At 63.0% G+C, this 55,921-nt stretch carries 53 protein-coding genes and 1 tRNA gene (1 of these 54 running past the window's edge); 22 read left to right on the top strand and 32 right to left on the bottom strand.

Annotated elements, in window-relative coordinates:
* Together ACWGTO_RS01960 and ACWGTO_RS01955 are read right to left on the bottom strand one after the other, a co-directional pair.
* Positions 1–284 carry the 5' portion of a CobW family GTP-binding protein gene (locus ACWGTO_RS01960; RefSeq protein WP_454573185.1) on the bottom strand. The gene continues 838 nt to the left of window position 1, outside the view, so 284 of the gene's 1,122 nt are visible here — the first part of the coding sequence; the start codon lies at positions 282–284; its stop codon lies off the left edge, out of view.
* Positions 285–288: 4 nt separating this feature from the next.
* The gene (locus ACWGTO_RS01955; protein ID WP_454573184.1) at positions 289–1,470 is read right to left on the bottom strand and encodes a D-alanyl-D-alanine carboxypeptidase family protein; all 1,182 of its coding nucleotides are present in this window, start codon (positions 1,468–1,470) and stop codon (positions 289–291) included.
* A gap of 217 nt (positions 1,471–1,687) precedes the next feature.
* Between ACWGTO_RS01955 and ACWGTO_RS01950 the strand changes: the two genes are divergently transcribed.
* Positions 1,688–2,851: a M20 aminoacylase family protein gene (locus ACWGTO_RS01950; protein WP_454573183.1), complete on the top strand. Its 1,164-nt coding sequence runs from the start codon at positions 1,688–1,690 to the stop codon at positions 2,849–2,851.
* A gap of 105 nt (positions 2,852–2,956) precedes the next feature.
* A tRNA-Arg gene (locus ACWGTO_RS01945) sits at positions 2,957–3,033 on the top strand.
* A gap of 284 nt (positions 3,034–3,317) precedes the next feature.
* On the opposite strand, the gene ACWGTO_RS01940 is transcribed toward ACWGTO_RS01945, so the two are convergent.
* Genes ACWGTO_RS01940 through ACWGTO_RS01930 form a run of 3 tightly spaced genes read right to left on the bottom strand, consistent with a single transcriptional unit; the run spans position 3,318 to position 5,416 of the window.
* Positions 3,318–3,728 (bottom strand): TadE/TadG family type IV pilus assembly protein, encoded by a 411-nt coding sequence (locus ACWGTO_RS01940; protein ID WP_454573182.1) that lies wholly within the window; start codon positions 3,726–3,728, stop codon positions 3,318–3,320.
* A complete protein-coding gene (locus ACWGTO_RS01935) occupies positions 3,718–4,107 on the bottom strand; it encodes a TadE/TadG family type IV pilus assembly protein (RefSeq protein ID WP_454573181.1) in 390 nt (129 codons plus the stop codon). The genes ACWGTO_RS01940 and ACWGTO_RS01935 overlap by 11 nt, the downstream gene beginning before the upstream one ends.
* A gap of 55 nt (positions 4,108–4,162) precedes the next feature.
* The gene (locus ACWGTO_RS01930) at positions 4,163–5,416 is read right to left on the bottom strand and encodes a pilus assembly protein TadG-related protein (RefSeq protein ID WP_454573180.1); all 1,254 of its coding nucleotides are present in this window, start codon (positions 5,414–5,416) and stop codon (positions 4,163–4,165) included.
* Positions 5,417–5,549: 133 nt separating this feature from the next.
* Between ACWGTO_RS01930 and ACWGTO_RS01925 the strand changes: the two genes are divergently transcribed.
* Positions 5,550–6,392, top strand: coding sequence for a class I SAM-dependent methyltransferase (locus ACWGTO_RS01925; RefSeq protein ID WP_454573179.1), 843 nt, complete (start codon positions 5,550–5,552; stop codon positions 6,390–6,392).
* Between the two features lie 34 nt (positions 6,393–6,426).
* On the opposite strand, the gene ACWGTO_RS01920 is transcribed toward ACWGTO_RS01925, so the two are convergent.
* The 7 genes from ACWGTO_RS01920 to ACWGTO_RS01890 form a co-directional block, all read right to left on the bottom strand.
* Positions 6,427–7,413: a methyltransferase gene (locus ACWGTO_RS01920; RefSeq protein ID WP_454573178.1), complete on the bottom strand. Its 987-nt coding sequence runs from the start codon at positions 7,411–7,413 to the stop codon at positions 6,427–6,429.
* A 170-nt stretch (positions 7,414–7,583) separates the two neighbouring features.
* Positions 7,584–8,978, bottom strand: a complete 1,395-nt coding sequence (gene chrA / locus ACWGTO_RS01915) for a chromate efflux transporter (RefSeq protein WP_454573177.1) — start codon at positions 8,976–8,978, stop codon at positions 7,584–7,586.
* Positions 8,975–9,793 (bottom strand): chromate resistance protein ChrB domain-containing protein, encoded by an 819-nt coding sequence (locus tag ACWGTO_RS01910; RefSeq protein ID WP_454573176.1) that lies wholly within the window; start codon positions 9,791–9,793, stop codon positions 8,975–8,977. Before ACWGTO_RS01910 ends, chrA begins: the two co-directional genes overlap by 4 nt.
* A gap of 143 nt (positions 9,794–9,936) precedes the next feature.
* Complete coding sequence (locus ACWGTO_RS01905; RefSeq protein ID WP_454573175.1) at positions 9,937–10,650, bottom strand: HoxN/HupN/NixA family nickel/cobalt transporter; 714 nt, start codon at positions 10,648–10,650, stop codon at positions 9,937–9,939.
* 39 nt (positions 10,651–10,689) lie between these two features.
* Positions 10,690–11,730, bottom strand: a complete 1,041-nt coding sequence (locus tag ACWGTO_RS01900) for a cation diffusion facilitator family transporter (protein WP_454573174.1) — start codon at positions 11,728–11,730, stop codon at positions 10,690–10,692.
* Positions 11,727–11,993, bottom strand: coding sequence for a metal-sensing transcriptional repressor (locus ACWGTO_RS01895; RefSeq protein ID WP_454573173.1), 267 nt, complete (start codon positions 11,991–11,993; stop codon positions 11,727–11,729). The genes ACWGTO_RS01900 and ACWGTO_RS01895 overlap by 4 nt, the downstream gene beginning before the upstream one ends.
* A 42-nt stretch (positions 11,994–12,035) precedes the next feature.
* Positions 12,036–12,824, bottom strand: coding sequence for a 3-hydroxybutyrate dehydrogenase (locus ACWGTO_RS01890; RefSeq protein ID WP_454573172.1), 789 nt, complete (start codon positions 12,822–12,824; stop codon positions 12,036–12,038).
* 222 nt (positions 12,825–13,046) lie between these two features.
* On the opposite strand from ACWGTO_RS01890, the gene ACWGTO_RS01885 reads away from it, so the two are divergent.
* Together ACWGTO_RS01885 and ACWGTO_RS01880 are read left to right on the top strand one after the other, a co-directional pair.
* On the top strand, positions 13,047–13,835 hold the full coding sequence (locus tag ACWGTO_RS01885) for an acetoacetate decarboxylase (protein WP_454573171.1): 789 nt from the start codon (positions 13,047–13,049) through the stop codon (positions 13,833–13,835).
* The gene (locus ACWGTO_RS01880; protein WP_454573170.1) at positions 13,828–14,988 is read left to right on the top strand and encodes a patatin-like phospholipase family protein; all 1,161 of its coding nucleotides are present in this window, start codon (positions 13,828–13,830) and stop codon (positions 14,986–14,988) included. The genes ACWGTO_RS01885 and ACWGTO_RS01880 overlap by 8 nt, the downstream gene beginning before the upstream one ends.
* Positions 14,989–15,315: 327 nt before the next feature.
* On the opposite strand, the gene ACWGTO_RS01875 is transcribed toward ACWGTO_RS01880, so the two are convergent.
* Together ACWGTO_RS01875 and ACWGTO_RS01870 are read right to left on the bottom strand one after the other, a co-directional pair.
* Positions 15,316–16,917, bottom strand: coding sequence for an inorganic phosphate transporter (locus tag ACWGTO_RS01875; protein WP_454573169.1), 1,602 nt, complete (start codon positions 16,915–16,917; stop codon positions 15,316–15,318).
* Between the two features lie 156 nt (positions 16,918–17,073).
* Positions 17,074–17,610, bottom strand: a complete 537-nt coding sequence (locus ACWGTO_RS01870; RefSeq protein WP_454573168.1) for a TetR family transcriptional regulator — start codon at positions 17,608–17,610, stop codon at positions 17,074–17,076.
* A gap of 147 nt (positions 17,611–17,757) precedes the next feature.
* On the opposite strand from ACWGTO_RS01870, the gene ACWGTO_RS01865 reads away from it, so the two are divergent.
* Entirely contained in the window at positions 17,758–19,074 is a 1,317-nt protein-coding gene (locus tag ACWGTO_RS01865) for an efflux RND transporter periplasmic adaptor subunit (RefSeq protein WP_454573167.1), read from the top strand.
* Complete coding sequence (locus ACWGTO_RS01860) at positions 19,071–22,154, top strand: efflux RND transporter permease subunit (RefSeq protein ID WP_454573166.1); 3,084 nt, start codon at positions 19,071–19,073, stop codon at positions 22,152–22,154. The genes ACWGTO_RS01865 and ACWGTO_RS01860 overlap by 4 nt, the downstream gene beginning before the upstream one ends.
* A 161-nt stretch (positions 22,155–22,315) precedes the next feature.
* On the opposite strand, the gene ACWGTO_RS01855 is transcribed toward ACWGTO_RS01860, so the two are convergent.
* The gene (locus ACWGTO_RS01855) at positions 22,316–22,777 is read right to left on the bottom strand and encodes a L,D-transpeptidase (RefSeq protein ID WP_454573165.1); all 462 of its coding nucleotides are present in this window, start codon (positions 22,775–22,777) and stop codon (positions 22,316–22,318) included.
* 347 nt (positions 22,778–23,124) lie between these two features.
* Here ACWGTO_RS01855 and ACWGTO_RS01850 point away from each other — a divergent pair, with 347 nt between their 5' ends.
* A complete protein-coding gene (locus ACWGTO_RS01850) occupies positions 23,125–23,457 on the top strand; it encodes a hypothetical protein (RefSeq protein WP_352766273.1) in 333 nt (110 codons plus the stop codon).
* 33 nt (positions 23,458–23,490) lie between these two features.
* The gene (locus ACWGTO_RS01845; RefSeq protein ID WP_454573164.1) at positions 23,491–23,661 is read left to right on the top strand and encodes a hypothetical protein; all 171 of its coding nucleotides are present in this window, start codon (positions 23,491–23,493) and stop codon (positions 23,659–23,661) included.
* Between the two features lie 71 nt (positions 23,662–23,732).
* Here the strand turns inward: ACWGTO_RS01845 and ACWGTO_RS01840 are convergent, their stop codons facing one another.
* Positions 23,733–24,437, bottom strand: coding sequence for a winged helix-turn-helix domain-containing protein (locus ACWGTO_RS01840; RefSeq protein WP_454573163.1), 705 nt, complete (start codon positions 24,435–24,437; stop codon positions 23,733–23,735).
* A gap of 45 nt (positions 24,438–24,482) precedes the next feature.
* Between ACWGTO_RS01840 and ACWGTO_RS01835 the strand changes: the two genes are divergently transcribed.
* Positions 24,483–25,259 carry a response regulator gene (locus ACWGTO_RS01835; RefSeq protein WP_454573162.1) on the top strand — a complete coding sequence of 259 codons (777 nt, stop codon included), beginning with the start codon at positions 24,483–24,485 and terminating at the stop codon, positions 25,257–25,259.
* Between the two features lie 35 nt (positions 25,260–25,294).
* A complete protein-coding gene (locus ACWGTO_RS01830) occupies positions 25,295–27,379 on the top strand; it encodes a PAS domain S-box protein (protein ID WP_454573161.1) in 2,085 nt (694 codons plus the stop codon).
* Positions 27,380–27,617: 238 nt separating this feature from the next.
* Here the strand turns inward: ACWGTO_RS01830 and ACWGTO_RS01825 are convergent, their stop codons facing one another.
* Positions 27,618–27,998 carry a hypothetical protein gene (locus tag ACWGTO_RS01825; RefSeq protein ID WP_454573160.1) on the bottom strand — a complete coding sequence of 127 codons (381 nt, stop codon included), beginning with the start codon at positions 27,996–27,998 and terminating at the stop codon, positions 27,618–27,620.
* A gap of 516 nt (positions 27,999–28,514) precedes the next feature.
* Here ACWGTO_RS01825 and ACWGTO_RS01820 point away from each other — a divergent pair.
* Complete coding sequence (locus ACWGTO_RS01820) at positions 28,515–29,717, top strand: aromatic ring-hydroxylating oxygenase subunit alpha (protein WP_454573159.1); 1,203 nt, start codon at positions 28,515–28,517, stop codon at positions 29,715–29,717.
* Positions 29,718–29,909: 192 nt separating this feature from the next.
* Here ACWGTO_RS01820 and ACWGTO_RS01815 read toward each other — a convergent pair whose 3' ends face one another.
* Positions 29,910–31,322, bottom strand: coding sequence for an aminotransferase (locus ACWGTO_RS01815; protein WP_454573158.1), 1,413 nt, complete (start codon positions 31,320–31,322; stop codon positions 29,910–29,912).
* A 292-nt stretch (positions 31,323–31,614) separates the two neighbouring features.
* Between ACWGTO_RS01815 and ACWGTO_RS01810 the strand changes: the two genes are divergently transcribed.
* Genes ACWGTO_RS01810 through ACWGTO_RS01800 form a run of 3 tightly spaced genes read left to right on the top strand, consistent with a single transcriptional unit; the run spans position 31,615 to position 34,479 of the window.
* Positions 31,615–32,532, top strand: coding sequence for an ABC transporter permease (locus ACWGTO_RS01810; protein WP_454573157.1), 918 nt, complete (start codon positions 31,615–31,617; stop codon positions 32,530–32,532).
* Positions 32,529–33,353, top strand: a complete 825-nt coding sequence (locus tag ACWGTO_RS01805) for an ABC transporter permease (RefSeq protein WP_454573156.1) — start codon at positions 32,529–32,531, stop codon at positions 33,351–33,353. The genes ACWGTO_RS01810 and ACWGTO_RS01805 overlap by 4 nt, the downstream gene beginning before the upstream one ends.
* 52 nt (positions 33,354–33,405) lie before the next feature.
* Entirely contained in the window at positions 33,406–34,479 is a 1,074-nt protein-coding gene (locus ACWGTO_RS01800) for an ABC transporter ATP-binding protein (RefSeq protein ID WP_454573155.1), read from the top strand.
* Between the two features lie 39 nt (positions 34,480–34,518).
* Here ACWGTO_RS01800 and ACWGTO_RS01795 read toward each other — a convergent pair whose 3' ends face one another.
* From ACWGTO_RS01795 to ACWGTO_RS01775, 5 genes are all read right to left on the bottom strand, one after another.
* The gene (locus ACWGTO_RS01795; protein ID WP_454573154.1) at positions 34,519–35,814 is read right to left on the bottom strand and encodes a flavin monoamine oxidase family protein; all 1,296 of its coding nucleotides are present in this window, start codon (positions 35,812–35,814) and stop codon (positions 34,519–34,521) included.
* Positions 35,811–36,887, bottom strand: coding sequence for an extracellular solute-binding protein (locus ACWGTO_RS01790; RefSeq protein WP_454573153.1), 1,077 nt, complete (start codon positions 36,885–36,887; stop codon positions 35,811–35,813). Before ACWGTO_RS01790 ends, ACWGTO_RS01795 begins: the two co-directional genes overlap by 4 nt.
* Positions 36,888–37,002: 115 nt before the next feature.
* A complete protein-coding gene (locus ACWGTO_RS01785; RefSeq protein WP_454573152.1) occupies positions 37,003–38,085 on the bottom strand; it encodes an ABC transporter substrate-binding protein in 1,083 nt (360 codons plus the stop codon).
* 62 nt (positions 38,086–38,147) lie between these two features.
* The gene (gene betI, locus ACWGTO_RS01780; protein ID WP_454573151.1) at positions 38,148–38,822 is read right to left on the bottom strand and encodes a transcriptional regulator BetI; all 675 of its coding nucleotides are present in this window, start codon (positions 38,820–38,822) and stop codon (positions 38,148–38,150) included.
* Between the two features lie 27 nt (positions 38,823–38,849).
* Complete coding sequence (locus ACWGTO_RS01775) at positions 38,850–39,650, bottom strand: methyltransferase domain-containing protein (RefSeq protein WP_454573150.1); 801 nt, start codon at positions 39,648–39,650, stop codon at positions 38,850–38,852.
* Between the two features lie 201 nt (positions 39,651–39,851).
* Here ACWGTO_RS01775 and ACWGTO_RS01770 point away from each other — a divergent pair, with 201 nt between their 5' ends.
* The 4 genes from ACWGTO_RS01770 to ACWGTO_RS01755 all read left to right on the top strand — a co-directional run bounded on the left by ACWGTO_RS01770 (position 39,852) and on the right by ACWGTO_RS01755 (position 44,721).
* Complete coding sequence (locus ACWGTO_RS01770; RefSeq protein ID WP_454573149.1) at positions 39,852–41,471, top strand: phytoene desaturase family protein; 1,620 nt, start codon at positions 39,852–39,854, stop codon at positions 41,469–41,471.
* Positions 41,458–43,023 (top strand): phytoene desaturase family protein, encoded by a 1,566-nt coding sequence (locus ACWGTO_RS01765; RefSeq protein ID WP_454573148.1) that lies wholly within the window; start codon positions 41,458–41,460, stop codon positions 43,021–43,023. The genes ACWGTO_RS01770 and ACWGTO_RS01765 overlap by 14 nt, the downstream gene beginning before the upstream one ends.
* Positions 43,024–43,234: 211 nt before the next feature.
* The gene (locus ACWGTO_RS01760; protein WP_454573147.1) at positions 43,235–44,470 is read left to right on the top strand and encodes an aminomethyltransferase family protein; all 1,236 of its coding nucleotides are present in this window, start codon (positions 43,235–43,237) and stop codon (positions 44,468–44,470) included.
* A gap of 2 nt (positions 44,471–44,472) precedes the next feature.
* The gene (locus ACWGTO_RS01755; RefSeq protein WP_454573146.1) at positions 44,473–44,721 is read left to right on the top strand and encodes a hypothetical protein; all 249 of its coding nucleotides are present in this window, start codon (positions 44,473–44,475) and stop codon (positions 44,719–44,721) included.
* Positions 44,722–44,724: 3 nt separating this feature from the next.
* On the opposite strand, the gene ACWGTO_RS01750 is transcribed toward ACWGTO_RS01755, so the two are convergent.
* From ACWGTO_RS01750 to ACWGTO_RS01735, 4 genes are all read right to left on the bottom strand, one after another.
* Positions 44,725–45,783, bottom strand: a complete 1,059-nt coding sequence (locus tag ACWGTO_RS01750; protein WP_454573145.1) for a dipeptidase — start codon at positions 45,781–45,783, stop codon at positions 44,725–44,727.
* Between the two features lie 116 nt (positions 45,784–45,899).
* Positions 45,900–46,199 carry a GNAT family N-acetyltransferase gene (locus ACWGTO_RS01745; protein WP_454573144.1) on the bottom strand — a complete coding sequence of 100 codons (300 nt, stop codon included), beginning with the start codon at positions 46,197–46,199 and terminating at the stop codon, positions 45,900–45,902.
* Positions 46,192–46,824: an alpha/beta hydrolase gene (locus tag ACWGTO_RS01740; RefSeq protein WP_454573143.1), complete on the bottom strand. Its 633-nt coding sequence runs from the start codon at positions 46,822–46,824 to the stop codon at positions 46,192–46,194. The genes ACWGTO_RS01745 and ACWGTO_RS01740 overlap by 8 nt, the downstream gene beginning before the upstream one ends.
* Before the next feature lie 5 nt (positions 46,825–46,829).
* Complete coding sequence (locus ACWGTO_RS01735) at positions 46,830–47,762, bottom strand: ring-cleaving dioxygenase (RefSeq protein ID WP_454573142.1); 933 nt, start codon at positions 47,760–47,762, stop codon at positions 46,830–46,832.
* Between the two features lie 219 nt (positions 47,763–47,981).
* Here ACWGTO_RS01735 and ACWGTO_RS01730 point away from each other — a divergent pair, with 219 nt between their 5' ends.
* Complete coding sequence (locus ACWGTO_RS01730) at positions 47,982–49,541, top strand: alkaline phosphatase family protein (RefSeq protein WP_454573141.1); 1,560 nt, start codon at positions 47,982–47,984, stop codon at positions 49,539–49,541.
* Positions 49,542–49,588: 47 nt separating this feature from the next.
* Here ACWGTO_RS01730 and ACWGTO_RS01725 read toward each other — a convergent pair whose 3' ends face one another.
* Positions 49,589–50,917, bottom strand: coding sequence for a PRC-barrel domain-containing protein (locus tag ACWGTO_RS01725; RefSeq protein WP_454573140.1), 1,329 nt, complete (start codon positions 50,915–50,917; stop codon positions 49,589–49,591).
* A 222-nt stretch (positions 50,918–51,139) separates the two neighbouring features.
* Here ACWGTO_RS01725 and ACWGTO_RS01720 point away from each other — a divergent pair, with 222 nt between their 5' ends.
* Positions 51,140–52,060: a diacylglycerol/lipid kinase family protein gene (locus tag ACWGTO_RS01720; RefSeq protein WP_454573139.1), complete on the top strand. Its 921-nt coding sequence runs from the start codon at positions 51,140–51,142 to the stop codon at positions 52,058–52,060.
* A gap of 26 nt (positions 52,061–52,086) precedes the next feature.
* Here ACWGTO_RS01720 and ACWGTO_RS01715 read toward each other — a convergent pair whose 3' ends face one another.
* Entirely contained in the window at positions 52,087–52,281 is a 195-nt protein-coding gene (locus ACWGTO_RS01715) for a hypothetical protein (protein WP_454573138.1), read from the bottom strand.
* Positions 52,282–52,438: 157 nt separating this feature from the next.
* Here ACWGTO_RS01715 and ACWGTO_RS01710 point away from each other — a divergent pair, with 157 nt between their 5' ends.
* On the top strand, positions 52,439–53,965 hold the full coding sequence (locus tag ACWGTO_RS01710) for a sensor histidine kinase (protein WP_454573137.1): 1,527 nt from the start codon (positions 52,439–52,441) through the stop codon (positions 53,963–53,965).
* Between the two features lie 78 nt (positions 53,966–54,043).
* Here the strand turns inward: ACWGTO_RS01710 and ACWGTO_RS01705 are convergent, their stop codons facing one another.
* The 3 genes from ACWGTO_RS01705 to ACWGTO_RS01695 form a co-directional block, all read right to left on the bottom strand.
* Positions 54,044–54,508 (bottom strand): hypothetical protein, encoded by a 465-nt coding sequence (locus ACWGTO_RS01705; RefSeq protein ID WP_454573136.1) that lies wholly within the window; start codon positions 54,506–54,508, stop codon positions 54,044–54,046.
* Between the two features lie 12 nt (positions 54,509–54,520).
* Complete coding sequence (locus ACWGTO_RS01700; protein WP_454573135.1) at positions 54,521–54,847, bottom strand: DUF883 family protein; 327 nt, start codon at positions 54,845–54,847, stop codon at positions 54,521–54,523.
* A 142-nt stretch (positions 54,848–54,989) separates the two neighbouring features.
* Positions 54,990–55,751: a Crp/Fnr family transcriptional regulator gene (locus ACWGTO_RS01695; protein ID WP_454573134.1), complete on the bottom strand. Its 762-nt coding sequence runs from the start codon at positions 55,749–55,751 to the stop codon at positions 54,990–54,992.
* Between the last annotated feature and the right edge of the window lie 170 nt (positions 55,752–55,921).

Raw genomic sequence — 55,921 nt, 5'->3', positions numbered from 1 at the left:
GCCAGCTTTGCGATGCGGCCGGTCTGCAGCCGGTCGACCAGGTCGGCCAGCGTGTCGACCAGTTCGCCACGCACCGTGCAGCACAGGCAGCCGTCGGACAGCTGGATGATGCCGTCCGAGGCCTGCTCGACCAGCAGATGATCGATTGCCACCTCGCCGAACTCGTTGATGATGACGGCCGTATCGACAAGAGCCGGGTCTTTGAGCAACCGGTTGAGCAAAGTCGTCTTGCCGGCGCCGAGGAAGCCGGTAAGCACGGTGACGGGTATCGGAAAGCCCGCCATCTCCCTAGTTCGCGGCTTTGACCGGCTGGTCGCCTTGCAGAGCGGTTGCCGAGCCTACAACGACCGGTTCCGAACCCTTTGGCGCCGGGATGTCGGGCCGCCAGTTCGGCAACGGTACATCGGCATAGTCCTGGCCGCCCTGGTCTAGCATCGCCTTAGGCGCCGGCCCGGTAGCGCCGCCAAGGCCGACGGCAACCAGCGTCGGCACATGGTCAAGCTTCTCCCGATAGGGCGATTTTGGTGCGGCCGCGGCATCCTTCGCGGCGACCGGCGGCGCTGCCTCGGACTGCTCTTCAGGTGCCTTCTTCTTGCAGATCTCGTCATGCATGTCGTTGGGCGACATGGTATCGCCATAGGAAGGCATGGCCGCGACGGTGAGCCAGTTCGGATCCGACATGGCAAAGCCCTGGTCGAGCAGCCTGGCAGCGGTCTCGGCGCGGCTGATCGCAGATTTTTCGCCAAGCACGACGGCGACCAGCGTGCGGCCGTTGCGCGTCGCCGAGCCGATCATGTTGAAGCCCGAGGGGCAGACGAACCCGGTTTTCATGCCGTCGGCGCCGGGATAGCGCCCGATCAGGAGATTGTAGTTGGAGATCGCCTTCTTGCCGACGGCAAGGCCTTCGATCGAGAACCAGGGCGCGTATTGCGGGAATTCCTTGCGGATCGCCATCACCAGCAAGGCGAGGTCACGCGCCGTCGTATACTGCTCCGGCGAAAACAGCCCGTTCGGGTTGACGAAATGCGTACCGGTCATGCCGAGCCGGGCGGCTTCGGCGTTCATGCGGATGGCGAAGCCGGCCTGCGAGCCGCCTATATTTTCGCCGACGGCCATGGCGATGTCGTTGGCCGATTTGACCAGCATCATCTTCAGCGCATTGTCGAGCCGCATCACCGAGCCCGGCTTGAAGCCCATCTTGCTCGGCGGTTCGCCGGCGGAATGTTTGGTCACCTTGATCGGCGAATCGAGCTGGACCTCGCCGGCCGCAATCGCCCGGAAGGCGACATAGGCGGTCATCAGCTTGCTCAGCGAAGCCGGATACCAGCGGCTGAAGGCATCCTGATGCTGCAGGACCTTGCCGCTGTTCAGGTCGAACAGGACAATTGGATTGGCCAGAGCATGCCCGGCCAGCATCGGCAGCGCCAAGGCGCCCGTTAGCAGTAATTTGAGGATATGGCTGTGCCGCATCATGGAATCCGAAATCGCCTCTTGCCGTAGTCGCCCCTGGCTCCGTAAGATTTCGTTACGAGATGGCCAGCATGATGAGATCCGGCCCTCAATTTCCGGATCACATTGTTTGCGGTGCTATTTACCCTATGTGACGCCAAGATGGCAAAGTGCCTGGCAATCACAATTGCAAAGCAGCAGGCCAGACCGTCTGCTCCAACAGCGAGATGGAACCATAATGCCGATTCTCAACCGCGCCGCCGAGATGCAGGATGAAGTTGCCGGCTGGCGACGTCATCTGCACCAGACGCCAGAACTGAATTTCGACGTCTTCAAGACGGCCGCCTTCGTCACCGAGAAGCTGAAGGAGTTCGGCTGCGACGACGTGGTGACGGGCCTGGGCAAGACCGGCGTCGTCGGCATCATCCATGGCCGCAAGGGCGAAGGCGCGACCATAGGCTTGCGCGCCGACATGGACGCGCTGCCAATCAACGAAATCACTGGCAAGCCTTACGCCTCGACCGTTCCCGGCAAGATGCACGCCTGCGGCCATGACGGGCACACGGCCATGCTGCTGGGCGCCGCCAAATACCTGACCGAAACGCGCAATTTCGCCGGCTCGGTGGCGGTGATCTTCCAGCCGGCCGAAGAAGGCGGCGGCGGCGGCAACGAGATGGTCAAGGATGGGATGATGGAGCGGTTCGACATTTCGAGGGTGTTCGGCATGCACAACATGCCGGGCCTGCCGGTCGGCCAGTTTGCCATCCGGCCGGGTCCGATCATGGCGGCGACCGCCGAGTTCACCATCACAGTCAAGGGTCGCGGCGGCCATGCGGCGATGCCGCACGGTACGATCGACCCGATCGTCATCGCCAGCCAGCTCGTCGGCGCCCTGCAGACGGTTGCCTCGCGCAGCACCGATCCGGTCGAGGCCGTGGTGGTGTCGGTGACCAAATTCCACGCCGGCGACGCCTACAACGTCATTCCCGAGACCGCCGAGATCGCCGGCACGGTGCGCACGCTGAAGAAGGAGATCGCCAAGAAATCGGAGGAGCGCATCCGCGCCATCTGCGACGGTATTGCCACCGCTTTCGGCGCTACCATCACTGTCGACTATGACGCCAATTACCCCGTAACCTTCAACAATCCGGAAGAAACGGTGTTTGCCAGCGATGTCGCGGCAAGTGTCGCCGGCGACACCCAGGTGCACCGCGCCATCCAGCCGGTGATGGGCGGCGAGGATTTCTCCTACATGCTGGAAGCTCGCCCCGGCGCCTTCATCTTCATTGGCAATGGCGAGACAGCCGGCCTCCACCACCCGGCCTACGACTTCAACGACGAGGTCATCCCGCACGGCATGAGCTACTGGGTGAAACTGGCCGAAACGGCGCTCGCGGCATGACAGAGGCCGCCGAAGGCCGGCCGAATTGCCTTCGGCCGGCCTCTTGATTGCCTTCGGCGACCCTCTTGGCGAAACGATCCGAAGCGGCTATGTGTCTGGCCGCGTGGTCCCGTAGCTCAGTAGGATAGAGCGGCAGATTCCTAATCTGTAGGTCACAGGTTCGATTCCTGTCGGGATCACCAATGAAATCAAATGCTTGGTGACTGAAATAGCCTGTCGGCATGTTCCTGCGTGTTGCACTGTTTTCGGCAATTTTCACCGACAAGCGGCTAAGCAGCAGCAAGATTTTTAGTCCGATAGAATAAAGCCCACCACTGAGGTCTCAGCAGCGGGCTTATAAGCGACTACATCCATAAAGGGAATCGACCGCCTCGCAGAACAACTCCAGATGGGCGGCTATGGTTCCCGGTGGATCCGCTGCGGTCTGAGTTGGGAGCCGCCAACTCAACGAAAGCCGGCCATACCCTTAGCTGGCAACCAGCGGCACGGTGACGGTCGTGGCGTAATTTATCGGATACTGGTCGAAATAGGGGAAGGCGATGACGAAGGCATAGCTGGCGGTCAGATGCGCCATCTTGAAGCCGCCGCTGGCAGGGTCGGTCACGATCGTCACAACGACGTTCTTCAGACCCAGGTTCACCAATTTCTGCGTGGCGATGGCCTGGATGTCGCTCTGCGACAGCGTGTTGTTCAGCTGCAGCGCCCGAGAAGAGGTTTCCAGCGTATAGCGGACGGTCGACACGGCATTCATGGCCCAGCCGAAGGCGAAGATACCGAACAGGAGCATCACCAGGACAGGCGCGACCAAGGCGAATTCCAGCCCTGCTGCGCCGGAGCAGTCGCGGCGCCATCTGGACCCGATCCTTTCAGCGGACACGGATCACCTCCTGATGACTCATCGCGCGCGGGTCCGGGAAGACACCGAAGTTGAACGGGGGCACCCAGGTGCCAGTCGCCGTTATCTGGACGAAGACGGTCGGCAGCTTCGTTCCGGCGCAGATGGTGGTCGCATTCACGACCGTGGTGCCGCACAAATAGGAGCGGACCAGCACGACCGCGGCGTCTTCGGGCTTGTCGTTCCAGCTCGAAAGCGCGACCGCCTGCGTTCCCGTGTCATTGGACGCGCCGGCCATCACGAGATTGGACGCGGTTTTGACGCCGGCGCGCATCTGCAGGTAACTCGTCACGTAGGACCAGCCGTCGGCGATGCCGAAGCACACCAGGCACAGGACGGGCAGCAACATGGCGAATTCCACGGCAGCTATCCCGGATTTGTCCCGGACAATGCGCAAGGTTCGCCCACCCATCCCGCTACTCGACGAGCTGAACGGACTGCGTCGCCGGAATGTCCTTCACCCCGAGGCTGGTGCAGTCCTGCTTGATAGTCGTACTGCCTGACCATTGGATGGTGTCGGCGACGACCTGAGTGCAGCCGCCGTTCCCCGAGAAGTTGCCAAGGTAGTTGACCTGCTGCTTGGGAAAATAGATCGCGCCGGTCAAAAGCGAGTCCGCGGTGCCATTGAAGGTGCTCTGCGCCGCAGTCCCGGTCCTGTCGCCGTAGAACAGCACTCCGGAATAGGTTCCGGATGTCGGCGCGCTCAGCGTCACCTTGGCGTTGCCGTTCATGCTGACGGTGTTGCTGCCTGCCATGAAGATAGTCACGCCGGTGCAAGGTGCGGCGCAGGTGACGACCGCGCCGGCGTTGATCTTCAAATTGCCCTGCACAACATAGGTGCCGGAAGAAAGCGCAACATTGCCCTTCAGGTCCATGCCGCTGCAGTAGGTGCCGGCCTGGACTGTTTGCGTGGTTTTGTTGCCGTTGACATTCTTGCACGGGTTGGTGGCGGCGGGCGTCGGCAGGCTGGCGTAAGGATCGGATGCCGGCAAGGCCTGAGTGATGTTGGACTTGCAGACCGTGGTCACCGGATTGCTCAGCACCATGCCGCCGACCGTGATCAGGCAGTCGGCCTTGAGCGTAGCCGATCCCTGCGTCTTGATGGCGTCCGAGGCAATCGAGTCCGACATGACCGAGCAGCCGGTGAGGTTGACGCTGGTATTGCCGGAAAAGAGCGCAGCCTGGGCGGCGGTCTTGTTGAGCGCCAGCACGCAAGCCTTGGAGGCGTCATTGATCAGTGCCACCGCCCTTGCCTGTTCGGCAACGGGCGCCTGGTTGAAAATCGCCGTGAAGTAGCGATCGAGGTTCTGCTTGACGATGACCTCCACCGCCTTTTTCGCGGTGTTCGGGCCGGACAATGGCGGCGTGTTGACCTGGATCGTGCCCGGCGCGGCAAAATTGTTCGAGGTCGCGGACTGCGTGGCGGCGGCGATGATGGTCGGCTTGTCGGAACCCGCGACTTTCTCGAGCGCACCGGCATAGGCCGCGGCATCGGCGACGGCCTGAAGCTTGAGGCTGTTATAGTACCAGAAGGACGTCTCGATACCGAGGCCGGCGCCGCCGACCACGACCGGCAAAGTGAAGGCGAAGATGACGGCAACGTTACCGTTCGTGGCGCGCCTCAGGCGGCCCCAAAAAAACCAGATCCGGATGAACGCATTGAATGCCATATGTTATTAGAAACCACGAATAGATAAACGAATGTCTAAAAACTCCATTCCGATTCGACGTAGTCCGACGGGCTAGGCGCAATTGCTGCGACCGCGCCTCATGCTGTCGGAGGTATCGACCCAGAATCGATGAATGCGAAATATCGTTTTCATGGAGAGGCCATATGCCGCTATCGCGAGCTTTGTCGTCGACCAAATGACATTTAACTGCCCCGTCTGCGAAGAAGCTATCGAGAAGACAGGGGATGGTTTCAAGGCGCAAACTGTTCAGATGTGCGGCGAGGCCGGAACGACAATCACAGCTGCACTCAAGGGGTGTCCGACAGGAATGGATTTCGATTGGCAGAGCATCAACGCTTCAGGTTCGTTCGCCGAGCGTGACTACGTGACGAACAAGCTCCCAACGTGGATGCCCATTCTTGAACCGCTACGGAACACGCCGCTTTCGATTTTGGAAATTGGCTCCATGGAAGGCCGTTCCGCCCTCTTCTTTGCCAGCTATTTGCGAAAGGCCGTCATCACCTGTGTGGATCCCTTCCACAAACGGGAGAAAAGGTTCGACAACAATCTGCGGCGCCACGCCGATCGGATTACGAAGATTCGAGACTTCTCGCTGCCCGCGCTGATCAGGCTGCGCCAGGCAGCGGCGGAATTTGACCTGGTCTATATCGATGGCGGTCACGAGCGTGAAAGCGTCATGATGGATAGCGTCCTGGCATGGGGCATGCTCAAGCTTGGCGGCATGCTCATTTGGGACGACTACACCGACTACAAGGACGACAAGGCAAATTGGGAGCGTCCCACTTCCGCCGTCGATGGCTTCCTGGTCGCCTACGCGCAAGAGTTTGAAGAGATTTCGCGCACCAAACAGCTCATAGTAAAGAAGACTGCCGATACCCCGCGCTGCCCCGTAAGGGGAAAGATCGGCTCACGCCGCCTCAAGAACTTTGTGCAATCCATCCAGGGCTGGCTCTGAGAGCCTTGCGTCCGAAACCAACCTTTAGCCACGATCAGTCGGTGAGGCGCGCACGAAACAGCGAACAGCCGTCCGCCAAGCGCGACCTGGAGATATCCCGCAATCCAGCCTCGGTCATCCACGCCCGATACTGACCTTCAGTGTAGGATTCGCCTGCGCGGTAGAGGTTCAGGAAGGAGAGATTGAGAAAGACACCGTCAGGCGGGCCGAGGCGGTCGTCATCGACGACACCCCACCCCGCAATTGCGATCTCGCCTCCGGGCGTGAGGCAACGCGCCGCGTTCAGGATCGAATTGCGCGCCTGGTCTGGCGGAAGGACCTGGACGACAGCCTTCAGGATCGCCAGGTCGTGCCGGCCGATCGATGGCGCGACAGTTATGTCGCCTTCTTCGACAACCACATCGCCGGCACCGTATTCCGACAAGATGGCTGGCGCGACCGCTGCGACCGTCGGGAGTTCCATCAGCGTCGCCCCAATGTGCGGCCACCGCTCACGAAGTCCGACCAGAATGGTCCCGGCGCCGCCGCCGATGTCGATCACCGAACCGACCGTCGAGAGGTCCAGCTCGAGGGCCAGATTTCGGCCGAAAGTCACCCCGCCCGGTGCGAGCATGCGGCTGAAGGCCGCCGCGGATTCAGGGCTAGCTTCGGAAAAGTCGTGCAGCGCAGCCGGCCGGTTCTGCCGCAGCGAGTCTGCGGTCAAAAGATCGGCGCCCCAGAGCTCGCGCAGCAGCGCATGATCGCCGCCGCGATAGGTCGGCTTGGACGCGTCGAGGAACTCCGACGCTTCGGCTCCGTTGCGAAATTGACCATCCTCGACGTCGAGGAGAGCGATGCTGGCAAGCGCGTAGAGGAGCCGCGACAGACGATCGGGCTCGACCTTGAGCGCCGCCCCAAGGCTCTCGGCAGTCATCGCGCTGCCGCCGAGCCGGGTGAAGATGCCAAGGTCCAGCCCGGCACGAAGCGCCAGGGCGGGGGGCACCCCTGCGATCAGCCTGTCGATCCGCTCAGAATCCACCATGTCACATCCCGTTCCGCGATCCGGGACCGACTTTGAAACAGCTCGGCCAACCTCGTCAAATCAGTCCACCAGCGCACGCCCGCAGCGGCCCGGCAATACGTTGGAAATCCGGCCCTGACAATGATCGTGGTCGAGCATGATCGCCGGTCGAGGTTCGCTTGCATCGAACGCTACGCAGGCAAGGCCAGCAGCGCCAAGCCGGCCAGCGCCGAGCCGGCTAATGTCGGCAGCATGCCGATCTTCAGTCTCAGCATGGCGACCATGGCGGCTGCCGCCAGCAGCGCGGCGCGCCAGTCCAGCGACGACAGCACCGGCACCTCCATCCCGAGGCCGACACGGTGCACCGCGCTGAAAACGACATGCAGCGCGAACCACAGCGCAAGGTTCATCACCACGCCGACGACTGCCGCCGTGATCGCGCTCAGCGCGGCCGACAGCGCCTTGTTCTGCCGCAACTGCTCGATGTAGGGCGCGCCGAGGAATATCCAGAAGAAGCAGGGCGCGAAGGTGGCCCAGAGCGTCAGCAGCGACGCCAGCGCTCCGGCCAATAGCGGGCTGGCAAAGCCCGCATGGCGATAGGCAGCCGTGAAACCCACGAATTGCAGCACCAGGATTAGCGGCCCGGGCGTTGTCTCGGCTAGCCCGAGCCCGTCGACCATTTCTCCCGGCGAAAGCCAGCCGAACGAGGTGACCGCCGCCTGCGCGACATAGGCGAGGACCGCATAGGCGCCGCCGAAGGTGACGACGGCCATCAGGCTGAAGAAGCCGCCCAGCTGCGCCCACACGCTGGTCGGGCCGGCAAGCAGCGCGATCACTGCCACCGGGCCGAGCCAGATCGGCAGCCAGATGGCGATAGTGCGAACCGCATGCCATCTGGTCGGCAAGGTGTGGCCGAGTTCACCGCGTTCGAACATCAGGTCGACCACGCCGCGGCGGTCGGCGTCGGCGCTGCCCTTGCCATGCGCCGAGCCGGAAAACAGCCCCGGCGCAAAGCGGCTGCCGATCCAGCCGATGAGCCCTGCCGCAAGCACGATCAGTGGAAACGGCAGCTTGACGACATAGATGGCGAGGAAAGCCGCCACCGCGATCGCCACCATCGCTTGATTCTTGAGCGCCCGTTTGCCGATGCGGATCACCGCCTCGACAACAACGGCCAGCACCGCCGCCTTGACGCCGAAGAACAGCGCCTCGACGACCGGCGCGTCGTTGTAGAGCACGTAGAAGGTGCTGAGGCCCAACATGACCAGGGCGCCAGGCAGCACGAACAGAATCCCGGCGACGAGGCCGCCGGCGGTCCGGTGCAGCAGCCAGCCTATATAGATCGCCAGCTGCTGTGCCTCGGGACCAGGCAACAGCATGCAGTAATTGAGCGCATGCAGAAAGCGCTGCTCGCCGATCCAGCGCCGTTCCTCGACCAACTCCTTGTGCATCAGCGCGATCTGTCCGGCTGGCCCGCCGAAGGAGAGCAGGCCGATCTTCGCCCAGAGTTTTGTCGCCTCCCTGAAGGTCGGGGCGGCGGGCGCCTCGACGCCATGAGCCTTGTCGCCGGCGGCAAGAGCATTCATGTCGTTTTGCCCCCGCTCGGCCAGTTGTGGGTTTCGTCCGTGGCGTCGCGGCACCATCTGAAAAACGCATCATAGAGCAGCATACCGGCCTCGAGTTGTTCGAGATCGTCGCGGAACATGCGTGACAGGCCGAGCGATGCCGCGAGGAACCCGGCCGCCTGCGGTATGAGATCGAGGCGCGCCGTGTCGGCCGCACGCACGATCAAGGCAAGACGATCGAGCGCTTCGGACCGCAGCCCGAACTCCTCGATCATCGTGTCGAAGGTGCATCGATCGCCGCGATGGCTCCAGAACACATCGTCAATGTCGAAGGCAACCGCCGCGAAACGATCGGCGGCCGCCAGCACCTCGGCCGGCTCGACGAACAGGAACACCGCCGTGGGATCGACGAAGCGGCGGATCAGCCAGGGACAGGCGATGCGGTCGACCTTGGGGCGCGAACGCGTGATCCAGACCGTGCGGCCCTCGCCGTCGCGGGCCGGTATGGCGCTTGCCTTGACCAACGGGCCGCCGGCCGCGACCCAGGCCTCGAAGCCGCCTTCCAGCGATTCCGCTGCGATGCCCTCATGGCGCAGCCAGGCGACAACGCCTTGCGAGAGTTTCTGCCCCCTTTGACAGATGACCACGACCCGGGCCCCGGTGAATTCGCCCGCCCAGGTCGAAACAGTCTTGAAATCGCGCCGGCGCGAGGCCGGCAGTAGGCGCGGGTCGGCATCGTAATCGTCGTCGACGCGAACATCGATGAGTTCGGGCGCATCGGGCAGGCCGACGAGGCGGGAAAGCTGCTGTACGGTGATTGCGGTTGTTGACGGCATGGCGTCCACCTCCAGAGTGAGAGTTTGGACGCGATCGTTGGGCTGACGCCTCACGGGGTCATCGCGGTGAACCCCTTGTCACTATGCTGGATTGATCCATCGTGCTTGTCAATCCATTGGCCCGGCTGTTCGTTTCAACGTCCTCAGCGCGCAGAAATTTGCCAAACAGCGACGCCAACAAGAATGAGGCCGGCGATACCTTCGATGCTTCTGGATATTATGTCGAACAAGCGTGGCCGGCTGTCGAAAAAATGCACCAGCCGTTCTCGAAACAGGATCGACAGCACCGCCACGCAGGACAAGGTCAGCGCCACACCGGCCATCATGGTGGCCGCAAACAGAATGCCGGCAAGTGGAACGCCTCTGGATATCGCGAAGGTCATCACGAAAAGGGTCAGCGGGCATGGAATCAAGCCGGCCGTGATCCCAACGGCTTCGCCCTCATGCTTGTGATGGTGGCCGTGGCTCAATGCGCGCCACAGCATCCAGACGCCAATCAGGCCAAGCAAACCACGGCTGACGTCTTCCAGCAAAGGCGCTCGGCCAACGCTTCCCAAGGCAATCGATACCAGCGGTAACGAGAACGCCGCAATCAGCACCGCGATCGTCACATGCGTGAAGGAGAGCGTCAGCGACACTAGAAGGCCGCGCGAAACCTTCGCGTCCGAACCGGCCAGATACGTGGCCAGGACGGCTTTGCTATGTCCCGGCGTCAGGGCATGTGCCGCGCCAAAAAGCACGCCCATCGGCAGAAAGGCAAGGAATGCGAGCCAGCCACCGCCGGCTGAGAGCAGCTTTATCTGATCGGCGAGCGCCAGGTAGATGGTGCGCTGGAATTCAACGAGCGTCTGGAGCATCAGCCTAGACTAGCAGAAGCGGGTGGTTTTCTGCCTGCGTCAGTGTTGGTGGTCGTGGTGTTCGCCATGATTGTGGTCGTGAGGGTGTGGATGCTCGTGCGCGCCATGTTCGCTCGAAAACCGGATGTTGGCAGTCGCGAGCGCGGGCATGTGTTCGAACAGTTCATTCTCCAGTGCTGCCGCGATCTTGTTCGCTTCTGCGAGCGGCAACGTTTCGTCCGCAGCGATGGCGATGTCGGCGTGCAATTTGTGGCCAATCCAGCGGGCCTTGGCATCGACGATGTGAGCACCCGGCACATGCTGGCCGGCATGATGGATTTCGGCCATTACACCCGGCTCGACACCGTCGAGCATACGAGTGAGCACCGAGCGCGCCGATTGCCAGACGATACCGAAAATGGCGGCCGTGATGAGGAGCCCGATGATCGGGTCGGCCAGCGGAAATCCGAGCCAGACGCCGATAGCGCCAATGACCACGGCAAGGCTGGTGAGCCCGTCGGTGCGGGCATGGTAGCCGTCAGCGACGAGCGCCGCACTGTTGATTTCCCTGCCGACGCGGATGCGAAACACCGCGACGGCCTCATTGCCGAGGAAGCCGACGACGCCCGCCGCCGCCAGCCAACCGAGATGCGTCACTGCCTGCGGATGGATAAGGCGCTCGATAGCCTGGTACCCGGCGACGATGGCGCTGAACAGAATGACCAGGACGATGACGATACCGGCGAGGTCTTCAACCCGACCGAGCCCGTAGGTGAAGGTTGACGACGGCTTGCGCCTCGCCAGCATAAAGGCGACCCACAAGGGGATGGCAGTGGTTGCGTCTCCAATATTGTGAATGGTGTCGGCAAGAAGGGCCACGCTGCCCGAGAGAACCACGACGGCCATCTGCATTGCCGCCGTGACCGTCAGGATGACAAAGGACCATTTTATGGCCCGGATGCCCCGATCGGTCGTCGCGATGGTCGCATCGATGACGCCGTGTGTATGGCCATGCGGGCCGTGGTGGTCGTGATCGTGGCCGGCATGGCCGTGCGAACCGAAGCCGAACCAGTCGAGGGTACGCCTGCCGAGATCGCTCATAGATACTTGGCCAACTGCTTGAGTTCCGCCAGCGAGTCGTGCGCTCCGCCCTCGGCGGTGTCGGCCAGGCAATGTTCGATATGATCGTGGATCAGTTCCCGCTTGGCGCTGCCTATGGCGCTTTCCACGGCATGGAGTTGCTGTGCGAGGTCAACGCAGGAACGATGAGCCTCGAACATGGAAAGCACTGCGGCAAGGTGGCCTTGCGCGCGCTTGAGACGCTTTACGATGGCGGGGTGAGAGGCATGGATCGTGCTGGACATGCCCAATCCGGTATCCTCCCCTGGGGGATACTGTCAAGTTGCCTACTGCGCCGTCCAGCCGCCGTCCATCGGCAAGGTCGTGCCGGTGATCTGCCTGGCCGAATCCGAGCACAGGAACAGCGTCAGCGCGGCAAGCTCCTCGACGGTGACAAATTCCTTTGTCGGCTGCGCTGCCAGGAGCACGTCGTGCTTGACCTGCGCCTCGGTCATGCCGCGCGCCTTCATCGTGTCGGGAATCTGCTTTTCGACCAGCGGCGTCCAGACATAGCCGGGCGCGATGGCGTTGACCGTGATGCCATCCTGGGCAACTTCCAGCGCAACGGTCTTGGTGAGACCCGCTATGCCGTGTTTGGCCGAGACATAAGCCGATTTGAACGGCGAGGCGACCAGCGCATGCGCCGACGCGGTGTTGATGATGCGCCCCCATTTGCGCGCTTTCATGCCCGGCACCACCGCCTTGATCGCATAGAAGGCGGCCAACAGATTGATGCGGATGATGGCTTCCCATTTGTCGTCGGGAAACTCCTCGATCGGCGCGACATGCTGTATCCCGGCATTGTTGACCAGAATGTCGAGGCTGCCGAAGGCAGCTTCAGCCTCGTGGACCATGGCGGTCACCGCCGCGCCGTCCATCATGTTGGCAGCGGAATAGCGGCACTTGACGCCGAAATCCTTCTCGATGCCGGCGCGCTCCTGCTCGATCGCGGCGGCGTCGCCGAGGCCGTTGATGGTGACGTTGGCGCCTTCGGCGGCAAAGGCGCGGGCGATGGCCAGGCCGATGCCGCTGGTCGAGCCGGTGACGAGCGCATTCTTCGAAGACAGGGAACCCATGGGAGATCTCGCGACTGTTGGGAGGGACTACAAAGGCACATAGTTTGTGCGCCGCAACATGACAATGCCATAGCCATATGTCGGCCCTGTTACGGCACTGCGACGGGCTTTGCCCAGTCAGCGGAGCGCCGTCGCGGGGCCGACACGGCAGTGTCATGGTGCCGTGCAACATAATCGGTTGCGCGTTCGCGCGGGTCTTTCTGAACCAACCGGGGCAACACCATGGAAATCGCCGACGTTGTGAAGCGCGCCTATGCCATGCCGCTGACCAACCCTTCTTTCCCGCCCGGCCCGTACCGTTTCTTCGATCGCGAATACGTCATCATCACCTACCGCACGACGCGCGAGGCGCTCGAAGCCGTGGTGCCGGCGCCGCTGGAGATCGACGATCCGCTGGTCAAATACGAATTCATCCGCATGCCTGACTCCACCGGCTTCGGCGACTACACCGAGACCGGCCAGGTCATCCCTGTCCGCTACAAGGGTCAACATGGCGGCTACGTCCATTCCATGTATCTCGACGACGATGCGCCGATCGCCGGCGGCCGCGAGCTGTGGGGTTTTCCGAAGAAGCTCGCCAGCCCCAAGATCGTGCATGAGGGCGAAGTCGTCGTCGGCACCCTGCACTATGGCAGCGTTCTCTGCGCCACCGGCACGATGGGCTACAAGCACAGGGAAGCCGATCACGACCAGGTGCTTGCCGCGCTTGCTGCGCCCAACTTCCTGATCAAGATCATCCCGCATGTCGACGGAACCCCGCGCATCTGCGAACTTGTGCGCTATTACCTCACCGACATTACGCTGAAGGAAGCCTGGACGGCGCCGGCCGCGCTCGATCTTCGCCCGCACGTCATGGCCGATGTGGCGAAATTGCCGGTGCTCGACATCGTCTCGGCCGTGCACTTCAGAGCCGATCTGACGCTTGGCCTCGGCGAAGTCGTTCATGATTACCTCGCCGACCAGAGCCAACGTGCTGCCGGCGCGACCAGACTGGAGAAAGTCAGTGCTTGAGCGTAACCGCAGCAAGGCGGCTGCCGCCACGATCGCGGAAATCACCGCGCAATACGATCGCATCGCCCTGGTGTTCCAGGGCGGCGGCGCGCTCGGCGCCTATCAGGCCGGCGTCTATCAGGCGCTTGCCGATGCCGGTTGCGAGCCGACCTGGCTGTCCGGCGTCTCGATCGGCGCCATCAATGCCGCGATCATTGCCGGTAACGAGCCGAGCCGCCGGCTGCAGCGGCTGGAACAGTTCTGGCAGACGGTCTCGGGCCGCAAGATCTGGGCTTATACGCCCGAAGGTGACATCTACCGCGATATCCGCAACCAGACATCATCATTCATGACGATGGCGATGGGCCAGCCCGGCTTCTTCAAGCCGCGCTCGCCCAACCCCTGGCTTCAGTTGTCGGGCGCGGAAGGCGCTACCAGCTTCTATGACACCGCCGAGCTCAAGGACACGCTAGAGAGCCTGATCGACTTCGATGTGCTGAATGATGGCAAGAAGCGGCTGAGCGTCGGCGCCGTCAATGTCAGGACCGGCAATTTCGTCTATTTCGACACCGAGAAGGTGCGCATCGAGCCGGAGCACATCATGGCCAGCGGCGCGCTGCCGCCGGCCTTCCCGTCGATCCGCATCGAGGGCGAATATTATTGGGACGGCGGCATCGTCTCCAACACGCCGCTGCAATATCTGCTCGACCAGGAAGAGGACCGCTCCTCGCTGGTGTTCCAGGTCGACCTGTTCAGTGCCCGCGGCGTGCTGCCGCGCGGCATGGCCGACGTGGTGTCGCGCCACAAGGACATCATGTATTCCAGCCGTACACGCCAGAACACCGACAATTTCCAGCGCATCCATGCGCTGAAGATGAAGTTGCTCGATGCGCTGAAGCGCGTGCCGCCGGAGCAGCTGAAGGACGGCGAGATGGAACTGATCCAGGACTATTCGGACGCCGGCGTGGTCAACATCGTCCACCTCATTTACCAGCACAAAGGCTATGAGGGGCACGCCAAGGATTACGAGTTCTCCGGCACGTCGATGCGCGAGCACTGGGAGATGGGCCTGGAGGATACGGAACGCACGCTGCGCCACAAGAAGTGGCTGATGCTGCCGACCAATGCCGACGGCGTCACCATCCACGACCTGCACCGCGAGGATCCGACCTGAGGCGCGGTAGAAGGACAATTCGACGGCGTCTTTCCATTGTAGGAAACCACTGCGGTCGAGTTCCTTCACACACCCCTCTGTCCTGCCGGACATCTCCCCGCAAGGGGGGATCAGATATCGCCACCGCTTTCGCCAATCACCAACGTTACAAAAAGAGAGCGGCCGGCGGAGCTGCTAATCTCCCTCCTTGCGGGGGAGATGGCCGGCAGGCCAGAGGGGGGTGCTGTCCCTCCAGCGCTTCAAAATATCTTCTTAGATCATCACTAAACAAAAAGGCAGCGCTGGTCACCCGGCGCTGCCTTTTTGTTTGGAAGCCCTGCGCTCCGCTCAGAACACCTGGCGGAAGATGATGAACAGCACGAAGGCGAGCGTGATCGAGCACGGCAGCGTGAGCACCCAGGCCAGCAACAGGTTGCGCACCGTCGCCCACTGCAATCCCGAGCCATTCGCGGCCATGGTTCCGGCAACGCCCGAGGACAGCACATGGGTGGTCGACACCGGCAGGCCGAAACGGTCGGCCATGCCGATGGTGATCATGGCAACGAGTTCGGCGGCGGCACCCTGGCCGTAGGTCAGGTGGCTCTTGCCGATCTTCTCGCCGACGGTGACGACGATGCGTTTCCAGCCGACCATGGTGCCGAGGCCTAGCGCCAGCGCGACCGCGATCTTGACCCAGAGCGGGATGAACTTCGTCGCGTTGTCGACGGCCTTGTGATAATCGGTGACCGCCTTCAGGTCGGCGACTTCCATCGGCAGAAGCTTCTTCTTGTCGATCAGCTTCAGCGCCTCACCGATCAGATAGATGTCGTTGCGGGCGTTGCTGACCAGGTCAGTCGGCACATTGTTGACCGAAGCGTAGGGCTGCAGCGAAGCCGTGGTGTCGTGGATGTATGTCTGCAGCGCCACCGTCGTCTGGTCGCTCCACGTCTTGGTGCGCACCGCATCCTGCACCGCCGCCTTGGCGTCGGGGACAGTGACGCCCGGCTTGATGTAATTGCCCAAGGCCGTCTCGACGCCGACCGAGGCCGCCTTGTAGGCCTCGAGATAGTTGATGTCGGGTGTGCGGTTAAGCGCATAGGCCGTCGGCACGACGCCGATCAGGATCAGCATGATCAGGCCCATGCCTTTCTGGCCGTCATTGGAGCCGTGCGCAAAGCTGACGCCGGTGCAGGTGAAGATCAGCAGGCCGCGGATCCACCATGGCGGCGGCGTATTGCCCTTCGGCGCTTCATAGAGCGCCGGATTACGGACCAGCAGCTTCATCACATAGAGCAGGATGGCGGCGGCGAAGAAGCCGATGATCGGCGAGACCAGCAAGGTGATGCCGACATTGGTCGCCTGACCCCAATCGACGCCGCTGGTGGCGCTGCCGGCCGGCGCCATGAACTGATTGGCGAGGCCGACGCCGATGATCGAGCCGACCATCGTGTGCGAGCTGGACGCCGGCAGACCGAGGAACCAGGTGCCGAGGTTCCACAGGATCGCCGCGACGAGCAGCGCGAACACCATGGCGAAACCCGAGGAAGAACCAACCTGAAGGATGAGCTCGACCGGCAGCAGCGACAGGATGCCGAACGCAACCGCGCCGCTCGAGGTCAAAACGCCAAGGAAGTTAAAGACACCCGACCACATGACGGCAAATTCGGCCGGCATGGAACGCGTGTAGATGACGGTTGCCACCGCATTGGCGGTGTCGTGGAAGCCGTTGACGAACTCGAAGCCAAGCGCAATCAGCAAGGCAATGCCAAGCAGGATCCACGGCACGGTCTTGGCCACCGCCAGATCCTGGCTGAGCGCGTAGCCGACATAGATGACACCGACCAGCACCAGCACGCCGAAGGCCGGCAGGAACCACTTCGCACCGCCCGTTTGATTGAGCGGATGGTCCGGTCTTGGAATCCCCGCTTCGCTAGAAACAACGTCCACCATTGTCCCACTCCGTTTTGCACTGCAGCAAAGAACTGGCAATGACGCTATGGATGGTCGATGAAGCTGGTGTGACGGCTATGGTCTTTTTGATCGCGCAAGCAGGCTAGCGGTGCCAGCTCTTTTTCGATGCCGCACCAGCGGCCACGATGCCCTGACTTATCCCGCAATCTCGAGCAGCGCCGATACGAGCAAGCGGCGTTCGTCGGCGGAAAGTACGTCGGAATCGAAGAGGTTCATGCTGCGCAGCCCCTCGATGGCCAGAAAGCAGACCAGCAGCGCCTTGAGGTCCGGCGTCTCGCTCTTCAGCCGCTGCAGAAGCTGCGACTTGAAGGCTTTTATCGGCGTCAGGAAATCCGGATCCTCGGCGATCGCCGAAAACATCCACTGGGCCGACGGCTTCGGCTCCTCGCAATCGTCAGCCGAGAGCCGGATATAGGTGGCAAGCAGGCTCTCGCCGCTGGTGCCGGCGACGCGGCCCGATTCCAACGCCAGCTCGAAGGCCCGCAGGTAATTCTCCACCAGGCCCTGCATCAATTTGGCCTTGGTCGGAAAATTGTAGAGCAGCCCGCCTTTCGACACGCCGGCGCGGCTGGCGACAGCCTCCAGCGACAGGCTGCCCGGGCCGGCTTCTCGTGCTACATCTGCGGCGGCGGCAAGAATCTTGTCGCGCGAATTTGCCCTGCGAACTGCCATCACTCCACCCCCTACATTAGCCTAGGCGGAATTGACAAGACCGTCCAGACGGTACAGTAAGTTCGCCGTCATTTGTAATCGGGACTGCCGTCGATAAGCGTCCCGCTATTCGGCTATTTTGCCGGACACCCGGCCGAGGGACAGTTCGTGAAGCGCATCATCTCCATCATCGTAATTCTGCTGCTGCTCGCTCTGGTGTGTGTCGGAATTGTCGGCTTCAACCTGTTCCGCGACAGCGCTATCAAACAGTATTTCGCCACCATGAAGCCGCCGGCGGCGACGGTGTCGACGGTTGTGGTCAAGCCTTCCGACTGGACGCCGGGCGTCGAGGCGATCGGCACGGTGCGCGCCGTGCGCGGCGTCGACCTTACCGTCGAGACCAGCGGCATCGTCAAGGATATCCTTTTCCATGCCAACCAGAAGGTGCCTGTCGATTCTGTCCTGCTGCAGCTCGACGACGCCGTCGAACGTGCCGATCTCGTGGCGGCCAACGCGCAATCCGTGTCCGACAAGACGGCGCTTGAGCGCGCGCTGGAATTGCAGCGGCGCGGCGTCGGCACGGATGCCACGCTCGACACCGCGCAGGCCGCTGCATCGGCCTCCGCCGCGCAGGTCAACAAGCTGCAGGCCGTGCTCGACCAGAAGCAGTTGACGGCGCCGTTCGCCGGCACCGTCGGCATCCCCAAGATCGACCTCGGCCAATATCTCTCGCCCGGCAACGCGGTGGTGACCTTGCAGGATCTGGACACCATGCGGGTCGATTTCTCGGTGCCCGAACAGCAGCTGCCGTTGCTCAAGATCGGCCAGACGGTGCGGCTCGGCCTCGGCGGCAGCGGCGGCGGCGCCGATATGCCGTTTGCTGGTACCATTCGCGGCATCGACCCCAAGATCGATGCTTCAAGCCGGCTGGTGTCGGTCCGGGGTGAGGTCGCCAACCCTGACGGCAAGCTGACGCCCGGCCAGTTCGTCCAGGTTCGCGTCGAGCTGCCGCAGGAGAAAAATATACTGTCCTTGCCGCAGACGGCATTGACGTCGAGCCTCTATGGCGACTTCGTCTTCGTGGTCGTTCCGGCAAAGCCCGAAGATGGCGGCGCTGCTGCGCCGGCCAAGGTCGAGGACCAGAAACCGGCCGCCGAGAAGCCGGCCGACGATACCGCAAAGCCGCAGGCCGATGCAGCCAAGCCCGCCGCCGACGCGGCGAAGCCCACGGACAAGGCAGCCGACAAGAACGCTGCCGACGCCGGCAAACCCGCCTCTGAAGAGGAGAAGCCGGCGCTTGTCCTGTCGCAGGTGTTCGTGAAGCCCGGCCGCCGCAACGATGGCATGGTCGAGATCGTGGAAGGCATCAAGGCTGGTGACGAGGTCGTCACGGCCGGCCAGAACCGTCTCTTCAACGGCATGTCCGTTGCTGTCGACAACACCATAGACCCCAGCAAGTCGGCGAACCAGCAGGCTCAGCAATGAACTTTTCCGACATCTTCATTCGCCGGCCGGTTCTCTCCACCGTCCTCGCCTGCATGATCCTGCTCCTGGGCTTCCAGGGCATCTTCAACCTGTCGATCCGGCAATATCCCAAGGTCGATGAGACGGCGATCACCATCACGACCGCCTACCCCGGCGCCAGCGCCGACCTCATCCAGGGCTTCATCTCCGCCCCGATCGCACGTGCCGTCGCATCGACCGAGAACATCGACTACGTCACCTCGTCCAGCCGGCCGTCTTCGAGCACCGTGGTCGTCCAGATGAAGCTCGGCTCGAACCCCGATGTCGCGCTGACCGAGGTGCTGTCGAAGGTGCAGGGCGTGCGCGGCACCTTGCCCGACGCCTCGAAGGACCCGGTCATCGTCAAGGGCACCGGTCAAGAGTTCGCGATGATGTACATCTCGATGCAGAATCCGAACATGACGAAGGAGCAGCTCACCGAATATATCGAGCGGGTCGTACGGCCGCGGATGTCGACGGTGGAAGGCGTCGCCGACGTGCAGATCTTCGGCGCCGAGGAATATTCGATGCGCGTCTGGATCGACCCGGTCAAGCTTGCCGCGCGCGGCGTCACCGCGGCCGAAGTGCTGACCGCGATCAACAACTCCAACTTCCTGTCGGCGCCTGGCAACACGGAGAACGAATATGTCGTGTCCTCGATCACCGTTCGCTCGACGATACAGACACCGGAAGCCTTCGCCGAGCTTCCGCTGCGTTCGACCGACGGTCAGGTCGTGCGGCTGCGCGACGTCGCGCGCGTCGAACTCGCAGCCGAGAGCACCGACACAAGGGTGAGCTTCAACGGCAAGCCCGGCACCTTCCTAGCCATTTTCCCGACGCCTGCGGCCAACCCGCTGACGACGGCGGAGGCAATCCACAAGATCGTGCCTTTGATTCAAGACACGCTGCCGAAAGGCATGACCATCGAGATCGTCTACGATTCGACCGAGCAGATCAGCGCCTCGATCGACGAGGTGTTCAAGACCATCGCCGAAGCCGTCGCCATCGTCGTCGTGGTCATCCTGTTGTTCCTCGGCTCGTTCCGCTCCGTGATGATGCCGATCGTGACCATCCCGCTGTCGCTGATCGGCGTCTGCTTCCTTTTGTTTGCTGTGGGATATTCGATCAACCTTTTGTCGTTGCTGGCCATGGTGCTGGCCATCGGCCTTGTCGTCGACGACGCCATCGTGGTGGTGGAGAATATCCATCGCCACATGGAGGAAGACCACATGTCGCCGATGCAGGCGGCCTTCAACGGCATGCGCGAGATTTTCTCCGCCATCGTGGCCATGACCATCACCCTCGCCGCAGTGTTCGCGCCGCTGGCCTTCACCGGCGGCCTGACCGGCGCGCTCTTCCGCGAGTTCGCGGTGACGCTTGCCGGCTCGGTGGTGCTGTCCGGCCTCATCGCCGTCACCATCACGCCGATGATGGCGGCGCGTCTCCTCAAAGCAGGAACGCACAGCCGCTTCCAGCGCATCGTCGACGGCACCTTCAGCCGTGTCGAGCATGTCTATGAGCGTGCGGTCACCGCCTCATTGAGAAATCGGCCGGTTACACTGCTGATGGTCGTGGCGCTGGTTGCGCTCACCGGCTTCATGTTCACCAAGACTTCGAGCGAACTGGCGCCGGAAGAGGATCAGGGCTTCCTGCTGTCGATCGTAACCGCGCCGCGCTATGCGACCTCGGACTACACCGAGACCTACGTCAACCAGATCCTCGGCCTGGTGAAGGACATTCCCGAAACCAGGGCGCAATTCTCCGCCGTTGCCTTTGGCGGCGCGACCAACGGCGCTTTTGTCGGCTTCGCCTTCAAGGATTGGGCCGAGCGCCAGCGCAATTCGAAGGAGCTTCAGGCAGACATCCAGGGACGCCTTGCCAAGGTCGCCGGCGTCGAGGCCTTCGTCTTCGCGCCGCCCACCCTGCCCGGCTCGGGCGGCGGCCTGCCGATCTCCATGGTGGTGCGCTCGACCGGCGGTTCGGCCGAGGTCTACGAGGCGGCCGAGCAGATCAAGAACAAGGCGCAGGCCTCCGGTCGCTTCATCGTCGTGCAGAATTCGATGTCCTACGACGCGCCGCAGGTGACCGTGACCATCGACCGCGACCGTGCCGCCGCCCTCAACCTGCCGATCGCCGACATCGGCCAGACGCTGACGCTGCTGGTCGGCGGCGCCGAAGTGGCGCAGTTCGACCGCGACTCCAACAGCTACGACATCATCCCGCAGGTGCCGCAGGAATTCCGCGACAACCCCGAGAAGCTCGGCGAATATTTCGTGCGCAGCGTGACCGGTGAGATGGTGCCGCTTTCGGCGGTGGTGAAGATCTCGACCAACGCCTCGCCGGCCGCGATCGAGCAGTTCAACCAGCTGAACTCGGCGACGATATCAGCGCTGCCGCTTCCCGGCGTGACCACGGGCGACGGGCTGCAGACCCTGGAGAACCTTGCCAAGGAGAGCCTGCCCGACACCTTCTTCATCGACTACTCCGGCCAGTCCCGGCAGGAGAAGGAGCAGGGCAACACGATCCTGATCGCTTTCGCGGCCGCCGTCATCGTCATCTACCTGGTGCTGGCGGCGCAGTTCGAAAGCTTCCGCGACCCACTGATCATCATGATGGCTGTGCCGCTGTCGATCTTCGGCGCCATCGTGCCGCTCAATCTGGGACTTGGAACGCTCAACATCTACACGCAGGTCGGGCTGATCACACTGATCGGCCTGATCACCAAGCACGGCATTCTTCTGGTCGAGTTCGCCAACCAGCAGCGCGAGGTGCATGGCATGCGGCGACGCGATGCGATCGTCGCCTCGGCCAAGGTGCGCTTGCGGCCGATCCTGATGACCACCGCGGCGATGGCGCTCGGCGTCGTACCGTTGATCGTGTCCAGCGGCGCGGGTGCGGCGGCACGCTATTCGATGGGCCTGGTGATCTTCACCGGCATCCTGGTCGGAACCATGTTCACCCTGTTCGTGGTGCCGATGTTCTACACTTTCATCGCCAGCAAGGACCTGCCGCACCACGCCGAAAAACCCGACCCGAAGCTGATGCCGGTCCCTGTGGACTAAGCGATCGGTGGACTGCCAAGTGCAAAAGAAAAAGAGGCCGGAAAATTCCGACCTCTTTCTTTGACTGGATTGATTACTGCAAAGCTCCTGCTGGAGCTTCAGGGAGCCTGCAGTGAAGCGCGGCGTTGGCTAGACTTCACAACTGCTCCAACCGCAGTCTGCTACTTGACGATGACGATGCTGGTGTTGGTCGGGCCGAAGGTTTCGACCAGTTGGTAGAAGTCGGCGGCATTGTCGGGATGCAGCCGCACGCAGCCATGCGACGCCGGCTGTCCCAGCCGCTTGATGGCGTTGGTCGCATGCACCGCGTAGCCACCGCTGAAGAATACCGAATGCGGCATCGGCGCGTTGTCGTATTTCTTCGAGTACCACATCTCGTGCATGCGGGTCGGCTTGAACGAGCCGGTCGGCGTGACATGCGCCCTGTCGCCGGTCGAGACCTTCCAGGCGAAGGTCGGCCGGCCGTCGACCAGCACTTCCATGGTCTGTTGCGACAGCGAGACACGCGCCACTATCTGGTTTGCCGCGGCATGGGCCGTGCTGTTGGCGGCGCCAAGCAGGAGCGTGGCGCCGGTAGCGGCGGCGGTGACGTTGATGAGTTTGGCGGAAATGGCTTTGTACATGATGGCTCCCCTTTGCCGGCCCCGGCCGGCGTCAATTCGATGACCGCCTTATCCCTGCGTCATGTTTCAGGCTGACTTCGCTTGATGCTCGTTTGTGTTTCGAATCTGTTTCCCCTGGTTAACAAGCAAGGTCGATCAAGGGAGGAGCCGAGGGGTGCTTCCAGGCCTGCCCGGCTCACTCTCCATCATGACCCCGGCCTCCAAACGAAAGTGCGAATATCCTTATATGAAAAGAGGTTAGCCACCCTCGAAACCGACTTGCAACAGAGCGCGGCCCGGGCGGCATGATCTGGTTACAGGCCAACGGCACAGTCATCCCCAACGAGAACAGCTGGCGCGAAACGAAAATGAGCATCAGATCGACCACCCTGTCCTGGCTCTTCAGGATAAGCATAGCCGCACTTGTCATCGGCGGCATCGGCACAGTAGCCGGCACCCCGATGACGAAACTGGCGGTCATGAATTCGGGTGAGGTTTCGACGCTGCATGCCGCGCTGTTCATAGCCTTGGTCTGGATTGTCTCCAGTCTGCGCATCAACCGTCTCAAGGCCTTCTGGCGGGTCGGCCTTGGTTTGAAGTGGATGCGCGGCCCCTCCGGCAACTTGCTGCCGAGAGGACCGAAGGCCCGCGCCGCAGCGGGGGGCTCCGTGGGCGGCGCGGGCACTTCGGGTTTATCCTGAAGCACCCGCGATTCTGATTTTGAGGGATTACCGATGAAGACGAAATCTGCTGCCTCGGTGCTTTCGGCACTGCTCTTCGCACAAGGCCTGTTGGGCTTTGCCGGTCTCGCCACGGTTCTCCTGAAGGGCCGCGCGCATGCTTCCAGCGAAATGGTAGTCGCCAGCGATTTGCCGCCGGGACCATCGCTTCTGGTGGTGCGCTAACGTCTATGCATGCCGCCCAAAATTGCGCAGCGGTTTTGGGCGAGCCGCGAAACAATACAGCCTCACTGCTCTCAGTCGGCGCGCTGCGTCGGCGGGTCGAACCGGTAGCCGGCGCCGCGTATGGTGATGATGGTTTCGGTGTCGAGCTTGCGGCGCAGCCGCACGATGCGCGAATCGATCGAGCGGTCGAAGGCATCGGCATTTTCGGCCGGCGCCGCCGCAATGATGTCGTCACGCGTCAGCACCTTGCGCGGGCTGGCCAGAAACAGCCTGAGCAGCGCCACCTGGCCCGGCGACAACTGCTCTTCCGCACCCGAGCGATGCATGACGATGGCCGAGCGCAAATCGACGGTGGCATTTTCCAGCACGATCAGTTCCTGGGCAGACCTGCCGCGCCGCGTCAGCAGGCCGCCAATGCGCGCCGCAAGCTCCCGGACATTGAGCGGACTTTCGATGACGTCGGCGGCGCCAAGCTCGAGCGCCAGCACCTTGTCGACCAGATCGGCCGGCCGGCAGATCAGGATGAAATCCGGCCCGGCCTTTCCGTCCACGCTCTGGCCGCCGCCATAACGCCTGAGCAGGTCCCGCCCCTCCGCCTGGCTGACGCTGTCGCCGACTATGACCACATCTATGCCTCCGGCCGAGAGCAGGGATTCAGCTTCCCAGGGCTGCCGCGCCTCGCGCACGTCATGGCCACGCCGGTCGAGATGGTCGGCGAGATCGCCGGCCACCACATCGGCGACGGACACCAGCGCGATGACGGATCGTGCAGCCATATTTTCTTCCCCTGCCCCCGCAACCGGATATGAGTGCTGGACATCATGTTTATACCCAATCTACTTTCTGCTGAAAGCGGGAGCGAGGCCATAGTGCGGGCACGAATTGTCATCGTCGAGGACGAGCCCGATCTCAGGGACGCGGTCGCCGAGTATCTCGGCGCCAATGGTTACGATGTGATCCAGGCCGGAAGTGCCGCCGAGGCGCGCACCTTGCTGGAGACCGAATCATTCAACCTGGCCATCCTCGACATCGCCATGCCCGGTGAGGACGGCCTGTCGCTCGGCCGCTGGCTGCGCTCGAAAATGCCGATCGGCATCATCTATGCCACGGCAGCCGGCACCGCGCTCGACCGCATTGTCGGGCTGGAGCTTGGCGCCGACGACTATATTGTCAAGCCCTATGAGTTGCGTGAGGTGCTGGCCAGGGTCCGCTCCGTGCTGCGCCGGGTTCCGCAACCGAGCCCGCCGCAGGCCGCGAAGGCGCAAGCCGATGGCGGCCGCCGGCTGAGCTTCGGTCAATTCCAGGCCGACCTCGACGGCAGGCTTGTCACCGGCGCCAATGGCGCCGTCATCGACATGGCCAAGAGCGAGTTCGACGTGCTGGAGGTTTTCCTGACCCGCGCCAACCGGCTGTTGACGCGGGCGGCGATTTCCGAGGCCATCGGCTTCGTCGAGGATCCTGAATCGTCGCGCGCGGTCGACATCCGTATCATGCGGCTGCGCAAGAAGATCGAGGCCGACCCGGCCAATCCGAAATTTTTGCGCACGGTGCGCGGCGAAGGCTATATCTTCTCGCTGCCGACCGGCGATGGGCACTGAGCACCACCACCCACGGCCCTAAATAGATGGCTGACATGACCGCTGACCCAGCACGCATGGACCTGAAGGGCGTTCGCCAGGGCGCCGCGATGGCGGCCGTGCGTGTCGTGCGCCGGCTGCGCGAAGCCGGCGACTGGCAGCGCGAGATGGACACCATCCTGGAGACGCTGTGCGTCGCCATGCACTGCCAGCGCGGCATTCTGTTCAGGCTGCGCGAATTGCCCGGCCAGGGTTTTGCCCAGTCGGTCGCCGCCTACTGGATCGACCCCCGCTTCGGCGGCGAGCTGGCCTCACCGACGGTGATCATGCAATCCATCGTCGATAACGACCCGCTGCTGGAGCGGGTTGGGGAGGACGAACGGCAAGGCAAGATCTTCGCCGGCCACACGCGCAACCTCGACGGTTTCCTCAGGACCGATTTCGAAAAGCAGCACATCAAGTCGTTCCTGTCGGTGTCGGTGTTCGCCCACGGCCATCTGTGGGGGACGCTTGCGGTCAATGACTGCGTCAATGAGCGTGAGTGGACCGATCAGGAAGAGGCGGCGCTGCACATCATCGCGCTTGCCATCGGCGACGCCATCGAGCGGTCGCCGTCGGATGCCCATGCCAGCGAAGTCATTCGCCGCACCATGCTGCAGGCCTCGCTCGACGCCATCATCGTCATCGACGAGACTGGCTCGATCATCGAGTTCAATCCGGCCGCCGAAAAGATGTTCGGCTTCCAGCGCAGCGACATCCTCGGCAAGGACCTGCTCGATACGGTGGTGCCGGAGTACTATCGCAAGGGCTATGTCTCGGGGGCCGAGTACATGTCCGGGCGCGGCGCGCCGATGGTCGGCCAGCGGCTGGAGACCGTGACCCAGAATGCCGCCGGCGAGGTGTTTCCCATCGAGCTGACCGCGACCGAGATGCGGGTTGCCGACCGCCACCTTATCTTCGGCTCGATCCGCGACCTGCGCGACAAGCTGCGCGCCGAGGAAGAGATCAACCGCCAGCGCGAGAAACTGCACCAGAACGAAAAGATGGCGGCGATGGGTTCGCTGCTGGCCGGCGTTTCGCACGAGCTCAACAACCCGCTCGCCGTGGTCGTCGCGCAGTCGACGCTGCTGCATGAATTCGCCACCGACCCGCAGACCAAAGTACGCGCCGAAAAAGTGCGCGCCGCCGCCGAGCGCTGCGGCCGCATCGTCAAGAGCTTCCTGTCGATGGTGCGCCTGCATCCGGCGGCCCAGGCCGAGACCGATCTAAACCAGGTCATCCGCGCCGCGCTCGAGGTGACCGCCTATGGCGCTCGCTCAAGCGGCATCATCATCGACACCGATTTCGCGCCCGGCCCGCTGCTGGCGATGGCCGATGCCGACCACGTGACGCAGGTGGCCGCCAATTTTCTGATCAACTCCCAGCACGCTCTGGCCGGCATTGGCGGTGATCGCCTGATCAAGGTGCGGACGTTCCGTAGCGATCGCGGCAATCCCGGCTTTTCGGTCGAGGACAATGGACCGGGCGTGCCGGAGGCGATCCGCGGCCGCATCTTCGAATCCTATTTCACCACCAAGCCGGTTGGTGTCGGCACCGGCATCGGCTTGTCGATCTCAAAGTCGATCATCGAGCGGCACAATGGCAATGTCTGGTTCGAGGAGGTGCTGCCGCGCGGTGCGCGCTTCGTCGTCCAGCTGCCGGCGATCACCAGCGGCGCGGCCGCGGTCGGCGACAGCCCGGCCCGCTCCAGCGGCTTGCGCCACGCGCTGATCATCGACGACGAACCCGACGTCGCCGGTTCGCTCTCCGACATTCTGGAATTGATGGGCATCAAGTCGCGAATCGTGCCGGCCTGGACGTCCGCGGCTGCAACGCTGACCGGCCACATGCCACCCGACATCGTCTTTTCCGACCTGCGCATGCCCGGCATCAGCGGCATAGCCATCTACCGCGAATTGTTGGCCGAGCAATTGGCGCTCGCCAAACGCTTCGTGCTGGTCACCGGCGACCTGATCGGCGCCAAGGCCGAGATCGAAGCCTTGCCGGCGCAGCAGCGGCCGCAGATCCTTGAAAAGCCGTTCTCGACGCTCGACGTCCGCGGCGTGCTCTCGGCCATCGCCGACCAGGTCGCCGCCGGCTAACTTTTTCTTCGCAGCCACCGCCCCGGGATCAGTCGAGATTCAGGTCAGGCCGCGTCGAGAATGATGGAGGCCGAGAACCGGAGCGGAGCGTACTTCAGTACGTGAGCACCGGAAGCGCAGGGCTCCATCGTTCGCAGGCCGGCCTCACCTGAATATCGGTTGATCCCAAAAAAGAGGCTCCCAACCGGCAGGGCGGCGGGAGCCAGGAAGGAGCGCGGGAGGAAGCGCTCGGGAGGTTCTAGAAAACGTTGGGTGTCGTGGTCAGCGGCGCGGCGTTGGCGATCATGCGGACGGCGCGCGCCCTGTGCACGCCGGACTGGGCGGCGATGACGCGCAGGCAGTCCGCGCTCTCGGCGCCCCAAGCCTGGCCCTGGCAGGCAAAATCGATTTCCGGCTCAGGCAGTCGAGCGGTTTTGATGGTGGTCGGCGCACCCTCGACGACATTGGCCGGCGGGTTGAGCGAAGCAAAGGCCGGACCGGAAGCCGGCGTCAGGAACAGGACGGCAAGGGCGCAGGCGCCCAGCATCGAGAACATCACGACCGGATGGTCGCTGGCGCGCTGGCGCAACGCCAGTTTGGCGCGCCGTTCGTTGCTGGCTGTCTCAGCTTTCGTATACATTGTTGCTCCCCTTCATATTCTTATGAAACGAACTTAAACGCACCCGGTAACGGGCGAATGATGTGCCTGGCTTGCCCGCGTAACAGGTTTGAAACAAGAAATTCGGGCATGTCCGGGCAGATCCGGTCATGTGCCGACGGCAGGATTCGTTTGCGGAGCTGTTTCATGCGCGCAATCAAAACGTTGACGACAGGCGGGCCGTGAACGCAGCAAAGCCTGATGCTGGCCAGTCGAACTATGAACAAGCTCACACTGCGGGTTGAATTTGCGGGCGGCAGCTATTTTTCATCCCCGGCCAAGGCTGGTTTGCACGACCAGCGGGGCCAAATCCACATGCTGAACTGCCGTTTCAGGACTCCGGTTAAAGCCCGGATTTTCCGGGATTTTCTTCGATCGAAGCAGCTTCGAGCCGACTCGCTTACGTCATCAAGAATCCTGCTGATTTCCACAAGCCATTGCATTTCAATGCAAAATATGATTTTGTTGAATGAGTATTCAACAAAAGAAGAGCTTTTTATGAACCCGCACCTCCGTGACGTGGCGATCCCCAATGATTGGGACCGGCGGGGCCTGCCGGGCTGGGCTTATCACTCCAACGCGCTTCTCGAAGTCGAGAAGGAATACGTCTTCCGCAACCATTGGCAGATCGCCGGCCATGTCTCCGACGTGCCGAACGCCGGCGACTATCTGACCATGGACGTGGTCGGCGAGCGGGCGCTGATCGTGCGCGGCAAGGACGGCGTCGTGCGCGCCTTCAACAACATGTGCCGGCATCGCGGCAGCCGTGTCGTCGCCGACAGCCAGGGCACCTGCAAGAACGCGCTGGTCTGCCCGTTCCACGGCTGGGTCTACAATCTCGACGGCACGCTGCGCGGTGCAGCACGGCCGCGCTCCTTCCCGGAACTCGACAGGACCGAGTTCGGCCTGATGCCGCTCGACCGCGAAATCTGGATGGGCTTCATCTTCATCCGCTTCCGCAAGGGCGGCCCGCAACCTTCTGTGGCGGAGTTGCTGAAGCCGATCGAAGCAGAGATGGCCCACTACAACGTGGCCGAGATGGTGCCGTCCTGGGGCATCTGGACACAGAAGACGCCGGTTAACTGGAAGTCGGTGCGCGACGTCGACAATGAAGGCTATCACGTCGCCATGGCGCATCCGGCGCTGCAGGATCTCTATGGCGCGACCTATTTCGACGAGCCGTTCATCAACGGCGTGTCGCGCTCCTTCGCCACCTACAATCCGCATGCCGGACGGCGCTGGAGCGTGCGCGAATACATCAAGCTCACGCCTGATGCTTCGCATCTGCCGGAGCATCTGCGCAGGGCCTGGATCTATTACGGCATCTTCCCCAACAACGCGCTGTCGATCATGCCGGAATCGGTGCAGTTCTATCAGGAGTTCCCGCTGTCGACCGGCGAGACGCTGTTGCGCGGCGCCATCTACCGCTACCCCGACGAAACCAGGGAACAAGCGGCGGCGCGCTACCTCGCCTACCGCATCGACCGCGACACCATGAACGAGGATGTGCAGCTTTCCGTGTGGTCGAACGAGTCGATGATCTCGGACGCATTCGAGGGCTTTTACCTGTCCGACCTCGAATATGGCGTGCGCACCCACCACGACCATCTGCGCAAGCAGATCCCGGTTCTGGGCCTGGAGACGGCGCCGGAGGAGAAGGACATGTGGGGACTGAACGACGCACTGCGCTCGCGGGGGTAAGGCTTTTCCTTCTCCCCGTTCTACGGGGAGAAGGTGTCCGAAGGGCGGATGAGGGGCAGCGCCAACGCCTCATGATTGACTTGGCCATCAAACCTCAGAAGCTATCGCCTGACGCAAATTTCACAAGCCGGCGCTGCCCCTCATCCGGCTGCCGCCACCTTCTCCCCGTGAAACGGGGAGAAGGACGAAGCATCACCCTCGCCACACCCCTTCTTTCCTGAGATCATCCATGGTCCGCGAAATGCCTTCGCGCAGGATGGCCACCATGTCGTCGATCTGCTCGCGCGTAATGATCAGCGGTGGCGACATCACGCACATATTGATCAGCGGCCGCACCAGCAGCCCTAGCTCGTGGCAATGCGCGTCGATGCGTTTGCCGACATCCTTGTCGAGTTGCAGCGGATCCTTGCTTTCGCGGTCCGCAACGCATTCGACGCAGCCCATCAGGCCCATGCCGCGGACTTCGCCGACCAGCGGCAGTTCCTCGAGCGTCTTCAGCTGCGCCTGGAAGTAGGGCGCGACCTCGCGCGTATGGGCAAGCACGCTGTCTTCGAGGATGTCGAGGTTCTTCAGCGCCACCGCGCAGCCGATCGGATGGCTGGTATAGGTCAGGCCATGGCCGAACAGCGCGTCGGGATGGTTGGAGCGGCGCATTTCCTGAAGCAGCCGCTCCGAGATGATGACGCCACCGAGTGGAAAATAGCCTGAGGTGACGCCCTTGGCGAAGGTGATCATGTCGGGGTCGATGCCAAACACGTCGCCAGAGGCAAAGACATGGCCGAGCCGGCCGAAGCCGGTCACCACCTCGTCGGAGACATAGAGAATGTCGTTCTCGCGGCAGATCTCGCGGATGCGCTGGAGATAGCCATCCGGCGGCACGACAACGCCGCCCGAAGCCTGCACCGGTTCGCCGACGAAGACGCCGATCTTTTCAGCCCCGACACGCGTGACCGTGTCGCGGAACTGGTCAACGAGGAAATCGCAGAAGGCCGCAATATCCACGCCCTTCGGACGTCGGAACGGATCGGGCGAAGACAGCTTCACGACGAGATCGTCGGCGCCGTCCATCCAGTCGCGGTCGCGCGGCCGGCCGTTGAGCGAGGCCGACAGATAGGTCGAGCCGTGATAGGCGCCGCCGCGGCTGAGGATCAGCTTCTTTTCCGGGCGTCCGCGCACATTGTTGTAGAACTGCATGAAACGCAGCGCCGTCTCGACAGCCGACGAACCGCCGGTGGTGAAGAACGTATGGCTGAGATCGCCCGGTGCATGATCGGCAATGCGCTTGGCGAGTTCGGCCGAGGGCGCGTTCATCGTGTACCAGGGCGTGTTGTAGGACAACATCATCGCCTGGTCGTACATCACCTTGGCCAGATCCTCGCGGCGGTGGCCGACATTGATGCACCACATGCCGGCCGGCCCGTCGATCAGCCGCTTGCCGGTGACATCGGTGATGTAGATGCCATCGCCCTCGCCGATCAGCGCGCGCGCCTCGGCGCCGACCGAGCCGGCATAAGGCCAGGGCTGGACAAGATGGCGCTTGGCGAGCTCGACCGTATCGTCGTCGCTAGCCATCTCCATCGCTCTTAGATCTCTTGCAGCCGCCATCGTTGCCTCGCAGGTCTGGAGCGTAATTTTCGCTGGACACGAAACGAAGCGCCATGCGTTGAAAAGCGGGCTTTCTTCACTTAATTTTGAATGTCCGTTCAATCAATATTACAGAAATAGCGCTTGATTTCAATCCACGGATGCGCTCATGATGAAAGAAAGCCGGCAAGCTTGGAGCGCGACCAGAAAATCGCGCTCCGCAAAAATTGGGAACAGGCAGCCGGCCGGTCAATGGGAGCATCATGGCGGGGCAGTTCGAGCCAGCAACCGAGATCACGCCCGGGGCGCTGCAATGACGGCAGCTGCCGAAGGGGTGCCCGCGCGGCGCATGACTCGAGCAAGGCGGAACGCCCTTCTGCAGTCGGAACCCATCCAGGGCTTTGCCCTGATCAGCCCGACTTTCCTCTATGCCCTCATCCTTCTGGTGCTGCCGATCCTGGTGGTCTTCGCCCACTCTTTCTGGACGCAGGACTACCTCACCATCGATCACACATTCACGCTCGAGAATTATCGCGTCGCGCTGACCGAGCCGATCTATCGCGATCTTCTGTGGCGCTCGCTCTACATCTCGCTGACGGTGAGTTTTTTCACCGTCATCCTCGCCTATCCGATCGCCTACTTCATCTCGTTCCACGGCGGCCGCCACAAGAGCCTGTGGCTGTTCCTGATCACCATCCCGTTCTGGACCAGCTATCTCCTGCGCGTCATGTCGTGGAAGGTGATCCTCGGTTACAACGGCGTGCTCAATTCCGGACTGATGGGGCTCGGCATCATCGACGAGCCGTCGACAGCGCTGCTCTACAATTCCAGCGCCGTCATCATCACATTGACCCATGCCTGGGCGGCGTTCGCCATCCTGCCGATCTTTGTCTCCCTGGAAAAGGTCGACCGCACCCTGGTCGAGGCGGCGACGGATCTCGGTGATGGTCCACTGCGCTCCTTCCTGCGCGTGACGCTGCCGCTGTCGGCGCCGGGCGTCATCTCGGCGGCGTTGATCGTCATGATTCCGACGGTCGGCGACTACGTCACGCCGAAGCTTGTCGGCGGCAAGGACGGTGTCATGATTGCCAACGCCATCCAGGCGCAGTTCGGCAAGGCATCGAACTGGCCGCTGGGTGCGGCTCTCTCCGTCACCACCATGCTGGTTGTCTCGCTGATGGCGGGCGCCACGGTGCTGATCATCCGCGCATTGCAGAGGCTGGCGCGATGACGGCGATGCGGCGCTTCCTTGCCGGCGGCTGGCTGACCGCCTACGCCTTCCTCTACATCGTCTTTCTCTATCTGCCCGTGATCTTCCTGCCGATCTTCTCGATCAACACCGCGCCGACGCCGAAGTTTCCCCTCACCGGCTATACGCTGAAATGGTACGAGGACCTGCCCAAGACGCCGGCGCTGCTTGACGCCGCCTGGAACAGCCTGATCGTCGGTGTCTCGGCATCCGTGCTGGCGACGCTGCTCGGCATCCTCGCCGCCCGCTCGATCACCCGCTACCGCTATCCCGGCCGCCGCACCATCAACGGCCTGATCATGGCGCCGCTGGTGCTGCCGGAAATCATCCTCGCCATCTCCATGCTGCTGGTCATGCTGCAGCTTGGCCTCAGCCTGTCGCTGTTCACCGTCGTGCTCGGCCATGTCCTGATCTGCATCCCCTATTCGATGACGGTGCTAACCGCCGGCTTCGAGGGCTTCGACCGAAGCCTGGAAGAAGCCTCCGCCGATCTCGGCGAAAGCGCCTTCGGTACCTTCCGGCGGGTGACGCTGCCGATGGTAGCGCCGGCGATCATTTCCAGCCTTCTCGTCTGCTTCACCATCTCGCTCGACGAGTTCGTCATCGCCTTCTTCCTCACCGGAACCGAGACGACACTGCCGATCTACATCTGGGGACAGCTGCGCTTTGCCGCCAAGCTGCCGGGCGTGCTGGCGCTGGGTACGCTGCTTCTGGTCGCCTCTTTCGTATTGATGACCGTTGCCGAAGTCCTGCGCCGCCGTGCGGCCCAGCGCACCCAGAACGAGGGAGGCCTCTATGCCTGAGCCAACGCAGGCCGAACGGCCCCAGTCCGAGCGAGCCCAGTCTGATCGATCCATGATCGAAATCCGCGACGTCACCCGCAGCTACGGCGCCTTCAAGGCGCTCGACGACGCGACGCTGACCATCAGGGAAGGCGAGTTCTTCTCGCTGCTCGGTCCCTCCGGCTGCGGCAAGACCACGCTCTTGCGCATGATTGCCGGTTTCGACAACCCGACAAGCGGTTCGATCTCGGTCGGCGGCCAGTCGATGGAAGGCATCCCGGCCAACCGCCGGCCGACCAACATGGTGTTCCAGAGCTATGCCATCTTCCCGCATCTCAATGTCGAGCAGAATGTCGCCTATGGGCTGAAGCGGCTGAAGCTGGGCGCGGTGGAAGAAAAGCGCCGCGTCGAAGAGGCGCTGGCGCAAGTGTCGCTGACCGGGCTGGGCAAACGCCTCGCAACCGAGCTGTCCGGCGGCCAGCGCCAGCGCGTGGCGCTCGCCCGCGCTTTGGTGATGCGGCCCAAGGTGCTGCTGCTCGATGAGCCGCTGTCGGCACTCGACAAGAAGCTGCGCGAGCAGATGCAGGTCGAGCTGCGCCGCCTGCAGCAGGCGGTGGGCATCACCTTCGTGCTGGTCACCCACGACCAGTATGAGGCGTTGGCTATGTCCGACCGCATCGCTGTGATGTTCGGCGGCAAGATCGCCCAGGTCGCCTCGCCCAAGGAGATCTACCAGCGGCCGGTCAACCGTCAGGTTGCCGACTTCCTCGGCGGCATGAATTTCGTCAAGGCCGAGATCGTCGAGGAGAATGCCGCCTCGCTGGTCGTCGACACTCTGGGGTTCGGCCGCGTCCGAACCGACAAGCCGAAGGCCTTTGTGCGCAATGGCGGCGGCGCCACGTTGGGCATCAGGCCGGAGCGCCTGCGGGTTCTGTGGGACAAAGCGACGGCGAAATTCGAGGTCGCCGGCAAGGTGGTCGAACGCCATTATTTCGGCGAGATCACCCACCTGATCGTCGAGATACCCGGGTTGGAAAAGCCGCTATCAGTCACCGAGACCAACGACTTCGGCGCCGACGATATCCCCGTCGGTACCTCGATCCGCCTTGCCTATGATCCTGAGGCGCTGGTGGCTATGGCGGACTGAGCATGCCCCCGAAAGGTGGGAACCGGTTCTCGGAAAAGGTCATGCTCCGCTGAGATTCTGAAGCGCGGTCAAAATTTCTTTGCCGGCCACGCGCCCCATCACGATCGCACCTTCGACATAGCCTGGGAAGGACGGCGACAGCTCCGATGATGCGAAATGGACGGGAGCCGCGCCGGCACGGATCGTGCGCTCGGCATCCCGTGCCGTCACATCGACAATCAGGTCGCTATAGGCGCCCCCGCTCCAGTGGTCTTGTATCCAGTCTCGCTGGCTGAAATCGAGAATGTCCGCCGCGTCCGGACCAAGAGCCGCCACCAGCTGCGCCGCTACTTCCGCGCGCAGCGCAGCATCGTCGAGTGGGCGCCAGTGCAGTGCCAGCGGTCCGCCGACGAAGACGACCAGCGCCGCATGTTGCGCATCCTTGCTGGCGTCGCAGGCGAACAGACCCGGCAGGTCGCGCCACATCACCATGCCGCACAGATCGCGCTTGCGCCAGAACGGCCTGGCATAGCGCACCAGGATCTTGATCACCGCGCCGCTTTCCCAGACGCCAAGCGCCTTGCCGAGAGATGGCGGCAAGGCGGGCGCGAAATCGAGCTTCGCGGCGGTTGCCGGCGGCAGCGCGACCAGCACTTTTCGCGCTTCGATGGCGCCTTTGGTCGAGACGACACGAACTCCGTGTGGACCGTGCTCGATGCGCATGACCGCGTCGTCCAACCGCATCCGGTCGCCGAGGTCGCCGGCGAGGTCCTCTGCCAGCGATTGCATGGTCTCGCGCAAAAAATACTGCAGCTCGAAGACTTCGTTGGTGATGCGACGGTCATTGTCGATCAGGTACCACAGTGGCACCTTGTCCGCTGCCAGGCACCACAGTCCTTCGACCAGCGAGCGAAAAGCAGCCTTGGCGTCAGCCGCATCATGCTGTTGTTCCAGCCAGGTCGAGACGGTCAGCCCGGCGATCGAGGGATCGTCCGGCTCGATCCTGTTCATGCGCTCACGGATCGCCATTGAGGCGTGGTAGGTGCGCTCGGCCCGCGCCGGGGTCATCGACGGATGGGTGATGAAATCGCCATTCACATAGGTCTCGACAAAGGCCTTGCCGCGGGCCGCGGCCAGCGCCGTCACCTCCGGCATGTCTTCGCAGAAAAACTGGCCGCCGCTGTCGATCCGTTCGCCAAGCCCGTTACGAACCGCTTCCACCCTGCCGCCGACACGGTCGCGCGCTTCAAGCAGCACGACATCGATGCCGGCTCGCCTCAGTTCAAGCGCAGCCGACAGTCCGGTGAAACCGGCGCCGACGATGACGACGTCGGTTCTCTCCAATGCGGTGATCAATAGCCGGCCTTGATCTTCTCGAATTCGGTGACCATGCGCTGCTTGAGGTCGGGCGGGACCGGCTGCTGGAACAGCGTCTTGTCGAGGAACTTGTCGAGATTGTCGAAGCCGCGGTCGGTCAGCACCTGGTGGTCGATCGCCGCCATGCCGGCGCTGTTGCCGTGGCCATAGCCGAAGGTCTTGACCAGATAGTCGGATACGGCATGCGCGTTGACCGCACTCAGGAAATCATACGCCTGGTCAAGCTTGCCCGGCGCGTCCTTCATCAGCACATAACCGCACACCCAGGTCGAAATGCCTTCCTTGGTGTCGCGGTTCATGGCGATGGGCATGCCTTGCCCCTTGAGCGTCACGAAGGTCTCGTTCCAGCCCCAGACGAGATCGACCTCATTGCCGGTAAAGGCCTGGTTGAGATCGGTGTCGTCGGTCCAGTAGAAGCGGACATTCTTGTGGACGTCGCGCAGGAAGGCAGAGGCCTCCTGGAATTGCGCGTCGGTCATCTTGGTCCAGTCCTTGAGGCCGATGACCAGGCTTGCCAGCGCATAGGCATCGTCGACATTGTCGCCGATGGTGACGCGGCCCTTGAATTTCGGATCGGCGAAGACCCTCAGCGACTGCGCCTCTTCAGCCGTCACCTTGTCGGTGCGGTAGAGCAACGAGGTGTTGCCCCAGTCGAACGGCATGAACCACGCCTTGCCGTCGGCGGTGACGGCAAGATCCTTCATCGCCATGATGCCGGGATTGAGGTCCTTCCAGCCGGCGATCCTGGATGTGTCGAGCGGCTGCAGAATACCAGCCTCGCGCCATTTGGCGACGCTTTGCGAGCAGGGGTGGGCGATGTCGGCCTTGAAGCCGGCCCGCATCTTCTCGAAGGCTTCGTCCTCGTCGCCGAAGAAAGCGAAGGTCGGCTCGGCGCCGTATTTGGCGGCGTAGTCGGGATGCAGCAGCGGATCCTCATAGCCCGACCAGTCGAACACCACGAGGTCGCCACCGCCCTCGGCATAGGCCAGCACGGCGCCGGCGCCCACAGTCAGGGCAGCGGCAAGGGCAAGGCGGCGAAGCATGGAATTCATTGATGCGAAACTCCTCATCGCTAAAAGCGCCGGGCGACGTTACGGAATTTCAGCGACCTTGGCGAGACCGTCTGCCCGGCGCAATGACGGGCAGACGGATGAAGCCCAACGGGCTTTAGTAGCCAGCCTTGATCTTCTCGAATTCGGCGATCATCTTGAGCTTGAGCGCCGACGGCACCGGCGATTGGAACAGCGTCTTGTCGACGAATTTCTGTACGTCGTCATAGCCCTTCTCCTTAAGGATCGCCGGGTCGACGCCGGCCATGCCTTTGGCGTTGGCCTGGCCGTAGCCCCAGTCCTTGACCAGCACCTTGGCGGTCTCGGGATCGTTGATTGCGTTGAGATAGTCGTAGGCCTTGTCGACATTGTCGGGTGCGTCCTTGAACAGGACATAGCCGCAGACCCAGGTCGAAATGCCTTCGTCAGTGTCCTTCTTGGCCTTGATCGGTACGCCGGCAGCGACCGACTGTACCGTCGCATCGTTCCATGCCCAGGCGAGATCGACCTCGCCGCCGCTCAGCAACTGCACGACGTCGGTGGTGTCGGTCCAGTAGGAGCGCACATTCTTGTGCACCTGCCGGAGGAAATCGGACGCCTGCTTGAACTGGTCGTCCGTCATCTTGGTCCAGTCTTTCACCCCGATGGCAAGGCTGGCAAGCGCATAGGCGTCGTCGACATTGTCGCCGATCGAGACCCGGCCCTTGAACTTGGGATCGGCGAAGGCCTTGAGCGACTGCACATCCTTCTCGTCGATCTTGGAGGTGTTGAAGGTGACCTGCGTGTTACCCCAGTCCCAGGGCATGAACCAGGCCTTGCCATCCGACGTGGTCGCCAGATCCTTCATCGCCATGATGCCGGGATTGAGATCCTTCCAGCCGGTGATCTTCGAGGTGTCGAGCGGCTGCAGCAGGCCAGCCTCACGCCATTTGGTCACGCTCTGCGAACAGGGATGGCCAAGGTCAGCCTTGAAGCCGGAGCGCACCTTCTCGAAGGCTTCGTCCTCGTCGCCGAAGAAGGCGAAGGTCGGCGAGTCGCCGTTCTTCTCGACATATTTCGGGTGGAAGCTCGGGTCTTCATAGCCGGACCAGTCGAACACGATGAGGTCCTTGTCGGCGGCAACTGCAAGCGCTGCGGCGGAAGCCGCCAGAGTTGCGGTCAGCGCCAGTGTCAGTGTCAGGCGTCGGGTTGTGCTTTTCATTCTGTTCCATCCTCTGTTCTGGTTATTTGAGCCCGGCTTGGATCCGCCGGTTGTTGTCAACGTCAGGTGCCTTGCGGGTAATGCATCGGAAAAGCGGCCGACAAGAATTCGTTAGCCGCCTGCAACGCGCTCTCACGGGTGACGTCCTCCGTTCCCATCATCAGCCGCAGCCACAGCCCTTCCAGCATGGCGCTCAGCGCCAGCGCCATGACCTGCGGCTCGTAGCCATAGCCGCCGCTTTGTTTCAGCGTGGCGCAGAGGTCGATGAAGATCTTCTGGTAGGCCGCGTCGCGCGCGCCGCACAGCGCCTGATAGGTCGGCCGCGACTTGGCCTCGCCCCAGAACGCGCACCAGGCGGCGAGCTTGCGCTTGTTGCAGATCGAACGGTCGAAATCGGCGGCGACCAGCGCCCGCAACTGCCGTGCCGGATCGTCGCCGGCCTTGGTCAGCGCGGCGCGCCAATGCGCGGCATATTCGTCGGCCATGTAGGCAAGCGTGGCGACGAGCAGCTTCTCCTTGCTCTCGAAATGGAAGTTGACGATGCCGCGCGACAGGCCGGCGCCATCGGCGACATCGGCCATCGTCGTCTCCGAATAGCCGCGCTTGGCGAGCGAATCGATCGTCGCTTCGATCAGCTGCTGCTGCCTGACCTCCTTCGAGGCCTTGCGACCGCGTTTTTCCGGTTCGTTTTTTCCGGAAGTGTCGGAGGATCGCTCTTCGCGCGCTGCAGCTTTCATCGGTGCCGTCATGCTCCACATTGCCGGCTATCCCACCATAGCCGGCTTCCACCCGCGAAGATGAGTGGGACGGTGCTCGCCACTGTCAAGCACCTTCTGCATGGCTTCCCAGGTTCGTATGTTCTTGTCGACATAGGCCGCCCCGACCGCGGCCGCCGCCGTCTGGTAGAGCGGTCCTTTCAGCTTTTCCAGCTCGCCGCGCGCGACCTCGCGATACCAGGGATTGCGGTCCTTGACGGCGACATCGGCAAAGCCGGCGCGGCGCATCGCCTGCGCATAGCGCGCCGGCGACGCCATGGCGAAGGACAGGCCCTCGGCCGCGACATAGGCCTTCATATCAGGTGACGGCTCGCCGTCATGGCCGATCAGCCAGTCGGAAGCAGCAAAGACGCCGCCCGGTTTCAGCACGCGAAAGATCTCGGCAAACAGCGCGTCCTTGTCGGGCACGTGCAGCAGCGCATCCTTGGAGAAGACGACATCGAACGAACTGTCGGCAAAGGGCAGCGGCCCCGGTGGTGCCTGGATGAAACTGACGCGATCGGAAAGCCCACGCACGGCGGCGCGCTTTATCGCCGCCTCGATCACTGGGCATTCAATGTCGAAGCCGGTGGCATGGGCGGCGCCATGGCGCTCGACCAGATGCAGCGCGATGCCGCCCGAGCCGCAGCCTATGTCGAGGACGGTCATACCGCTCAGCGACAGCCCCTCGACCACCCGGTCAACCTCATCAGGCCCGCCCGGCGACAGATAACCCTCGCCCCACAGCGCCTCGAGGAAGCGGATGGCGGTGTCGTCATATTCTGGCTCGGCCTCTGCCGCTTCGATCATCGAACCTCGGTCCCGTCAGCCGAATTCAACACGTTCGATTGCCGGCAAAACGTAGCGCATACCGGAGAAAACGCAAGACTATTTGTTGAACATTCATTCAATATGACTGGACAAAATGCCGACCGCCATGCCAAATTCCGCGCAATCGGGAACGAGATCACGCAAAAATGAACGCGGATCCCCAAGGGAAAACGGACGCGAATGAAAGCTTGGGACGCGATCATCATCGGCGGCGGACACAACGGCCTGGTCAACGCCTGCTACCTGCAGCGCGCCGGCCTCGACGTGCTGGTGGTGGAGAAGAACGACTGGGTCGGCGGCGCCGCCACCAGCCGCGAATTGACGCCGGGCTTCCTCTACTCCAACTGCTCCTATGTCTGTTCGCTGTTTCGCCCCGAGATCATGCGCGACCTCGAACTGCCGCGCTTCGGCCTGCAGGTCATCTCCTATGAGGGCGGCGCGGTGTTCACCCGCGACGGCGACTACCTCGCCAACTACCGCGACCACGACGCGCACCGGCGCGAATTCGCCCGCTTCTCCAAGCGCGACGCCGAAGCCTATGACCGCTATTCGCGCGACGTGACGCGGCAATGCCGCTTCATCCAGCCGCTGCTGATGCGCACCGCGCCCGACCCGACCAGCTTTCGGCCACGCGACCTCGGCGAGCTTCTCTATCTCGGCAAGAAATTCGCCGGCCTGTCCGCCGAGGAAATTGCGCTGACATTGCGCTTCTGGACCATGTCGATCTCGGAATTCCTCGACGAATATTTCGAGACCGACGTCATCAAGGCGAACTTCGCTCTGTCCGGCATCATCGGCACCGCGCTCGGGCCGATGTCGCCCGGCACCGCCTATGTGCTGCTGCACCACTATATGGGCGAGGTCGACGGCTCCGTTGGCGCCTGGGGCTATGCGCGCGGCGGCATGGGCGCCGTCACCAGGGCGCTCGCCGCTTCCTTCAAGGCTAGCGGTGGCACCATCCGTACCGGCGCCGAGGTCGACCATGTTCTGGTTGGCCGCGGCAAGGCGAAAGGTGTGGTTCTGGCGGGCGGCGAGGAGATTTACGGCAAGCTCGTCGTCTCCAACGCCGACGTGAAGCGCACCTTCCTGAAGCTGGTCGAGGAGAAGGAACTGCCCGACATTTTCCTGCGCCGGGTGAAGAATTTCAAAATTCGCGGCTCATCCGGAAAGGTCAACATCGCGCTGGATTCGCTGCCGGAATTCCCGGCGCTGCCGAAGGATTCGCCGGTCTATCGCGGCGACATGCATTTCACCGATTCGATGGAGCGCATGGAACGCGCCTATGACGACTGGAAGGGCGGGCGCTGGTCGGCCGACCCGTTCCTCGACATGGTCATCCCGACGACGCTCGACCCGACTATGGCGCCGCCGGGCAAGCATTTCATGAGCTGCTTCGTGCAATACGCGCCGCCCAAGGTGAACGGCCACGACTGGACTGACGCCGATAGAGACGGTTTCGCCGAAAGCGTGATTGCGCAAATCGCGGAATACTCGCCAGGCTTCCGCGACCGCATCGTCCACATGGAGGTGCGCACGCCGCGCGAGATCGAGGCCGAAGTCGGCCTTACCGAAGGCAATATTTTCCAGGGCGAACTGACCTTCGACCAGCTGCTGTTCAACCGCCCGGTGCCCGGCTACGCGCAATACCGCTCGCCGGTTGGCGGCCTCTATATGTGCGGCTCCTCGACCCATCCCGGCGGCGGCGTCATGGGCGCTCCCGGCCGCAATGCGGCAGCCGAGATCCTGCGCGACCTCGCCAAGTCAACCTCGCATATGAGCCCCGCCCATGACGTCATTTGATGCGATCGTCATCGGCGGCGGCCATAACGGCCTTGTCGCTGCCGCCACGCTGGCCAAGGCAGGCCGCAAGGTTCTGGTGCTGGAAGCCGCCGGCGATGTCGGCGGCGCCGCGCGCACCGAGGAATTCGCACCGGGCTTTCGCGTCTCTGCAATCGCCCATCTCTTGAACCGCCTGCACCCCGATGTGGTGAAGACGCTGGAACTGGAAAAACACGGGCTGCAATTTTCCCGCGCCGATTTCGCGCCCTCGGTGGCGCTGTCCAGGGACGGCCCGGCACTGGTCCTGCATGGCGCCTATGGCGAGGTGCTGACCGGCTCCACTCCGTCCGAGCAGTCCGCCTGGAAGGAATTGCGCGCGCAACTCATGCGCTATGCCGGCATACTGAAACCGTTCCTGTCGCGACGCCCACCCGATCTCGCCGGCATGTCGATCAAGGAGACGGCAGCGCTTGGCCAGGCAGCCCTGTCGCTGAAGAAACTCGGCAAGGAAGACATGCGCGACTTCCTGCGCGTGCTGCTGATGAATGTCGCCGACCTGCTCGACGAACAACTCGCCGATGACAGGCTGAAGGGGCTGCTGGCCTTCGACGCCACGCTCGGCAGCCATCTCGGCCCGCGCTCGCCGACCTCGCTGCTCGGCCTCTACTACCGGCTGGCCGGCGAGACTGGCGGTGCGGCTGGCGCGCAGATGCTGCCGAAAGGCGGCATGGGCGCGGTCGTCAGCGCTATTCGGGCAGCTGCGGAACAAGCCGGCGTCACCATCCGCGCGGCCGCACCGGCGGCGAAGATCATCGTCGAGAAAGGCCGCGCCGTCGGCGTCGCCCTGGACAGCGGTGAGGTGCTGAGCGCCAGGACCATCGTCTCCGCCATCAATCCGGCCACCACCATGCTCGACCTCGTCGGGCCGCGCGAGATCGACACCGGCTTTGTGCGCAAAGTGAAGAACATCCGCATGAAGGGCGACGCGGCGAAGCTCCATCTGGCGCTTGACCGGCCGCCGCGATTTTCCGGCGTCGACGCCGCCGGCCACAAGGGCCGCCTGGTCATCGCGCCCTCGCCCGACCACGTCGAGCGCGCCTTCAACCCGTCGAAATATGGCGAGTTTTCGCCCGAGCCGGTGTTGGAAATCACGCTGCCCAGCCTTGCCGACCCATCGCTCGCCCCTGCCGGCGCCTGCGTGCTGTCGGCGGTGGTGCAATACGCACCCTATGCGCTGAAGGAAGGCTGGGATGCCGGCAAACCAAAATTCCTCAAGGCGATCATGGCACAGCTCGAAACCTACGCGCCGGGCATCGGCAAGAGCGTCGTCCATACCGAATTGCTGACGCCGGCGGACATCGAGACCCGCTACCGCATGCCGGGCGGCCACTGGCATCACGGCGAATTGCAGGCAGACCAGATGCTGATGTCGCGCCCGGTGTCCGGCTGGTCCGGTTACGACACGCCGGTCGACGGGCTGTTCCTGGCCGGAGCCGGCTCGCATCCTGGCGGCGGTGTCTCAGGCGCGCCGGGCTTGAACGCGGCGCGACGCATCATCGCGATGAAGGGGTAAGCATGATTTTGCAATTCGCCAGCGCCGCACTCTACGGCGCCCCCCTCTGTCCTGCCGGACATCTCCCCCACTTGGGGGGAGATCAGCAGCCTCGGCGCGGCCGCTTATTCCTGAAATGTTGGCGATTGGCGGAAGCCGCGATGACAGCCAATCTCCCCCCTTGTGGGGGAGATGTCCGGCAGGACAGAGGGGGGCGCGAAGGATCGCTGTCATGAACCATCAATCCACCATCAAATCATCGAAGACTCGCACCGCAGCGCAGGGTCATTTCCGCACGCTGCGCCTCGGCACTCCCTTCCAGCCGCGCATCGATGCGCTGACCAAGACCCAGGACTGGTATAATTGGGCCGGCTACCGCGCGCCGCATTCCCTGTGGGACGAGGAGCTCGAATATTTCGCCATCCGCAGCCAGGCAGCTTTGTTCGACATCTCCCCGATGACCAAATACCGCGTCGAGGGTCCGGATGCCGAAGCCTTCCTCGATCGCGTTACACTGCGCGATGTCACCAAGCTGAAACCCCGCCGTGTCCACTACACCGCCTGGTGCGACGATGAAGGTTTCGTCCTCGATGACGGCACGCTGTTCCGGCTGTCACCGACGCGCTTCCGACTGTGCTCGCAGGAACGGCATTTGCCCTGGCTGCTCGACAGCGCGATCGGCTTCGATGTCTCCGTCGAGGAAGAAACCGAAACCGTCGCCGGGCTCGCTCTGCAGGGACCAACCTCGTTTGCCGTGCTGCGCGATGCCGGTTTCGCCGGCGTCGAGAAAATGAAGATCTTCGACCTGGCTGAGTTCCCGCATAATGGCGCAACGGTGATCATCTCGCGCACCGGCTTCACCGGCGATCTCGGCTATGAACTGTTCATTCCAGCCGAAAAGGCGCTCAGCCTCTGGGATCGGCTGATGACGGCAGGCGAACTGCGCGGCATCCGCGCCATCGGCTACACCGCCCTGAACCGCGCCCGGCTCGAAGCCGGGTTGATCGTCGCCAATGCCGACTTCGCCACTGCCGAACACGCCATCCGCGCCGACCGCTTGCGCATGCCGGAGGAGATCGGCCTCGGCTTCATGATCGATCTGGAGAAAGGCCATTTCAACGGCCGCCGCGCCATCCTCCAAGCCCGCGCCAAGCGCAAGCTGCGCCATGTGCTGGTCGGGTTGGAGATCGAAGGCAACATCCCAGCCGAGCACGCCATCGTCTATCACAAGAAGCATCAGGAGGTCGGGCTGGTCAGCGCCGCCATGTGGTCGCCGATGGCCAAGCGCAACATTGCCATTGCCTCGCTGGCGCGGCCATACGGTGACACGACGGTGGAAGACCTCTGGGTCGAGATCTACGCCATGCGCGAACTGCAGTACCAGAAGCTGATGAAGCGGGCCAAGGTGGTGGCGCGCCCCTTCATCAAGCTGGACCGCCGCACGGCCAATCCGCCGGCGGATTTTTGATCATGGCCGATGAAGCCGATGAAGAGACGGAAGCCGCCGAACAGTGGCAGTTGGTCAATACACCGCTCGGCGAAAAATGGTCGGGCCGCACCCGCTATGCCGCCGCCATGTTTTTCTACAGGCGCGGCGAGATGAGCGCCGAGACGCTCGAGGTCTACCGCATCTGCGCGCGGCTGGACTCGGAAAACCCGTTGCCGATCATCAGGGACCGCGGCACCGGCCAGGACTGGCTGAAGCGCATGGGCGCCTAAGGCTCACCCGATCGTTCGTTCCAGTACATTGAGCCAATTGCGATAAGCGATCTTATCGATCAGCGCGCGGCCGAAACCGCGTGCGGCCAGCGCATCGATCAACTTCGGCAGGCCGGCGACGTCGCCGATGACGGCGGGGATCATGGCGCCGTCGAAATCGGAGCCCAGACCGACGCCATCCTCGCCCAGCGCCTGCAACAGCGAATCGACATGGCGCACCATAATGTCGAGGCTGGTGTCTGAATTCATCCTGCCGTCCTCGCGCAGGAAGCCGGTGGCAAAATTCAGCCCGACCATGCCGCCGGTCTCGCGAATGGCGCCGAGCTGCCAGTCGGTCAAATTGCGCGAATGGGTGCACAGCGCATGCACGTTGGAATGGGTGGCGACCAGCGGCGCATCGCTGAGCGCGGCGACATCGCGAAAACCCTTTTCGTTGAGATGCGACAGATCGATCATGATCTTCAACTGATTGCAGGCCTTGACCAGCGCCTTGCCGGCATCGGTCAGCCCCGGCCCGGTGTCGGGCGACGACGGGAAGCGGAACGGCACGCCGTGGCCAAAGCCGTTGGGACGGCTCCAGACGATGCCGAGCGAGCGCAGACCGGCTTCGTATAGCACGTCGAGTAAGGTGAGCTCGGGATCGATCGCCTCGACGCCTTCAATGTGGAACACCGCCGCGATGGAGTCTTTCGCCATCGCTTCGCGAATGTCACCAGCGCTGCGGCAGACGGTCAGCGCTCCCGCTCGTTCCAGCCGGAACAGGATGGACGCCATGGCGATGGTGGAGTTCAGGGCGTCAGCGCGCGGCAGTTCCGGCGGCAGCGGCTCGTTGTCGCTCGGCGCCGGCGGTACCGCCGAGCGCTTGGCCTTCTCGACCGGCGGCGGGAAGATCGCGAACATGCCGCCGGCGAAGCCGCCCTTCTTGGCCCGCGGCAGATCGATGTGACCGCCCCGCGTCCCCTCGATGAACAGCTTTTCGACGTCCGTGTCCTTCGACTGGTAAAGTCGCAGCAGCGTGTCGTTGTGGCCGTCGAAGACGGGGACGAGATCGGATTCGGTCATCGGGAAGCCATTCTATTGAGGAGCTGCAGGTTGAAAACCAGCCTGCGGGCGATACCTCTATCTAGGCAAGATGGCCGAGCCAAGCAAATGCCAGACGCGTGTTTGCGTTGCCTGGCTTATTGCTTCAGCACATCGGCCCATTCCGGATGGCGGCGGAACTGGGCGTTGGCGAAGGGGCAGAGCGGGATGATCTTCTTGCCCGCCGCGCGCATGTCCTCGACGGCGCGGGTAACCAGCCGAAGTCCGGCGCCCTGGCCGCGAAACGCATCCGGCACCTCGGTGTGGTCGATGATGATCTGGTGCTCGCCGATCTTGGTGAAGGTCATCTCCGCCTCGGCGCCGCCCGGACCGCGCAGGACATAGCGGCCCTTCGAGCCGCGATCCTCGAGTTCGATGTCAGGCAATTGGTCAGGCATTGGTTGCTCCTTCAACCGGCACGGCGGCGAAAAGCCGTCTCGCCGCTTCGATCTCGTTTGGCTGCACCTCGTGGCCGCCATTGTGCCATTCCACTGTGACATCGGCACCATCGGCGCGCAAATAGGCTTCCAGCCGCGCCGTCAGATTGGGCGGGCAGATCGGGTCGCGCTTGCCCGCAGTGACCAGGATGCGGCGTCCGGCAAGGCTGCCCTTCACCTCGGGTTCGAACGGGATCAGCGGATGCATCAGCACCGCCGCATCGAACAGCTTGGGCGCGGCGAACATCACCGAGGCCAGGATGTTGGCGCCGTTGGAATAGCCGAGGCCGAATACCGAAGACGGCTTTGCCGCCTCGACCTGCGCCTTGATGAAGCCGGCCATCTTGCCGGTCGCCCGGCCGAGGTCTTCCATGTCGTAGACGCCCTCGGCGGTGCGGCGGAAGAAACGCGCTGCGCCATGTTCGGAGACATCGCCACGCGGCGACACGATGGTCGCCTGGGGCGCGAGGTCGCGTCCCAGCGACACGAGCTGGTTCTCGTCCGCCCCGGTGCCGTGGAAGACGAAAAGCAACGGGCCGCCGGGCGAACCCGGCAGCGCCTTGTGGATGTAAGCGTCCTTGCTCATCGTCGTCAGCCTTCCAGCTTCTGCAGATGCTGTTCGAGATAGGGTCTGAGATGCTGGTGCTGCGTCGGCAGTTTCAGCGCTTCGCCCAGATGGGCGGTGTCCTCGTCGCGGTCGAAGCCCGGCTCGTTGGTGGCGACTTCGAACAATACGCCGCCCGGCGTGCGGAAGTAGATCGCCCAGAAGTAGTCGCGGTCGATCACCGGCGTCACTCCATAACCCGTATCGATTAACGCCTTGCGCACTTCGAGCTGCTTGGCGCGGTTCTCCACCGCGAAAGCGACATGGTGGACCGAGCCGGCGCCGAGATTGGCGAAGCCAGCCGTCGGCAGCGATTCGATGTCGACGACATCGGCGCCATTGCCGTTCTTGATGGCGAGCCGGCTGACATTGCCGGATTTGTCGACCTGCTCGTAGCCCATGAACTTCAACAGCTCCTCGGTGGCGCCGCCATCCTTGAGGCGCAGCGACACCGAATGAAAGCCGCGGATCGCCTCGGCGGCGGGAACGCCGCCCTTCAACCATGGCGTACGGCTGTCGGCCTTGTCCTCGACGAGCGCGAAGCCATCGCCGTCGGGACCGGCGAAGGCCAGTCGCTTCTCGCCGAATGTTTCTTCGCGCGAGAGACCGCTAACGCCCTCATCCGCGAAGCGCTTTTCCCAATAGTCGAGTGTGCCTGCCGGCACGGAATATGCCGTAGTGCCGACCTCGCCAACGCCGTGGCGGCCCCTGGCAATGTCTGGGAACGGAAAATAGGTCATCACCGAGCCCGGCGTGCCGTGCTCATCGCCATAGTAGAGGTGGTAGACGTCGGGCGCGTCGAAGTTGACGGTCTTCTTGACCCGGCGCAGGCCGAGCTTGTGCGTGAAGAAATCATTGTTCTGGCGCGCATCGCCGGCCATCGACGTCACGTGATGCAGGCCCTTGATCTGGTCGAGCATTGTCTTGCTCCTTCCCTGAGTGTTTGCGGCCCCTTGCCGCTGTCCACGCCTATATGAGGATACACCGGGCAACGGCAAAGGCAGCAAACTCAAGATGGACTGTGCATTAAAAGTGAACACCGAAAAATTGTCGTTCACCATTTCGGCGGTCCGACAGGCTTGCGCCGCCGTCAGCATTCGGTTCATTGAACCTCTTCCCGACGTGACAGGATACATACATTGGCCGCGAAAAGCAGACGACCGAACATCCTTCTGATCTCTTGCGACCAGTGGCGCGGCGACTGCCTGTCGGCTGCCGGCCATCCGGTGGTGAAGACACCGAACGCCGATGCGCTGGCTGCCGAGGGCGTCCTTTTCAGGCAACACTATGGCGGCGCAGCGCCCTGCTCCCCAGCCCGCGCCTGCCTCTATACCGGCCTCTACCAAATGAACAATCGCGTCTGCCGCAACGGCACACCGCTCGACGCTCGCCACGGCAACATCGCGCTGTCGGCTCGCGCCCTCGGCTATGATCCGACTCTGTTCGGTTACACCGACGTCTCGTCCGATCCGCGCACGATGGCGCCGGACGATCCGCTGCTGAAAAGCTATGAGGGCGTCCTGCCGGGCTTCAGCGTACGCCAGTTCCTGCCCGAGCATCAGAAGCCGTGGCTGTCATGGCTGAAGGCGCGCGGCGTCGACACCAGCGTGGGCTCTCCCGGCATCCATCGCCCCGTCGGCGAGAAACCAGGCGACGCCGTGACCAACGCGCCGCCGGTCTACTCCACAGACGAGACGCCGACGGCCTTTCTTGCCGGCGAATTCATCCGCTGGCTGGACGAACAGGATGCGTCCTGGTTCGCGCATGTGTCTTTTATCAGCCCGCATCCGCCCTTCATCGTGCCGGAACCCTACAACACGCTTTACGATCCTGCCGACGGTCCGGCCTTCCGCCGCCAGGAAAGCTCTCAGGCGGAAGCAGAAAGCCATCTCTATCTGGCTTACGACCTCGATCGCCAGAAGCGGAGAAGTTTCCGCCCCGGCATGGACGGCAAGGTGTGCGACTGGGGCGATGACAATCTGCGCGCCATCCGTGCGATCTATTACGGGATGATTTCGGAAGTCGACGCGCAGCTCGGACGCATCTGGCGGGCGCTCAAGGACGCTGGCGCCTGGGACGACACGATCATCGTGCTGACATCGGACCACGCCGAGATGATGGGCGACCATTTCATGCTCGGCAAAGGCGGCTTTTTCGACGGCAGCTACCACATCCCGCTGATCGTCCGCGACCCGCGGCGCGGTAGAGCGGCGGGCTCGACCGTCGATCGCTTCACCGAGGCCGTCGACATCTTCCCGACCTTGCTCGACCTGCTGGATGCCGACGCCCAGCCGCATCTCGACGGCCATTCGCTGAAACCGTTTCTGGAAAGTGAACCGCCCAAAGATTGGCGTGACGCGGCGCATTGGGAGTTCGATTTCCGCTCGATTGCCGACGGGGAAGCCGAACGACATTTCGGCATCGCCTCGCGTCAGTGCAATCTGGCCGTCATCCGCACGGAATATTTCAAATACGTGCATTTCGGCGGCGGCCTGCCGCCGCTGCTGTTCGATCTGAAAAAGGATCTGGGCGAACTGACCAATGTTGCCGCCGATCCGAAGTATCTCAGCGTACGGGTCGAATTCGCGGAGCGGCTTCTTGCCTGGCGCGCCGAACATCTCGACCAGTCCGTGGCACTGGCGGAACTGACGGATGATGGTGTGGCAGGATATTTCGCCGGTCGTCACTCTTCTCCATGAAAAAGCCCGCGCCATCGCTGGCGCGGGCTCCCTTATGTCCCCAGTCGTCAATCGCTGAGGATCATCCGCTGCTCATCCCGCTTCTCGGCATAGCTGCCCTTGTCATAGGCGGCCTGCGCCTGAAGCTGCTCCTTGGTGAAGTTGGTGTAGAGATACTTCTTGCCGTCCTTGTCGGTCATGAATTTGAGCTTGTCCATGCCGACCGCGACCTCCTTGGCGCCGATGCCGAGGAAGCCGCCGACATCGATGATCACGGCATCCGGCTTGCTATCAGGCGCCAGCACGACGTCGCCGATTTCGCCGACCTTGGCGTCGTTCGCGCCATAGACGGTCGTGCCTTTCAGATCGTCGCCCCTGATCTCACCGACCGGCATCTCGGTCAGCGTCGATTTGTCGATCGCCGCCGTCTGCGTCGGGTCGGTGGCCTTCACGTCAGGCGACTCGGCCGCCGGAGCTTCAGCTGTCTTGTCCATCGGCGCCGGAGCTGCTGTCTCAGCCGGAGCGGCCGCTGGGGCGGTGGCTGCTGGGGGCGTGCCCGCGTCGGACATGGTCGTCACCGGCACGGGATCATAAACCTTGCGGTCGAAGTCTGGCTGCGCCTGCAATTCCTCCCTGGTCGTCTGGGCGACCAGCCAGCGATCGCCATTCTTCTCGGCCCACTGCGCCTTGGCGAAATCATAGGTGACGTTCTTCTCGCCCATGCCGAGGAAGCCGCCGACGCCGATCACCAGGGACTGCGCCATGCCATCCTTGGTCAGCACGATGTCGTTGACGTCACCGATCTTCTCGGCATCGTCGGCGGTGCCGTTATAGACGGTCTCGCCGACAATGTTGGTGGCGAGATTGCCATCAGCGCGTTTAACCACCGGTTCCGACGGCGCCGCGTTGAGGTCGACGGGCTTCTGCGGATCGTTTTGCGCGCTGTCGGTGGATACAGGCGCTGGGGCCGGATCGTAAGGTTTGCGGTCAAAGTCCGGCAGCGCCGTCAGTGCTTCCTTCGTCGTTTCGGCAACCAGCCAGCGGTCGCCGTTCTTCTCGACCCATTCCAGCTTGCCGTAGTCGAAAGCAACGTTCTTGCTGCCTAAGCCGAGGAAGCCGCCGACACCGATGATGGCGGATTTGGCCTTGCCGTTTCCATCGAAGACGACGTCACTGACATCGCCGATCTTCTGGGCATCTTCGCCGGTGCCGTTATAGACGGATTCACCGATAATATTGGTCATCAGGGCCCCGTCGGCCCGCTGCGGAGCCGGAGCAATGGTGGCGGGGGCTTCAGCCGGGGCCGGGGTCGTCGCCGGGGCCGTCGTTGACTGCGCGAAAGCACCGGTGGCGATCACCGTTGCAAGCGCGGTTGTCGCGAACAGAGTGCGAATCATGATTAAGTCTCCTCTTGCGTGATCTCTTACGCGCCGCGACCGGCAATCCGTCGTCGGGAGACCGAAAGCGGCGCCTCCAATGTGTTCACAACGTCGTGACAAGGCGCTTGTTCCGAAAAAACGGGGCATCGGGATAGCTCGAGCAAGCCCGGCCAGCTGATGGAACCTTTGGAAGGCTTGCCCGTTTCAGCCTGTGGCTGGCTAAACAATACGGAGCGGGGCATGCGATTTGCAGCGGTGCTGAACCGGGACGGCGGCACCTTGCGGACGACCGATGTTTCCGCGTTTTCGGACAGGATGCGCCAGACGCTTGAGGCGGCTGGCCACACCATTGATATCGACATCGTCGAAGGCAAGAATATTGTCGCGGCGCTCGACAAGGTCGGCTCGCGGCGCGGCATCGAGGTGGTGCTGGCCGGTGGTGGCGACGGCACCATTTCGGCCGCCGCGGCGCGGCTGATGAACAGCAAGAAAGCCTTGGCTGTCCTGCCTGCAGGGACCATGAACCTGTTCGCTCGCGGCCTCGGCATTCCGCAGACCCTTGAAGGGGCCCTGACTTCCTTTGCCGACGGCGAGGTCATCGCGGTCGACATCGCCAGCGCTAACGGCCGACCCTTCGTGCATCAGTTCTCGATCGGCCTGCACGCCAGGATGGTAAGGCTGCGCGACACCATGGAGTTCGCCTCGCGCCTGGGAAAGATCCGTGCTTCGGCAAAGGCCGCCTGGAGGACGATCAACAATCCGCCCGCCCTGAAGGTGACATTGACGGTCGGCGACGCGGAGATCGTGACCCGCATCAGTGGCATCGGCATCTCAAACAATCTGTTCGGCGAGGGTCACCTGCCCTATGCCGATAACCCTGCCGGAGGCGTGCTCGGCATCTATGTCACCGTGGCGCGGCAGCGCGGCGAACTGGCCAGGGCCCTCTTCGACATAGCGCGCGGCAGATGGCGCGACAGTGATCATGTCGAGATCCATCAGGCCGACAAGGCCGTGGTGAAAATCCACACGGGAAGCAAGAAGTTCGGTGCCGTCATCGACGGCGAACTGGTCAAGCTGGAGCGCGAAACAGCAGTACAAATTCACCCCGGCGCGTTGAACGTTCTGGTGCCGGCGCGCGCTGCGCAGGCAAAGGCCGCCTGATGCGATCGCCGAAGACGACGAGCGCTCTAGCCGCCGGCCGGCTGGTCCTGACTGGCGGGCGCACTCTGGTTGGTGGGAGCGCTGTTGTTGATCTTTTCGCCATAAATCTCGGCGATACCCCAGGCGATGAAGGCCAGGAGCAGCGCGGCGATCAGGATGCGCAGCCCATGCCAACCCCAGCGCCCCTGACGGGCTTTGTTCTCAGGGATGATCTTGGTCATTGGCGGCGTTCCCGTGGGGCGACTGCAAGCATGGTGGACAAAACCATGGCTGCCGAAACATGGTCGGGTAACGATTGCGTGCTACAAAAGTTCCGGGTCCCAACCGCTGCGCACAACGCGCAGGACTGCGGATGGGACCTGCAAGCGAGGGGGCTTGGTGGATAAGAAGGTGGAGAGGGGTCTGCCGGTCGAGGTCCGCGGCGCCGTGGCGGCGCCGGAACGGCTTGCCGTGCTGCACGGGCTTGACGCGATCGACACGGCTTCCGACCCCGACTTCGATCGCATCAGCGGGCTTGCCGGCGCCGTGATGCAGGCGCCTATCGCCCTGGTCACGTTGCTCGATACCGAACGACAATGGTTCAAATCCTGTATTGGTCTGGACGAGACCGAGACCGCCACCGACATCTCGTTCTGCGCCCACGCCGTTGCCACCGGCGACGAGCCTATGGTGGTGACCGATGCCAGCATCGATCCCCGCTTCGCCGCCAATCCGCTCGTGACCGGCGAGCATCATCTGCGCTTTTATGTCGGCGCGCCCATGGTGGTGGCCGGTGCTCGCATCGGCACCGTATGCGTGCTCGACCGAAAGCCGCACGATTTTCCCTCCACCGCCGCACTCGATCAGCTGAAGGCGCTGGCCGGCCTCGCCGCCAGCCTGTTTACGCTCAAAGACGCGACCCGTAGCGGCGCCATTGCCGCCGCAGCTTTGGCACAGGAGGAAAAGCGCCGCGCCATCGCGCTCGATGCCGCCTCGCTCGCCAGCTGGGCCTGGGATATCCGCACCGACATGATCGAATGCGATGTGCGCCTGTCGGAACTGTTCAATCTGCCGCGCTCGAACCGGTTGCGGGCGCGCGACATATTGGGCGCCATCGACCCGCGCGATGTCTACCAGACCGAGACGCGCTTTCGCGACGCCTTGACCGGCAGCGACGACTATTTCGGCGAATACCGGGTCAAGGGCTTCGATCCGCCGCGCTGGATAGCCACGCGCGGCCGCGTCATCGAGCGCGACGACGAGGGCAGGCCGACGCTGATCTTTGGCGTCAACTACGACATATCGGAACGCAAGCTCGGTGAGGAGCGGCAAAGGTTGTTGCTGCGCGAGCTGAACCACCGGGTCAAGAACACGTTGGCGACGGTGCAGGCGCTGGCGACGCAGACCGTTCGCCACGCCCGCCGCCCAAGCGAATTCCTCGAAGCCTTCGGCGCCAGGTTGCAGGCGCTTGGGGCTGCCCACAATCTCTTGTCCGACCGCGAATGGCGCGGCATCGGCATCCGCGAACTGATGCAGATTGAGGTCAAGCCGTTCGATTCGGCCGAACAGCTGCGTATCGCGATTTCCGGCCCGGATCTGCTGCTTTCGCCCGACCAGGCGGTGGGCCTCGGCCTGATCATGCACGAACTGGCCAGCAACGCGCTGCAATACGGATCGCTGTCAGTGGGCTCGGGAAAGGTCGACGTCGACTGGAAAGCGCTGGGCAAGAAAGGTGCACGCCGCCTCGTGCTGACCTGGCGCGAAAGCGGCGGGCCGCGGGTCCAGCCCCCGGAACGCCAAGGATTCGGCTCGATCCTGATCCGCCGCAGCCTCGCCAAGGTTTTATCCAGCGAGGTGGTCCACGAGTTCCGCACCGAAGGTGTGTACGCCGAAATATCGTTGCCGCTGGAAGACCTGCCGGCCTGAGCGATTTCCACGAAAAGTGTGAACGTTTTCCCGGGAAAAGCGCGCAGCGCTCTCAGGGAATCGCGTAAAAGCAAGACTCTAGCTGGCCTCGTCGCTCGGATCGTCGTCCCGGTCCGGCTTGACGTTCTCGCGGTAGATGGCATAGGCGGCGAGCGCGATCATCGGGCCGAGAATGAGGCCCTTGCCACCTTTTCCCTTGAGCAAAGCCGGCAGCACGGCAAGGGCCGCCGTGATGCCGAGTGCCTTGAGGTCGGCGTTGCGCCGCCGGGCGCGGCGGCGGGCGCGCCTGCCGGCCGCCAGTTGATGGATGAGCACCATAAGCCCGGCGAGCACCAGGAAACCTGCAGCGAAGCCCAGGCATGCCGCCATCGGTCCAAAGCGGTCGGCGGCCCAGATATAGGCCGCCCCCAGCAGAAAACCGAGGCCGCACAGAACCGCGACCGCGGCGAGCCCATAGACGATTGCCGCCGTGCGCGCGCGGCGCATGGCGGCAATGGCTTCACCCGAGGCCAAGGCCGAAATCAGCGATGCCAGCGTCCCCATCTCTGGCGAAAACTAGCGGCGGGCGAGAAGCGCGAACAGAAAGCCGACGCCGGCTGCGATGGCCAACGAGGTCACCGGCTTTTCGCGCACATTGGCGGTGATCTGGGCTTCGAGGTCCTTGGCGTTGCCGCGCAGGCTGTCGAAGGCGGCTTCGCCCTGGGCGCGCAACTGCTCGACGCCTTCGGCGGCAGCGCGCCGGGCTGTCCCGTAACCATGTTCGCCGGTCTTGGCCAATTGCTTGGTCAGCTTTTCGATATCGGCCTTCAGCTGCCTGATATCGGCTTCGAGATCGGCATTCGTCTGGCTTTCGCCAGCGGTTCTTCCTGCGGCAGTTGCCATTCCCATAACTCCTTGCGTTTGCTTGGTTTCAAACGCCCCACACACGTCAAGGTTCCGAAACCGGAGACCATATCCATGAAAGGGTGTTTGCCAGTGCGAGTCCAGCCCCGGCTGGACTGGTTTCCCTGCTGGATCTGCGGCATCAGATCAGTGGCCGGCGGGCCTCGCTCAAGCCCTCCCAGCGTGCGAGGTCCTTCAGCGCGTCCTTGTCGATCACTTCGCAACCGCCGTCGCGCCAGGCGATCAGCTTGCGGTCGATCAGCTTGCGGATCGTCTTGTTGGTGTGGACCAGAGACAGGCCGAGCGTATCGGCGATGTGCTGCTGCGTGATCGGGATCCGCACCGGCGCCTTGCCGTTGAGGCCAACTACAGCCGCGCGGCTGGCGATGAAAGCGATGAGATAGGCGGTGCGCTCGAGCGCCGTGCGCCTGCCGATGCTGAGCAAATTCTCGTCCAGCATGCGCTCCTCGCGCGATGCCATCCAGGTGATGTCGTAGGCAAGGCCCGGATGGTTGCGGTAGAGCTCGTGCAGGTTTTCGCGCTCGAAGACGCATAACAGCATTGGCGACAGCGCCTCGATCGAGTGCTGCATCTCACCAAGCAGGCTGCCCTGCAGGCCGATGAGATCGCCGGGCATCGAATAGTTCAGAATCTGGCGGCGGCCGTCCGACAGCAATTTGTAACGGAAAGCCCAGCCCGACAGCACCGTGTAGAGATGAGCGCTGTGGCTGCCTTCGACGAGGACGGTCGCACCTTTGTCGACGGCAAGTTCGCCCTTCTTGAACCTGCTGACGAAGGCAAGCTCCTGCTTCTCGAAGTCCCGGAACACCTGCAACGGCCGGAGCGGGCACTTCTCGCACGGATATTGGCGACTGGAAAAGGAACGACCGTTCTGGCCAGACATTTCGACCCCTCTTCGAACGCCTCCTTGCCAGAGACTGACTGCAACGCCTTTGCAAGGGCCGCGGTTCCGCCACGGCGATGGGGCATGTCTTTTTTAAATGACAGGATGGCAAATAGCGATCATGACTCTTTGCACTCCAGTGAGGCGAATTCGAAGCTCGCCTGGCGTTG

Source organism: Mesorhizobium sp. PL10, from assembly GCF_053714315.1.
This window is presented reverse-complemented; position numbering and strand designations above follow the sequence as displayed.

Bases quoted from the DNA above. Each gene is read 5' to 3' on its own strand.
- ACWGTO_RS01955 (WP_454573184.1), bottom strand. From the start codon at position 1,470: ATGCGGCACAGCCATATCCTCAAATTACTGCTAACGGGCGCCTTGGCG.
- ACWGTO_RS01740 (WP_454573143.1), bottom strand. From the start codon at position 46,824: ATGAGCAAGGACGCTTACATCCACAAGGCGCTGCCGGGTTCGCCCGGC.
- ACWGTO_RS01705 (WP_454573136.1), bottom strand. From the start codon at position 54,508: ATGGGGACGCTGGCATCGCTGATTTCGGCCTTGGCCTCGGGTGAAGCC.
- ACWGTO_RS01785 (WP_454573152.1), bottom strand. From the start codon at position 38,085: ATGAAAAGCACAACCCGACGCCTGACACTGACACTGGCGCTGACCGCA.
- ACWGTO_RS01700 (WP_454573135.1), bottom strand. From the start codon at position 54,847: ATGGCAACTGCCGCAGGAAGAACCGCTGGCGAAAGCCAGACGAATGCC.
- ACWGTO_RS01890 (WP_454573172.1), bottom strand. From the start codon at position 12,824: ATGGGTTCCCTGTCTTCGAAGAATGCGCTCGTCACCGGCTCGACCAGC.
- ACWGTO_RS01845 (WP_454573164.1), top strand. From the start codon at position 23,491: ATGAAGACGAAATCTGCTGCCTCGGTGCTTTCGGCACTGCTCTTCGCA.
- ACWGTO_RS01950 (WP_454573183.1), top strand. From the start codon at position 1,688: ATGCCGATTCTCAACCGCGCCGCCGAGATGCAGGATGAAGTTGCCGGC.
- ACWGTO_RS01720 (WP_454573139.1), top strand. From the start codon at position 51,140: ATGCGATTTGCAGCGGTGCTGAACCGGGACGGCGGCACCTTGCGGACG.
- ACWGTO_RS01830 (WP_454573161.1), top strand. From the start codon at position 25,295: ATGACCGCTGACCCAGCACGCATGGACCTGAAGGGCGTTCGCCAGGGC.
- ACWGTO_RS01860 (WP_454573166.1), top strand. From the start codon at position 19,071: ATGAACTTTTCCGACATCTTCATTCGCCGGCCGGTTCTCTCCACCGTC.
- ACWGTO_RS01815 (WP_454573158.1), bottom strand. From the start codon at position 31,322: ATGGCGGCTGCAAGAGATCTAAGAGCGATGGAGATGGCTAGCGACGAC.
- ACWGTO_RS01810 (WP_454573157.1), top strand. From the start codon at position 31,615: ATGACGGCAGCTGCCGAAGGGGTGCCCGCGCGGCGCATGACTCGAGCA.
- ACWGTO_RS01870 (WP_454573168.1), bottom strand. From the start codon at position 17,610: ATGGCAGTTCGCAGGGCAAATTCGCGCGACAAGATTCTTGCCGCCGCC.
- ACWGTO_RS01910 (WP_454573176.1), bottom strand. From the start codon at position 9,793: ATGCCGTCAACAACCGCAATCACCGTACAGCAGCTTTCCCGCCTCGTC.
- ACWGTO_RS01840 (WP_454573163.1), bottom strand. From the start codon at position 24,437: ATGGCTGCACGATCCGTCATCGCGCTGGTGTCCGTCGCCGATGTGGTG.
- ACWGTO_RS01930 (WP_454573180.1), bottom strand. From the start codon at position 5,416: ATGGCATTCAATGCGTTCATCCGGATCTGGTTTTTTTGGGGCCGCCTG.
- ACWGTO_RS01765 (WP_454573148.1), top strand. From the start codon at position 41,458: ATGACGTCATTTGATGCGATCGTCATCGGCGGCGGCCATAACGGCCTT.
- ACWGTO_RS01805 (WP_454573156.1), top strand. From the start codon at position 32,529: ATGACGGCGATGCGGCGCTTCCTTGCCGGCGGCTGGCTGACCGCCTAC.
- ACWGTO_RS01850 (WP_352766273.1), top strand. From the start codon at position 23,125: ATGAGCATCAGATCGACCACCCTGTCCTGGCTCTTCAGGATAAGCATA.
- ACWGTO_RS01760 (WP_454573147.1), top strand. From the start codon at position 43,235: ATGAACCATCAATCCACCATCAAATCATCGAAGACTCGCACCGCAGCG.
- ACWGTO_RS01755 (WP_454573146.1), top strand. From the start codon at position 44,473: ATGGCCGATGAAGCCGATGAAGAGACGGAAGCCGCCGAACAGTGGCAG.
- ACWGTO_RS01800 (WP_454573155.1), top strand. From the start codon at position 33,406: ATGATCGAAATCCGCGACGTCACCCGCAGCTACGGCGCCTTCAAGGCG.
- ACWGTO_RS01715 (WP_454573138.1), bottom strand. From the start codon at position 52,281: ATGACCAAGATCATCCCTGAGAACAAAGCCCGTCAGGGGCGCTGGGGT.
- ACWGTO_RS01745 (WP_454573144.1), bottom strand. From the start codon at position 46,199: ATGCCTGACCAATTGCCTGACATCGAACTCGAGGATCGCGGCTCGAAG.
- betI (WP_454573151.1), bottom strand. From the start codon at position 38,822: ATGAAAGCTGCAGCGCGCGAAGAGCGATCCTCCGACACTTCCGGAAAA.
- ACWGTO_RS01725 (WP_454573140.1), bottom strand. From the start codon at position 50,917: ATGATTCGCACTCTGTTCGCGACAACCGCGCTTGCAACGGTGATCGCC.
- ACWGTO_RS01920 (WP_454573178.1), bottom strand. From the start codon at position 7,413: ATGGTGGATTCTGAGCGGATCGACAGGCTGATCGCAGGGGTGCCCCCC.
- ACWGTO_RS01885 (WP_454573171.1), top strand. From the start codon at position 13,047: ATGGAAATCGCCGACGTTGTGAAGCGCGCCTATGCCATGCCGCTGACC.
- ACWGTO_RS01820 (WP_454573159.1), top strand. From the start codon at position 28,515: ATGAACCCGCACCTCCGTGACGTGGCGATCCCCAATGATTGGGACCGG.
- ACWGTO_RS01925 (WP_454573179.1), top strand. From the start codon at position 5,550: ATGCGAAATATCGTTTTCATGGAGAGGCCATATGCCGCTATCGCGAGC.
- ACWGTO_RS01905 (WP_454573175.1), bottom strand. From the start codon at position 10,650: ATGCTCCAGACGCTCGTTGAATTCCAGCGCACCATCTACCTGGCGCTC.
- ACWGTO_RS01855 (WP_454573165.1), bottom strand. From the start codon at position 22,777: ATGTACAAAGCCATTTCCGCCAAACTCATCAACGTCACCGCCGCCGCT.
- ACWGTO_RS01875 (WP_454573169.1), bottom strand. From the start codon at position 16,917: ATGGTGGACGTTGTTTCTAGCGAAGCGGGGATTCCAAGACCGGACCAT.
- ACWGTO_RS01695 (WP_454573134.1), bottom strand. From the start codon at position 55,751: ATGTCTGGCCAGAACGGTCGTTCCTTTTCCAGTCGCCAATATCCGTGC.
- ACWGTO_RS01895 (WP_454573173.1), bottom strand. From the start codon at position 11,993: ATGTCCAGCACGATCCATGCCTCTCACCCCGCCATCGTAAAGCGTCTC.
- ACWGTO_RS01775 (WP_454573150.1), bottom strand. From the start codon at position 39,650: ATGATCGAAGCGGCAGAGGCCGAGCCAGAATATGACGACACCGCCATC.
- ACWGTO_RS01825 (WP_454573160.1), bottom strand. From the start codon at position 27,998: ATGTATACGAAAGCTGAGACAGCCAGCAACGAACGGCGCGCCAAACTG.
- ACWGTO_RS01735 (WP_454573142.1), bottom strand. From the start codon at position 47,762: ATGCTCGACCAGATCAAGGGCCTGCATCACGTGACGTCGATGGCCGGC.
- ACWGTO_RS01770 (WP_454573149.1), top strand. From the start codon at position 39,852: ATGAAAGCTTGGGACGCGATCATCATCGGCGGCGGACACAACGGCCTG.
- ACWGTO_RS01750 (WP_454573145.1), bottom strand. From the start codon at position 45,783: ATGACCGAATCCGATCTCGTCCCCGTCTTCGACGGCCACAACGACACG.
- ACWGTO_RS01900 (WP_454573174.1), bottom strand. From the start codon at position 11,730: ATGAGCGATCTCGGCAGGCGTACCCTCGACTGGTTCGGCTTCGGTTCG.
- ACWGTO_RS01835 (WP_454573162.1), top strand. From the start codon at position 24,483: ATGTTTATACCCAATCTACTTTCTGCTGAAAGCGGGAGCGAGGCCATA.
- chrA (WP_454573177.1), bottom strand. From the start codon at position 8,978: ATGAATGCTCTTGCCGCCGGCGACAAGGCTCATGGCGTCGAGGCGCCC.
- ACWGTO_RS01790 (WP_454573153.1), bottom strand. From the start codon at position 36,887: ATGAATTCCATGCTTCGCCGCCTTGCCCTTGCCGCTGCCCTGACTGTG.